The sequence below is a fragment of the Variovorax sp. IB41 genome (assembly GCF_016405905.1).
Classification (GTDB): Bacteria; Pseudomonadota; Gammaproteobacteria; order Burkholderiales; family Burkholderiaceae_C; genus Variovorax.
Window position 1 is genome coordinate 1 of record NZ_JAEFCB010000006.1, and the last position, 57319, is coordinate 57319.

The 57319-nt window shown below is 67.1% G+C and carries 52 protein-coding genes (1 of these 52 cut by a window edge); 5 read left to right on the plus strand and 47 right to left on the minus strand.

Translation table 11 applies throughout. From position 1 onward, the window contains the following. Nucleotides 1–59: 59 nt before the first annotated feature. The 22 genes from JC881_RS13215 to dksA all read right to left on the minus strand — a co-directional run bounded on the left by JC881_RS13215 (nt 60) and on the right by dksA (nt 25035). On the minus strand, nt 60–542 hold the full coding sequence (locus tag JC881_RS13215) for a hypothetical protein (RefSeq protein WP_198786171.1): 483 nt from the start codon (nt 540–542) through the stop codon (nt 60–62). A 70-nt stretch (nt 543–612) separates the two neighbouring features. Beyond that, nucleotides 613–789 carry a hypothetical protein gene (locus tag JC881_RS13220; protein ID WP_172672175.1) on the minus strand — a complete coding sequence of 59 codons (177 nt, stop codon included), beginning with the start codon at nt 787–789 and terminating at the stop codon, nt 613–615. A 16-nt stretch (nt 790–805) separates the two neighbouring features. Continuing rightward, nucleotides 806–1729 carry a UDP-3-O-acyl-N-acetylglucosamine deacetylase gene (gene lpxC, locus JC881_RS13225; protein WP_198786172.1) on the minus strand — a complete coding sequence of 308 codons (924 nt, stop codon included), beginning with the start codon at nt 1727–1729 and terminating at the stop codon, nt 806–808. A 205-nt stretch (nt 1730–1934) separates the two neighbouring features. Continuing rightward, complete coding sequence (gene ftsZ / locus JC881_RS13230) at nt 1935–3155, minus strand: cell division protein FtsZ (RefSeq protein WP_198786173.1); 1221 nt, start codon at nt 3153–3155, stop codon at nt 1935–1937. A 170-nt stretch (nt 3156–3325) separates the two neighbouring features. Further along, nucleotides 3326–4555, minus strand: a complete 1230-nt coding sequence (gene ftsA / locus JC881_RS13235; protein WP_013539446.1) for a cell division protein FtsA — start codon at nt 4553–4555, stop codon at nt 3326–3328. A gap of 22 nt (nt 4556–4577) precedes the next feature. After that, nucleotides 4578–5366 (minus strand): cell division protein FtsQ/DivIB, encoded by a 789-nt coding sequence (locus JC881_RS13240; protein ID WP_198786174.1) that lies wholly within the window; start codon nt 5364–5366, stop codon nt 4578–4580. A gap of 2 nt (nt 5367–5368) precedes the next feature. Continuing rightward, the gene (locus JC881_RS13245; protein ID WP_198786175.1) at nt 5369–6340 is read right to left on the minus strand and encodes a D-alanine--D-alanine ligase; all 972 of its coding nucleotides are present in this window, start codon (nt 6338–6340) and stop codon (nt 5369–5371) included. Continuing rightward, nucleotides 6337–7827: a UDP-N-acetylmuramate--L-alanine ligase gene (murC, locus tag JC881_RS13250; protein WP_198786176.1), complete on the minus strand. Its 1491-nt coding sequence runs from the start codon at nt 7825–7827 to the stop codon at nt 6337–6339. The genes JC881_RS13245 and murC overlap by 4 nt, the downstream gene beginning before the upstream one ends. Next, nucleotides 7824–8888, minus strand: coding sequence for an undecaprenyldiphospho-muramoylpentapeptide beta-N-acetylglucosaminyltransferase (murG, locus tag JC881_RS13255; protein ID WP_198786177.1), 1065 nt, complete (start codon nt 8886–8888; stop codon nt 7824–7826). Before murG ends, murC begins: the two co-directional genes overlap by 4 nt. Then, the gene (gene ftsW, locus JC881_RS13260; protein ID WP_198786178.1) at nt 8885–10186 is read right to left on the minus strand and encodes a putative lipid II flippase FtsW; all 1302 of its coding nucleotides are present in this window, start codon (nt 10184–10186) and stop codon (nt 8885–8887) included. Before ftsW ends, murG begins: the two co-directional genes overlap by 4 nt. Next, nucleotides 10183–12399 (minus strand): UDP-N-acetylmuramoyl-L-alanine--D-glutamate ligase, encoded by a 2217-nt coding sequence (gene murD / locus JC881_RS13265; protein ID WP_198786179.1) that lies wholly within the window; start codon nt 12397–12399, stop codon nt 10183–10185. Before murD ends, ftsW begins: the two co-directional genes overlap by 4 nt. Nucleotides 12400–12409: 10 nt before the next feature. Beyond that, nucleotides 12410–13588 carry a phospho-N-acetylmuramoyl-pentapeptide-transferase gene (mraY, locus tag JC881_RS13270; RefSeq protein ID WP_198786180.1) on the minus strand — a complete coding sequence of 393 codons (1179 nt, stop codon included), beginning with the start codon at nt 13586–13588 and terminating at the stop codon, nt 12410–12412. 22 nt (nt 13589–13610) lie between these two features. Then, a complete protein-coding gene (locus tag JC881_RS13275) occupies nt 13611–15053 on the minus strand; it encodes a UDP-N-acetylmuramoyl-tripeptide--D-alanyl-D-alanine ligase (protein ID WP_198786181.1) in 1443 nt (480 codons plus the stop codon). 55 nt (nt 15054–15108) lie between these two features. Then, entirely contained in the window at nt 15109–16671 is a 1563-nt protein-coding gene (locus JC881_RS13280; RefSeq protein WP_198786182.1) for a UDP-N-acetylmuramoyl-L-alanyl-D-glutamate--2,6-diaminopimelate ligase, read from the minus strand. A 2-nt stretch (nt 16672–16673) separates the two neighbouring features. Next, on the minus strand, nt 16674–18428 hold the full coding sequence (locus tag JC881_RS13285; RefSeq protein ID WP_198786183.1) for a peptidoglycan D,D-transpeptidase FtsI family protein: 1755 nt from the start codon (nt 18426–18428) through the stop codon (nt 16674–16676). Beyond that, a complete protein-coding gene (gene ftsL / locus JC881_RS13290; RefSeq protein ID WP_198786184.1) occupies nt 18425–18772 on the minus strand; it encodes a cell division protein FtsL in 348 nt (115 codons plus the stop codon). The genes JC881_RS13285 and ftsL overlap by 4 nt, the downstream gene beginning before the upstream one ends. A gap of 1 nt (nt 18773) precedes the next feature. Continuing rightward, on the minus strand, nt 18774–19697 hold the full coding sequence (gene rsmH / locus JC881_RS13295; protein WP_198786185.1) for a 16S rRNA (cytosine(1402)-N(4))-methyltransferase RsmH: 924 nt from the start codon (nt 19695–19697) through the stop codon (nt 18774–18776). Between the two features lie 8 nt (nt 19698–19705). Beyond that, complete coding sequence (gene mraZ / locus JC881_RS13300; protein ID WP_198786427.1) at nt 19706–20134, minus strand: division/cell wall cluster transcriptional repressor MraZ; 429 nt, start codon at nt 20132–20134, stop codon at nt 19706–19708. Nucleotides 20135–20405: 271 nt separating this feature from the next. Then, nucleotides 20406–21734, minus strand: a complete 1329-nt coding sequence (gene hslU / locus JC881_RS13305; protein ID WP_198786186.1) for an ATP-dependent protease ATPase subunit HslU — start codon at nt 21732–21734, stop codon at nt 20406–20408. Nucleotides 21735–21736: 2 nt separating this feature from the next. Next, the gene (gene hslV / locus JC881_RS13310) at nt 21737–22282 is read right to left on the minus strand and encodes an ATP-dependent protease subunit HslV (protein ID WP_042578379.1); all 546 of its coding nucleotides are present in this window, start codon (nt 22280–22282) and stop codon (nt 21737–21739) included. A gap of 53 nt (nt 22283–22335) precedes the next feature. Then, entirely contained in the window at nt 22336–24009 is a 1674-nt protein-coding gene (locus JC881_RS13315) for an STAS domain-containing protein (RefSeq protein ID WP_198786187.1), read from the minus strand. 48 nt (nt 24010–24057) lie between these two features. After that, on the minus strand, nt 24058–25035 hold the full coding sequence (gene dksA, locus JC881_RS32710) for an RNA polymerase-binding protein DksA (protein WP_332875241.1): 978 nt from the start codon (nt 25033–25035) through the stop codon (nt 24058–24060). A gap of 379 nt (nt 25036–25414) precedes the next feature. Between dksA and JC881_RS13325 the strand changes: the two genes are divergently transcribed. Further along, complete coding sequence (locus JC881_RS13325) at nt 25415–26920, plus strand: YdgA family protein (protein ID WP_233101764.1); 1506 nt, start codon at nt 25415–25417, stop codon at nt 26918–26920. Nucleotides 26921–27006: 86 nt separating this feature from the next. Here the strand turns inward: JC881_RS13325 and JC881_RS13330 are convergent, their stop codons facing one another. The 11 genes from JC881_RS13330 to JC881_RS13380 form a co-directional block, all read right to left on the minus strand. After that, nucleotides 27007–28065: a CobW family GTP-binding protein gene (locus JC881_RS13330; RefSeq protein ID WP_198786189.1), complete on the minus strand. Its 1059-nt coding sequence runs from the start codon at nt 28063–28065 to the stop codon at nt 27007–27009. An 83-nt stretch (nt 28066–28148) separates the two neighbouring features. Continuing rightward, nucleotides 28149–29369 (minus strand): class I SAM-dependent rRNA methyltransferase, encoded by a 1221-nt coding sequence (locus tag JC881_RS13335; protein WP_198786190.1) that lies wholly within the window; start codon nt 29367–29369, stop codon nt 28149–28151. A gap of 12 nt (nt 29370–29381) precedes the next feature. Then, nucleotides 29382–30347, minus strand: coding sequence for a tyrosine recombinase XerC (locus tag JC881_RS13340; protein WP_198786191.1), 966 nt, complete (start codon nt 30345–30347; stop codon nt 29382–29384). Then, complete coding sequence (locus JC881_RS13345; protein WP_198786192.1) at nt 30322–30969, minus strand: YdcF family protein; 648 nt, start codon at nt 30967–30969, stop codon at nt 30322–30324. The genes JC881_RS13340 and JC881_RS13345 overlap by 26 nt, the downstream gene beginning before the upstream one ends. Next, nucleotides 30966–31661: a DUF484 family protein gene (locus JC881_RS13350; RefSeq protein ID WP_198786193.1), complete on the minus strand. Its 696-nt coding sequence runs from the start codon at nt 31659–31661 to the stop codon at nt 30966–30968. Before JC881_RS13350 ends, JC881_RS13345 begins: the two co-directional genes overlap by 4 nt. Further along, a complete protein-coding gene (gene dapF / locus JC881_RS13355) occupies nt 31658–32569 on the minus strand; it encodes a diaminopimelate epimerase (protein ID WP_198786194.1) in 912 nt (303 codons plus the stop codon). Before dapF ends, JC881_RS13350 begins: the two co-directional genes overlap by 4 nt. A 63-nt stretch (nt 32570–32632) precedes the next feature. After that, nucleotides 32633–34213 (minus strand): MFS transporter, encoded by a 1581-nt coding sequence (locus JC881_RS13360; RefSeq protein ID WP_198786195.1) that lies wholly within the window; start codon nt 34211–34213, stop codon nt 32633–32635. Then, complete coding sequence (locus JC881_RS13365; protein ID WP_198786196.1) at nt 34206–34613, minus strand: DoxX family protein; 408 nt, start codon at nt 34611–34613, stop codon at nt 34206–34208. Before JC881_RS13365 ends, JC881_RS13360 begins: the two co-directional genes overlap by 8 nt. Nucleotides 34614–34615: 2 nt before the next feature. After that, nucleotides 34616–36514, minus strand: a complete 1899-nt coding sequence (locus tag JC881_RS13370; protein ID WP_198786429.1) for an amidohydrolase — start codon at nt 36512–36514, stop codon at nt 34616–34618. Nucleotides 36515–36594: 80 nt separating this feature from the next. Next, on the minus strand, nt 36595–36885 hold the full coding sequence (locus tag JC881_RS13375) for a DUF1427 family protein (protein ID WP_198786197.1): 291 nt from the start codon (nt 36883–36885) through the stop codon (nt 36595–36597). Nucleotides 36886–36915: 30 nt separating this feature from the next. Beyond that, nucleotides 36916–37584: a hydrolase gene (locus JC881_RS13380; protein WP_233101765.1), complete on the minus strand. Its 669-nt coding sequence runs from the start codon at nt 37582–37584 to the stop codon at nt 36916–36918. 204 nt (nt 37585–37788) lie between these two features. On the opposite strand from JC881_RS13380, the gene JC881_RS13385 reads away from it, so the two are divergent. Then, the gene (locus JC881_RS13385; protein ID WP_198786198.1) at nt 37789–38700 is read left to right on the plus strand and encodes a LysR family transcriptional regulator; all 912 of its coding nucleotides are present in this window, start codon (nt 37789–37791) and stop codon (nt 38698–38700) included. A gap of 24 nt (nt 38701–38724) precedes the next feature. Here the strand turns inward: JC881_RS13385 and JC881_RS13390 are convergent, their stop codons facing one another. The 7 genes from JC881_RS13390 to JC881_RS13420 all read right to left on the minus strand — a co-directional run bounded on the left by JC881_RS13390 (nt 38725) and on the right by JC881_RS13420 (nt 44568). Beyond that, complete coding sequence (locus JC881_RS13390) at nt 38725–39354, minus strand: 2-hydroxychromene-2-carboxylate isomerase (protein WP_198786199.1); 630 nt, start codon at nt 39352–39354, stop codon at nt 38725–38727. A gap of 65 nt (nt 39355–39419) precedes the next feature. Next, nucleotides 39420–39623 (minus strand): hypothetical protein, encoded by a 204-nt coding sequence (locus tag JC881_RS13395; RefSeq protein ID WP_198786200.1) that lies wholly within the window; start codon nt 39621–39623, stop codon nt 39420–39422. A gap of 322 nt (nt 39624–39945) precedes the next feature. Further along, nucleotides 39946–40671: an anti-sigma factor gene (locus JC881_RS13400; RefSeq protein ID WP_198786201.1), complete on the minus strand. Its 726-nt coding sequence runs from the start codon at nt 40669–40671 to the stop codon at nt 39946–39948. Continuing rightward, complete coding sequence (locus JC881_RS13405; RefSeq protein ID WP_443083346.1) at nt 40668–41240, minus strand: sigma-70 family RNA polymerase sigma factor; 573 nt, start codon at nt 41238–41240, stop codon at nt 40668–40670. The genes JC881_RS13400 and JC881_RS13405 overlap by 4 nt, the downstream gene beginning before the upstream one ends. Nucleotides 41241–41314: 74 nt before the next feature. Next, entirely contained in the window at nt 41315–41872 is a 558-nt protein-coding gene (locus tag JC881_RS13410; protein ID WP_198786203.1) for a DUF3455 domain-containing protein, read from the minus strand. Nucleotides 41873–42167: 295 nt separating this feature from the next. Next, complete coding sequence (locus JC881_RS13415) at nt 42168–42494, minus strand: hypothetical protein (RefSeq protein ID WP_198786204.1); 327 nt, start codon at nt 42492–42494, stop codon at nt 42168–42170. Between the two features lie 181 nt (nt 42495–42675). Beyond that, nucleotides 42676–44568 carry an AAA family ATPase gene (locus tag JC881_RS13420; protein ID WP_198786205.1) on the minus strand — a complete coding sequence of 631 codons (1893 nt, stop codon included), beginning with the start codon at nt 44566–44568 and terminating at the stop codon, nt 42676–42678. A gap of 376 nt (nt 44569–44944) precedes the next feature. On the opposite strand from JC881_RS13420, the gene JC881_RS13425 reads away from it, so the two are divergent. After that, nucleotides 44945–46147 (plus strand): MFS transporter, encoded by a 1203-nt coding sequence (locus JC881_RS13425; RefSeq protein ID WP_198786206.1) that lies wholly within the window; start codon nt 44945–44947, stop codon nt 46145–46147. A 61-nt stretch (nt 46148–46208) separates the two neighbouring features. Beyond that, nucleotides 46209–47039: a 2,5-didehydrogluconate reductase DkgB gene (gene dkgB, locus JC881_RS13430; protein WP_198786207.1), complete on the plus strand. Its 831-nt coding sequence runs from the start codon at nt 46209–46211 to the stop codon at nt 47037–47039. 24 nt (nt 47040–47063) lie between these two features. Here the strand turns inward: dkgB and JC881_RS13435 are convergent, their stop codons facing one another. From JC881_RS13435 to JC881_RS13465, 7 genes are all read right to left on the minus strand, one after another. After that, nucleotides 47064–47333, minus strand: a complete 270-nt coding sequence (locus JC881_RS13435) for a hypothetical protein (RefSeq protein WP_198786208.1) — start codon at nt 47331–47333, stop codon at nt 47064–47066. Nucleotides 47334–47710: 377 nt separating this feature from the next. Continuing rightward, a complete protein-coding gene (locus JC881_RS13440; protein WP_198786209.1) occupies nt 47711–48124 on the minus strand; it encodes a PaaI family thioesterase in 414 nt (137 codons plus the stop codon). 87 nt (nt 48125–48211) lie between these two features. Continuing rightward, nucleotides 48212–49231: a UDP-glucuronic acid decarboxylase family protein gene (locus tag JC881_RS13445; protein ID WP_198786210.1), complete on the minus strand. Its 1020-nt coding sequence runs from the start codon at nt 49229–49231 to the stop codon at nt 48212–48214. Between the two features lie 20 nt (nt 49232–49251). Then, on the minus strand, nt 49252–50619 hold the full coding sequence (locus JC881_RS13450; protein ID WP_198786211.1) for a UDP-glucose dehydrogenase family protein: 1368 nt from the start codon (nt 50617–50619) through the stop codon (nt 49252–49254). Beyond that, nucleotides 50616–51440, minus strand: a complete 825-nt coding sequence (locus tag JC881_RS13455; RefSeq protein ID WP_198786212.1) for a glycosyltransferase family 2 protein — start codon at nt 51438–51440, stop codon at nt 50616–50618. Before JC881_RS13455 ends, JC881_RS13450 begins: the two co-directional genes overlap by 4 nt. Nucleotides 51441–51487: 47 nt before the next feature. After that, complete coding sequence (locus tag JC881_RS13460) at nt 51488–52396, minus strand: UbiA family prenyltransferase (RefSeq protein WP_198786213.1); 909 nt, start codon at nt 52394–52396, stop codon at nt 51488–51490. After that, nucleotides 52393–55077, minus strand: coding sequence for a hypothetical protein (locus JC881_RS13465; RefSeq protein WP_198786214.1), 2685 nt, complete (start codon nt 55075–55077; stop codon nt 52393–52395). Before JC881_RS13465 ends, JC881_RS13460 begins: the two co-directional genes overlap by 4 nt. Before the next feature lie 189 nt (nt 55078–55266). Between JC881_RS13465 and JC881_RS13470 the strand changes: the two genes are divergently transcribed. After that, nucleotides 55267–57319, plus strand: the 5' portion of a protein-coding gene (locus JC881_RS13470) for a glycosyltransferase family 4 protein (RefSeq protein ID WP_198786215.1). Its footprint extends 677 nt past the window's final position; the window shows 2053 of its 2730 coding nt (coding positions 1–2053); it begins with the start codon at nt 55267–55269; its stop codon lies off the right edge, out of view.

The following is a 57319-nucleotide window of genomic DNA, read 5'->3' on the forward strand; positions in this document are numbered from 1 at the left end:
AGGCGGCGGAATTGTCCAAGACCCATGCCGGCACCTACCGGCAAGGGCGTTCGCGCTGACTACCTGCGGAAGTCCAGGCGCCCGTTCGTCCAGCGCCCGTCGATGCGCCGGTTGTCGACGATCAGGCCGACCCACGGGCGCGTGATGTCCGGGCTGCTCAGGTTGATGTAGCGGCCCACCAGCGTGTCGGGTGCGATGTAGCGGACATCGAGCAAGGCATGGCGTTCGCCGTTGCCCCAGTCGAACATCAGGTAGAAGCGGCCGCCGGCCACCTTGGCCATCGCCTTGCCTTCCTTCCAGGCCTCTGCGCTGTCGCCGGGAATGGCCGGGTCCGCGCCGCCGTTCCATCGACTGGACCATGCGCCCGCGATCGAGTCCGGAACCTCATCGACCACCGCGCCCCATGGCTGCGCATTCGGATCGTCGCTGTCGCCGCGCAGCTCGACGCTGTCGGCGAACGCGTCCACATCGGGGCCGTCCGGGTCCGGCGCATCCTGGACGCCGAACGGATTCCTCGCGGGGTGTTCAGGGTGTGTGTTCATGGCGCCATCGTGCGCCCGCGCCGCTCGCCCCGCATGCCGTTTCCGGACATGCGAACGGAGAAGAAAAAAACTAGGCCACGCGCTCGGCGATCAGCACCGCGAAGAAGCCGAACGCGGCGAGCAGCGTCCACTTGAGCACGATCCAGCCGACGCGCCGGTACTTGGCCTGCCCGGTGCCCGCATAGAACGCGAACGACACGCCGGCCACCAGCAAAAGCAGCAGGATGGCCCAGCGAAAGAGCAGCATCGTGCGAAGGGCTGCCTTACCAGGCCCGCGCCACTTCGCCGAAGCCGCGCGGCGCGCGCTTCTCGTCGTCGAAGGTCACGACCTCGTAGGCATCGCTGTGCGAGAGCAGTTCGCGCAGCAGCTTGTTGTTGAGCGCATGGCCCGAGCGGAACGCGGTGTAGGCCGCGAGCAGCGGCTTGCCGATGATGTACAGGTCGCCCATCGCATCGAGGATCTTGTGCTTCACGAACTCGTCGTCATAGCGCAGGCCGCCGGCATTGAGCACCTTGGTGTCGTCCATCACGACCGCGTTATCGAGTCCGCCACCGAGCGCCAGGCCCTTTGTGCGCATGTACTCGACATCCTTCGTGAAGCCGAAGGTGCGCGCGCGCGCGATGTCGCGGCTGTACGAATCGGTGCCCAGGTCGAACTCCACGCGCTGGCCGGTGGAGTTGACCACGCGGTGATCGAAGTCGATCTCGAAGCTCAGCTTGTAGCCGTGGTACGGCTCCAGGCTCGCCCATTTCTCGTTGGCGCCCTCGCCTTCGCGCACCTCGACCTTGCGGGTCACGCGGATGAAGCGGCGCGGCGCCTTCTGCAACTCGATGCCCGCGCTTTGCAGCAGGAACACGAAGGACGAAGCCGAGCCGTCCAGGATCGGCACTTCGTCGGCCGTGATGTCGATGTAGAGGTTGTCGATCCCGAGGCCCGCGCAGGCCGACATCAGGTGCTCGACCGTCTGCACCTTCGCGCCGCCGGTGGAGACCGTGGAAGCCAGGCGCGTGTCGGTGACTGCTTCGGCGGTCATGCGGATTTCAGCCGGCTCGGGCAGATCGACGCGGCGGAACACGATGCCCGTGTCGGCCGGGGCCGGTCGCAGGGTCAGTTCCACGCGTTGCCCGCTGTGAAGCCCCACGCCCACGGCGCGGCTGATCGACTTGAGGGTTCGTTGTTGCAGCACGCCGGGGATTTTAGGCGCGCCACGGGCGTGACGGCCTAATCCCCTCGCTATGGCAGCGATAGACATCGGTTCTATGCAATCCCGGCGATGGACGCAAAGGGCACGAAGTGAACGCAGCGCCTAGAGCCAGCGGAAGTCCCTTTCAGGTCTTCCCTGTACCCCTTGCGAACCTTCGTGCCCTGAGCGTCCGGTTGCCTTCCGTCAGTCAGTCAGCTTGACGGCGCAGGAATGCGGGAATTTCGAAGTCGTCCATGCCGCCCGACGACAGCGCATCCACCTTCGCGGCGGCCATCGTGCGGTTGGTGCGCCATACGCTGGGGACCGCCATGCCGTCGTAGTTCGGCTGGCTGCCGCCGCCGCTGTGACCGCCGGCGTGGCCGACGCCGCCCATGGTGGGCACGTTGAACGGGATGTTGTCGGTGCCGGTGCGAATGACTTCCAGCGTCGGCGCCTGGCGGCGTGCGTCCGCGCGCGAGAGGCCCGTGGCCACCACGGTCACGCGCATCTCGTCGCCCAGCGCCTCGTCGTAGGCGGCGCCGTAGATCACGTGCGCATCGGGCGAGGCGTAGGCGCGGATGGTGTTCATCGCGAGCTTCGATTCGTTCAGCTTGAGCGAACCCTTCGATGCCGTCACCAGCACCAGCACGCCCTTGGCGCCCGAGAGATCAATGCCTTCGAGCAGCGGGCAGGCCACGGCCTGCTCGGCGGCGATGCGCGCGCGGTCCGGGCCCGCGGCCGCGGCCGTGCCCATCATGGCTTTGCCCGGCTCGCCCATCACGGTGCGCACGTCTTCGAAGTCGACGTTCACGCCGCCGTACTCGTTGATGATTTCCGAGATGCCGCCCACGGCGTTCTTGAGCACGTCGTTGGCGTGCGCGAAGGCCTCGTCCTGGGTGATGTCCTCGCCCAGCACGTCGAGCAGCTTCTCGTTGAGGACAACGATCAGCGAATCGACATTGGCTTCGAGCTCGGCCAGGCCGTCGTCCGCGTTCTTCATGCGGCGACCGCCCTCCCAGTCGAAGGGCTTGGTCACCACGCCCACGGTGAGGATGCCCATTTCCTTGGCAACGCGTGCGATCACCGGCGCAGCGCCGGTGCCCGTGCCGCCGCCCATGCCGGCGGTGATGAACAGCATGTGCGCACCGTCGATGGCCGCGCGGATTTCGTCCACCGCGGCTTCGGCCGCTTCACGGCCCTTGTCGGGCTTGCTACCGGCGCCCAGGCCGCTGGTGCCCAGCTGGATGATCTTGTTCGCGTTGCTGCGGGTGAGCGCCTGCGCGTCGGTGTTCGCGCAAACGAACTGCACGCCCTGCACACCACGCTCCATCATGTGGGCGACTGCATTGCCGCCACCGCCGCCCACACCGATCACCTTGATCTGCGTGCCTTGATTGAATTCTTCGACTTCGATCATTTCGATGGTCATTTCTAACTCCTTGAATATTGCAGTTGCCGTTTTGTATCTATGAATAATTCTTTTGCCGTGACGTGTTCAACGAGAGCGTCGCCACGATGGTGGACCGGTTCGTCGCCATCGCTCGTTGAAATGCAACGGCGGACTGCCGCGTGCGAGCCAGAGTGGGGAGTGGTTCATGGTCAGAAGTTCCCCACGATGAAGTCCTTGAAACGTCCGAACGCAGTCTTTACCGACCCATTCTTCTGCGCGACCTTGAAGCCGCGCATGCGTGCGAAGCGCGCCTCTTCGAGCAGACCCATCACGGTGGCCGCGCGGGGCTGCGCCACCATGTCGGACAACGCGCTCGAATACTTCGGAATGCCCCGGCGCACGGGCTTCAGGAAGATGTCTTCCCCCAGTTCCACCATGCCCGGCATCACCGCGCTGCCGCCGGTGAGCACCACGCCCGAAGAGAGCACCTCTTCGTAGCCCGATTCGCGCACCACCTGCTGCACGAGCGAAAAGATCTCCTCGATGCGCGGCTCGATCACGCCGGCCAGCGCCTGCTTGCTCAGCATGCGCGGGCCGCGGTCGCCAAGACCGGGCACCTCGACCTGCTGGTCGGGATCGGCCAGGAGTTGCTTGGCATAGCCGCTCTCGACCTTGATGTCTTCCGCGTCCTTGGTGGGCGTGCGCAGCGCCATCGCGATGTCGCTGGTGATGAGGTCGCCCGCGATCGGGATCACCGCCGTGTGGCGGATCGCGCCGTTGGTGAAGATCGCCACGTCGGTCGTGCCCGCGCCGATATCGACCAGCACCACACCCAGCTCACGTTCGTCTTCGGTCAGCACCGCCTGGCTCGAGGCCAGCGGGTTGAGCATCAGCTGGTCGACTTCCAGGCCGCAGCGGCGCACGCACTTGATGATGTTCTCGGCCGCGCTCTGCGCGCCGGTCACGATATGCACCTTGGCCTCCAGCCGCATGCCGCTCATGCCGATCGGCTCCTTCACGTCCTGGCCGTCGATCACGAACTCCTGCGGCTCCACCAGCAGGAGGCGCTGGTCGCTCGAGATGTTGATCGCGCGTGCGGTCTCCACCACGCGGGCCACGTCGGCGGGCGTCACCTCCTTGTCCTTCACCGCCACCATGCCGCTCGAATTGATGCCGCGGATGTGGCTGCCGGTGATGCCGGTGTAGACGCGGCTGATCTTGCAGTCGGCCATCAGCTCGGCCTCCTTGAGCGCCTGCTGGATGCTCTGCACGGTGGCGTCGATGTTCACCACCACGCCGCGCTTGAGGCCATTGCTCGGCGCGATGCCGAGCCCGGCGAGCTTGAGCTCGCCGCCGGGCAGCACCTCGGCCACGACCACCATCACCTTGGCGGTACCGATGTCCAGGCCTACGACCAGGTCTTTGTATTCTTTGGGCATTGAAATATGTCCTCGATATTCGCTACTTGATTCTTCTTGGGGTCTCGGGCGAGACCGTGGTGACGCCGCGCAGCCGCAATGCATACGCGTCGTTGTGGCGCAGGTCGGCGCCTTCGACGTCGGCCACCGTGCGGTGGTATTGGCCCGCGACCTGGGTCACGGTCTTGAGGAAGCGCTGCAGCCGGGCCGACACCTCTTCGCTCTGCCCGCGCCCCAGCTCGATCTGCGCGCCGCTGTCCAGCACCACCTTCCAGCTGCCGCGGCTGGACAGCGTGAGCTCGTCGATGCCGAAGTCGTAGGGCTGGAACTGCGGCGCGAGCACGCGGTACATGCCCAGCACCTGCCCGGCCTGCTCGATCGGACCGTCCAGGCGCGGCAGGTTCTCGTCCACCTCGGCCACGTTGGCCTCGAACACGTCGCCGAAACCGTTGATGAGCTTGGAGCCCGCCTCGTCGCCCCAGCTGGCCACGGGCACCTGCTCGGTCAGCGTCACGCGCAGCTTGTTCGGAAACTCGCGCCGCACCACGGCGCTGCGCACCCACGGCACTGCTTCGAAGGCGGTGCGCGCACGCGCCAGGTCGATGGTGAAGAAGTTGCCCGACAGCTGCGGCGCCACGTTGGCGCGCAGCGTGACCGCGTTGTTGTGCGTCACCTCGCCGTCCACCTTGATTCCCGCGAGCGGGAAGAAAGGCTGGCGCAGCACCCACCAGGCGCCCGCCGCCAGCAGCATGAACGCCACCGCCACGAACGCGAGGTTCGCCACGATGTTCATGAGCTTGACGTCGAAGGGCACGGGGATGCTGTCGGCCATGGCTATTGCGCGCCTCCCTTTGCGTCCAGCGAGGCACTGGCCAGCACGCGCAGGCACAACTCCTCGTAAGGAATGCCGGCCGCGCGCGCGGACATCGGCACCAGCGAATGGCTGGTCATGCCGGGCGAGGTGTTCATCTCCAGCAGGAAGGGCTTGCGGTCGCTGGCGCGGATCATCACGTCGGCACGGCCCCAGCCGCGGCAGCCGAGCGTGTGGTACGCGGCCAGCGTGATGCGCTGGATCTCGTGCTCCTCGGCCGCGGCGAGGCCGCTCGGGCACTGGTACTTCACGTCGTCGGTGAAGTACTTGTTCTGGTAGTCGTAGGCGCCTTCTGGCGCGGCGATGCGCACCACCGGGAGTGCGCGCGCGTCGAGCCCCTGGCCGAGCACCGCGCAGGTGACTTCCTCGCCTTCGATGAACTCCTCGCAGAGCACGTCGGCGTCGTATTTGGCCGAGAGCGTCACCGCGTCCTGCATCTGCGAATACCCCTCGACCTTGGTCACGCCGATGGAGGAGCCCTCGCGCGGCGGCTTCACGATCAGCGGCAGGCCGAGCACGTCGGGCACGGCGCGGATCTGCTCGCGGCTTTGCTGGTCGAAGGCCAGGCGCACGTACTTGGGCGTGGGCAGGCCGTCGGCCTGCCAGATGCGCTTGGTCATGACCTTGTCCATCGCCACGCTCGAAGCCATCACGCCCGAGCCGGTGTAGGGAATGCCGAGCAGCTCGAGCGCGCCCTGCACCGTGCCGTCCTCGCCATGGCGGCCATGCAGCGCGACGAAGCAGCGCGCGAAGCCTTCGCGCTTGAGCTCGACCAGTTCGCGCTCGGACGGATCGAAAGCATGCGCATCCACGCCGCGCGAACGCAGCGCCTGGAGCACGCCGGTGCCCGACATCAGCGAGACCTCGCGTTCCGCGGAGCTGCCGCCGAACAGCACGGCGACCTTGCCGAAAAGTGTTGGATCCTGAAGGCTCACGATGCCCTCCCCTTGCGCGCGGTGCGCTCCGATGTTGTTGACGATGGCGCTGCTGCCGCTGCCGATGCCGGAGTTGCCGGTGCGGCCGCGCCGCCGAGCTCGACCACCTTGCCCGGCACCGCGCCGATGGAGCCCGCGCCCATGGACAGCACGACGTCGCCCGCGCGGGCGTTGTCCAGCACCGCCTGCGGCATGGCCGCGATGTCGTCCACGAACACCGGCTCCACCTTGCCGGCCACGCGTAGCGCGCGCGCCAGCGTGCGGCCGTCGGCCGCCACGATGGGCGCCTCGCCGGCGGCATAGACCTCGCCGAGCAGCACCGAATCGGCCGTGCCGATGACCTTCACGAAATCCTCGAAGCAGTCGCGCGTGCGGGTGTAGCGGTGCGGCTGGAACGCCAGCACCAGCCGGCGGCCCGGGAACGCGCCGCGCGCGGCCGCGATCGTGGCCGCCATCTCGACCGGGTGGTGGCCGTAGTCGTCGATCACGGTGAAGCTGCCCGCGCCGCCCGGCACGCGCACCTCGCCGTAGCTCTGGAAGCGGCGGCCCACGCCCTTGAAGCCGGCCAGGCCGCGCTGCACCGCCTCGTCGGGAATGCCCAGTTCGACGGCCACCGCGATCACCGACAGCGCATTGCGCACGTTGTGCTCGCCCGGCAGGTTCAGCACGATGGGCAGGTCCGGCAGCGTCACGCCGTTGCGGCGCTGCGCGGTGAAATGCATCTGGCCGCCGACCGCGCGCACGTCGATCGCGCGCACCTGCGCGTCCTCGCCGAAGCCGTAGCTGGTGACCGGGCAAGTGACGTCGGCCACGATGTCGCGCACCGCCGGATCGTCGGTGCACAGAATCGCCACGCCGTAGAACGGCATGCGGTGCAGGAAGTCGACGAAGGCCTTCTTGAGCTTCGTGAAGTCGTGCCCGTAGGTCTCCATGTGGTCGGCATCGATGTTCGTGACCACCGCCATCACGGGCAGCAGGTTCAGGAACGAGGCGTCCGATTCGTCGGCCTCCACCACGATGTAGTCGCCGCTGCCCAGTTGCGCATTGGCGCCGGCGCTGTTCAGGCGACCGCCGATGACGAAGGTCGGATCGAGCCCGGCCGCGTCGAGCACGCTCGCCACGAGGCTGGTGGTGGTGGTCTTGCCGTGCGTGCCGGCGATCGCGATGCCCTGCTTCAGGCGCATCAGCTCGGCCAGCATCAGCGCGCGCGGCACGACCGGAATGCGCTTCTCGCGCGCGGCCAGCACCTCGGCGTTGTCCGGTTGCACGGCGGTGGAAGTGACGACCGCGTCCGCGCCGTCGATGTGCGCGGCCGCATGGCCCACGAAGGTGCCGATGCCCAGGCCCGCGAGCCGGCGCAGCGTGGCGCTGTCGGACAGGTCGGAGCCGGTGATCTTGTAGCCCAGGTTCAGCAGCACCTCGGCGATGCCGCTCATGCCCGAGCCGCCGACGCCGACGAAATGGATGTGGCGAATCGCGTGCTTCATTTGGCAAGCTCCTCGCAGGCGCGGACGACGGCTTCCACAGCTTCGGTCTTCTGCATGGTCTTGGCCTTGGCGGCCTTCTCGATCAGCGCGGTGCGCTCGGTTTTCTGTAGCAAATCAGCCAGCAATTCAGGAGTGAGGTCGGCCTGCTGCACCAGCCAGCCGCCGCCCGCGTCCACGAGGAAGCGCGCGTTGGTGGTCTGGTGGTCGTCGACCGCCGAGGGGAAAGGCACGAACAGCGCTGCTGCGCCGACGGCCGCGATTTCTGTGACGGTGCTGGCGCCGGCGCGCGCGACGATGATGTCGGCGTCCGCATAGGCCTGCGCGGTGTCTTCGATGAACGGCGTGAGTTCGCCTTCGACGCCCGCGGCCGCGTAGTTGGCGCGCAGCTCTTCGATCTGCTTGGTGCCGCTCTGGTGCAGCACCTGCGGGCGCGTGGAAGGTTCGATGCGCGCCAGCGCCTGCGGCACCACGGTGTTGAGGCCGCGCGCGCCGAGGCTGCCGCCCACCACCAGCAGCCTGAGCGGACCGGTGCGGCCCGCGAAGCGCGAAGCCGGATCGGGCTGCGAAGTGAATGCCGCGCGCAGCGGGTTGCCCACCCACTGCGCCTTCTTCAGCACATTGGGGAAGGCGGTGAACACGCGGTCGGCCACGCCCGCCAACACCTTGTTGGCCAGGCCCGCGACCGAGTTCTGCTCGTGCAGCACCAGCGGCTTGTTGAGCAGCACGCCCATCATGCCGCCCGGAAAGGTGATGTAGCCGCCCAGGCCCACCAGCACGTCGGGCTTCACGCGGCGCACCACGCGAAAGCTCTGCCAGAAGGCGCGCAGCAATTTCAACGGCAGCAGGAGCAATGTGAGCGGACCCTTGCCGCGCACGCCGCCGAACTGCACCGGCTCGAACGCGAAGCCGCGCGGCGGCACGAGCTTTTCTTCCATGCTGCCGGGCGCGCCCAGCCAGTGCACGCGCCAGCCGCGCTCGCGCAAGGCCTCCGCCACCGCGAGGCCCGGGAAGATGTGGCCGCCGGTGCCGCCGGCCATGACGAGTGCGGTGCGCCCGGTCATACGCGGCCTCCGCGCATCAACACGCGGTTCTCGTAATCAATGCGCAGCACGATGGCCAGCGCGATCATGTTCATCAGGATGGCCGAGCCGCCGAAGCTCATCAGCGGCAGCGTCAGGCCCTTGGTCGGCAGCGCGCCCAGGTTCACGCCCATGTTGATGAAGGCCTGGAAGCCGATCCACACGCCCACCCCTTGAGCGACAAGGCCCGAGAACACACGATCGAGCGCAATCGCCTGGCGGCCGATATGCATGACGCGGCGGGTCAGCCAGAGGAACAAACCGATGATCAGCAGCACGCCGATCAGGCCGAACTCCTCGCCGATCACGGCGAGCAAAAAGTCGGTGTGCGCCTCGGGCAGCCAGTGCAGCTTCTCGACGCTGCCGCCCAGGCCCACGCCGAAGATTTCGCCGCGCCCGATGGCGATCAGCGAGTGCGACAGCTGGTAGCCCTTGCCGAGCGCATGCTCCTCGCTCCATGGATCCAGGTACGCGAAGATCCGCTCGCGGCGCCACGGGCTGCTCGCCACGATGGTGCCGAAGGCCACCACCACCAGCGCCGCGATCACGAAGAACATGCGCGCGTTCACGCCGCCCAGGAAGAGGATGCCCATCGCGATCACCGCGATCACCATGAACGCGCCCATGTCGGGCTCGGCCATCACCAGCATGCCGACCACCACCACCGCGATGCCCATCGGCAGCACGGCGCGGAAAAAGCGCTCCTTGATCTCCATCTTGCGCACCATGTAGCTGGCGGCGTAGAGCACCATCGCGAGCTTGGCCAGCTCCGAGGGCTGGAAGCGCATGAAGCCCATCGGCAGCCAGCGGCGCGCGCCGTTCACGTTGATGCCGATGTGCGGAATGAGCACCGCCACCAGCAGCAGCAGCGAGGCCACGAAAAGCCAGGGCGCGGCGCGCTCCCAGGTCTTCATCGGGATCTGGAAGGCCAGCAGCGCCGCGATGAAGGCGAACGCCACCGAGGCCGCATGCCGCGTGAGGAAGAACGAGGCGCTGTAGCCCGCGCGCGCGAAGCGCGGGTTGTCGGGCAGCGCGATGGAGGCCGAATACACCATCACCAGGCCCCAGGTCAGGAGCGCCACGGTGACCCACACCAGCGCCTGGTCGAAGCCCAGCACGCGCATCGGCGTGGCCTTGGTCTGCGAAATACCGGCGCCGCCCAGGCGCACCGGCAGGTGCACGGGCAGCGAATCGATGCCGCTGCGGGCGCGCCTGAACCAGCCACCGAAGCGGCTGGTGCGGGTGTCCGGCGTCGAGGCGCCTGCAGCAGCGGAGTTCACAGCGTTTCCTCCGGGGACGAACCGTCGGCCGACATGCCGCGCAGGTTGTCCGCGAGCGCCTGCACGGCCTCGCGGAACACCTCGGCGCGGTGCCCGTAGTTCTTGAACATGTCGAAGCTCGCACAGGCCGGTGACAGCAGCACTGCATCGCCGGGGTTGGCGCGCGCGGCCGCGAGCTTCACGGCCTCGTCCATCGAGGCGGCATGCATCAGCGAGACGCCGGTGTTGGCCAGTTCGGCTTCGATCAGCGGCGCATCGCGGCCGATCAGCACCACGGCGCGCGCGTGCCGGGCCACGGGCGCGGCGAGCGGTTCGAAGTCCTGCCCCTTGCCCTCGCCGCCGAGGATCACGACCACGCGGCGGTCTTCGCCCAGGCCGTTCAGCGCGGCGACGGTCGCGCCGACGTTGGTGCCCTTGCTGTCGTCGAAGTACTCCACGTCGTCGATCAGCGCGATCGGCTCCACGCGATGCGGCTCGCCGCGGTATTCGCGCAGGCCGTAGAGCATCGGGCCGAGCGGGCAGTCGGCGGCGGTGGCGAGCGCGAGCGCGGCCAGCGCGTTCATGGCGTTGTGGCCACCGCGGATGCGCAGCGCGTCGGCGGGCATCAGGCGCTGGAAGAAGATTTCTTCTTCCACCACCGCGCCGCGCTTGCGCTTCTGCGTTTCGTCGGCCTCCAGCGCGCGCACCAGCCAGGCGATGCCGTTGATGCGCTCGATGCCGTAGTCACCCGGGCGCAGCGGCATCGTGCCGCCGAAGGTGACGTGCGTGCGGATCTGCGGACGCTGCAGCTTCACCCGCACGGGCGGCGGCAGCATGGCCATCACGCCCGCGTCGTCGCGGTTCAGGATCATCAGGCCCTGCGCGCCGAAGATGCGCGCCTTGGCCGCCGCGTAGGCCGGCATGTCGCCGTGCCAGTCGAGGTGGTCCTGCGTGAGGTTGAGCACGGTGGCCGCCGTGGGCTCGAAGCCCTGCACGCCATCGAGCTGGAAGCTGGAGAGTTCGAGCACCCAGACATCGGGCAGCGTCTCGGCATCGATGTGCGCGGCCAGGGTGTCGAGCAGCGTCGGGCCGATGTTGCCGGCGACAGCGACGCTCTTGCCCGCGCGCTCGACCAGCTGGCCGGTGAGCGCGGTGACGGTGGTCTTGCCGTTGGTGCCGGTGATGGCGAGCACCGCGGGGGTGTAGCCCTTGGGCGCCGGGGGCTCTTCGATCGGCACCAGCGGCAGTTGGGCGGTCGGCTCTTCCTCCACCGCGGCGGAGGCCGGGTTGGTGGCGGAGAGTTCGGCGATCTTGGCGACGAACTCGGCCGCCTCGCGGGCGGCCGTGGGGACGTAGGGCTTGCCGGTGGCGGGGAGGCGGGAGCCGGTGGCGGGCGCGGCTGCCGGCACCGTCGATTCGGGTGCGGCGTCGGTCGTTGCTGCGGCTTCTGCAACCGGCGCGCCTTCTTCCGCAGGCGGCGAAACCGGAACGCTCAGCGAAGGATCGCGCGGCATGGCCTCGGCCATCGCGGGGGCTGCGGGTTCGGGTGCTGTTTCGACCGGCTCGGCAGCTTCCGTGTTTTCGGTCGATGCAACAGGCTCGGCAGTCTGCGCAGGCACTTCGGCCGTCTCGACGGCTTCGGGGACTTCGGTCGTCTCGGCAGGCGCAGGCGCTTCGGCTTCGACCCGTTCGGTCGCTGCGGGGACTTCCGGTGCGACGGGCACGTCGATGGGTTCGACCGCTTCGACAGGCACAGCTTCGGTCGGCTCGACGGTCAACGCCAGCTCGGCCTGTGCCTCGGGCAGCACGGGTTCGGCAGGCACTTCGGCTGCCGGTTCGGCCACAGCTTCCGGTTCGGCCTCGGCGGCTTCCACCGCCGGCACTTCGACCGTCCGCAGATCCAGCAGCGCGCGCGCAAAGAGATCCAGCTCGCCGCCGACCGTCAGGCCCACGGCCCGCGCCGCGTCGACGACCGGCGCGATGGTCGCGGGCGCGAGCCCCGGCGAGCGATACACCGCGCGAATCGGCGTGCCCTCGATCAGCGCGGCCGTGAACGGCCCGCCGATGAACGTCACCTCCGGCAACTGCGCCTGCAGCGTCGCGAGCGCGGCGGGCGCCTCGCGCGTGTCCGCCACGGTCACGACCGCACCGTGGCGCGCGCACCAGCGCGCCATCGCCAGCCCGGACGCACCGAGGCCCAGAACGAGGACGGGGAGGTCTTTCAGATGGCGCATCGGTTCTTTCTCAGCGCAGCTTCAACGTCGAAAGACCCACGAGGCACAAGAGCATCGTGATGATCCAGAAGCGCACCACGACCTGCGTCTCGCGCCAGCCGCTCTTCTCGAAGTGGTGGTGCAGCGGCGCCATCTTGAGCACGCGGCGGCCTTCGCCGTAGCGCTTCTTCGTGTACTTGAAGTACATGACCTGCGCCATCACCGAGATCGCCTCGACCACGAAGATGCCGCCCATGATGAAGAACACGATCTCCTGGCGCACGATGACCGCGATGGTGCCCAGCGCGCCGCCGAGCGCGAGCGCGCCCACGTCGCCCATGAAGACCTGCGCCGGATGCGTGTTGAACCAGAGGAACGCCAGACCCGCGCCGGCCATCGCCGAGCAGAACACCAGCAGTTCGCCCGAGCCCGGGATGTTGGGAAAGAGGAGGTACTTGGAGTACACGGCGCTGCCCGTGACGTAGGCGAACACGCCCAGCGCCGAGCCCACCATCACCACCGGCATGATCGCCAGGCCATCGAGCCCGTCGGTGAGGTTGACCGCGTTGCTCGCGCCCACGATCACCAGGTACGTGAGGATCACGAAGCCGATGCCGCCCAGCGGATAGCTCACTTCCTTGAAGAAGGGCACCAGGAGGTTGATCTTGGGTGGAAAGTCCAGGTCGAACCCCGACTGCACCCACGCGAAGAACAGCTGCAGCACGCGCCAGTTGGAGCTCTCGGAAATGCTGAAGAGCAGGTAGAAGCCCGCGAGCAGGCCGACCACCGACTGCCAGAAATATTTCTCGCGCGAGCGCATGCCCTCGGGGTCCTTGCGCACCACCTTGCGCCAGTCGTCGACCCAGCCGATGGCGCCGAAGCCCATCGTCACCCAAAGCACGATCCACACGAAGCGGTTCGAAATGTCGAACCACAGGAGCGTGGCGAAGGCGATCGCGAACAGCACCAGCACGCCGCCCATGGTGGGCGTGCCGCTCTTGGTGAGGTGCGTTTCCATGCCGTAGCCGCGCACCGGCTGGCCGATCTTGAGCGCGGCGAGCCGGCGGATCACGTAGGGGCCGGCCACCAGGCCGACCACGAGCGCGGTCACCGCGGCCATCAGCGCGCGGAAGGTAAGGTACTGGAAGACGCGCAAGAACCCGAACTCGGGCGAGAGCGTCTGCAGCCATTGGGCAAGGGTCAGCAGCATGGTGTATCGCGCGGCTCATGCGTCATGACCGGCCTCCTTTTGTTGTTGTTTTGGGTTGCGACTGCGCAAGGCCACCGATGGCTTGCACCACGCGTTCCATCTTCATGAAGCGCGAGCCCTTCACGAGCACGCTGCCGACCAGCGGCAGGCGCGCGAGCACGGCGGCATGCAGCGCTTCGTAATCGCCGAAATGGCGGCCGTTGTCCGCGTCCTGGAAGGCCGCGACGGTGTGCGCGGTCTCGGTGCCGAGCGTGTAGACGGCCTCGATGCCGCGGTGCCTGGCCCACGCGCCGACCTCGGCGTGGAACTCGGGCGCGCGGTCGCCCACCTCGCCCATGTCGCCGAGCACCAGGAGGCGCGGACCGGGCAGGCCCGCGAGCACGTCGATGGCGGCGATCACGGAATCGGGGTTGGCGTTGTAGCTGTCGTCCACCAGCGTGAGCGTGTGCTTGTTCGACAGCACCACTTCGCTGGCCTTGGAGCGGCCCTTGACCGGCTCGAAGACCGACAGGCCCTCGGCGATGCGCTCGATCGGCACGCCCGCGGCCAGCGCGCAGGCGGTGGCCGCGAGCGCATTGCCCACGTTGTGGCGGCCGGCGATGTGCAGCTGCGCATCGAAGGCGCCCAGCGGCGTGCGGATGCGCACGGCCCAGGCGCCCTGCTTCCATTCGGCGCTGTCGAGCGCAATGTCGGCATCCGCGTCTTCGCCGAACGTGAGGCAGCGGCGCGCGCCGCCGTCGTGCGCGATGTCGGTCCACAGCGACGTGAAGGTGTCGCCATAGGGGAAGACGGCCGTGCCGTCGTCGGGCAGCACCGCGAACACGGCGGCGTTCTCGATGGCCACCGCCTCGACGGTGGCCATGAATTCCTGGTGCTCGCGCTGCGCGTTGTTGACCAGCGCAATGGTCGGGCGCGAGATGGCGGCCAGCCGCGCGATCTCGCCCGGATGGTTCATGCCCAGCTCCAGCACCGCGTGCTGGTGGCGCGCGCGCAGGCGCAGCAGCGTGAGCGGCACGCCGATCTCGTTGTTGAAGTTGCCGGCGGTGGCGAGCGCGCGGTCGGCGCGGAAGGCGACGAGGATGGCCGCGATCATCTGCGTGACGGTCGTCTTGCCGTTGCTGCCGGTGACGGCGATCAGCGGCAGCTCGAACTGCGCGCGCCAGCCCGCGCCGAGCGCGCCGAGCGCGGCCAGCGAGTCGGGCACTTCGAGGCCCGCGAGGCCGGCGGCTTCGAGGCCGTGGTGGGCGATGGCCGCGACCGCGCCCTGCTCCCGGGCCTGCGCCAGGAAATCGTTGGCGTCGAAACGCTCGCCCTTGAGCGCGACGAACAGGTCGCCCTGCGCCAGCGTGCGCGTGTCGGTGTGCACGCGCGCGATGACCGTCGCCGGGTCGCCCACGAGGCGCGCGCCGGGAATCCATTGCTGCGCCTGGGCGAGCGTCAAGTTCAGCAGCGTCATATCGGTCATTCGGAGACCTCCGCGCTTCGCGCTGCGGTATTCGTCTTGGGAACGGCCCGGCGACTCATGCCACACCTCGCTTCGTCAGCGCATCCAGCGCATGAGCCCTGTCGGAGAACGGCAGGCGCTCGCCCGCAATCTCCTGCCACGCCTCGTGGCCCTTGCCGGCGATCAGCACCACGTCTTGCGGCGCGGCCTGCGCGATCGCATCGGCGATGGCGGCGGCGCGGTCGGGCTGCACCTGGGCGGCGTCCGAGCGCGAGAAGCCGCGCAGCACCTGGCTGATGATCGCGTCGGGCTTTTCGCTGCGCGGGTTGTCGCTGGTCACGATGACATGGTCGGCCTGGCGCTCGGCGACGGCGGCCATCATCGGGCGCTTGATCGGGTCGCGGTCGCCGCCGCAGCCGAACAGGCACCAGAGCGCGCCGCCGCGCTGCTGTGCCAGCGGGCGCAGGCCGGCGAGTGCCTTGTCGAGCGCGTCGGGGGTGTGGGCGTAGTCGACCACGGCGAGCGGCGCATTGCCGCCAACGCTGACGCGCTCCATGCGGCCGGGCACGCTCGTGAGATTGGCGCAAGCCGCCACCGCCCGCGACAGCGAAAGCCCCAGCGCGCGCAGCGTGCCGAGCACGCCGAGCAGGTTCGCCACGTTGTATTGCCCGATGAGGCCGGTGGAAAGACGCTCGACCGATGCGGTGCCATGCTCGGCCACCGAGAACTGCAGGCCCTGCGCGTCGTAGCCGATGTCGCGCGCCGCGAGACGCGCCGCCTTGCCGCCGGCCGACACGGTCCAGACGTCGAGCGCGCCGATGCCGGCGTCCACGAGGTTCGCGCACAGGCTTGCGCCGTGCATGTCGTCGATGTTGATCACCGCGGCGCGCAGGCCGGGCCAACGGAAGAGCTCGGCCTTGGCCGCCCAGTAGGCGTCCATGCTGCCGTGGTAGTCGAGGTGGTCCTGCGTGAAATTGGTGAACACCGCGACCGCGATCTGCGCGCCGTCGAGCCGGCGCTCGGCGATGCCGATGGACGAGGCTTCGATGGCGCAGGCGCCGAAGCCGTGCGCGACCATGTCGCGCAGCGCGCCCTGCATCATCACGGGGTCGGGCGTGGTGAGGCCGGTGTAGGTGAGCTCGGGCGGCACGCCGATGCCCAGCGTGCCCATCACGGCGCAGGGCGACGGCGCGCCGCGCTCCATGGTGCCGTCGGGCCGCATCGCGCGAACGCCGCCGGCCGCACGCAGCGAGGAAAGCGATTCGGCCAGCCACCACGCGGTGGAGGTCTTGCCGTTGGTGCCGGTCACGGCCAGCACGTCGAGCAGCGCCGAGGGGTTGTCGTGAAAGGCCGAGGCGATCGGGCCGGTGGCCGCCTTCAGGCCCGGGTAGGCCGCGATGCGGTCGCTGTATTCACCTTGATCGAAGCCGAAGGCATCGACGCCCTCGTACTCGACCAGGCAGGCCGCGGCGCCTTGCGCCAGCGCAGCGGCCACGTGCTTGCGCCCGTCGGTCGCGGCGCCGGGCCAGGCGATGAAGCCGTCGCCCGCGCCCACCGGCCGGCTGTCGGCATGCAGCGCACCCTGCACGCGCTCCTTGAGCCAGAGCGCGGCCAGTTGGGGGGATGTGAGTGTCAGCATGCTCAGAAGCTCTCGTCGACGCCCTGCGTCATCACAAGGGGTTTGACTGCGAGGTCGGGCGCGACGTTCATCATGCGCAGCGTCTGCTGCACGACTTCGCTGAACACGGGCGCTGCCGCGACGCCGCCGAAATACTGGCCGTCGCTGGGCTCGTCGATCATCACCGCGACGATGATGCGCGGCTTCTCGATGGGCGCCATGCCGGTGAACCAGGCGCGGTACTTGTTGCTCGCGTAGCCCTTGCCGACCTGCTTGTGGGCGGTGCCCGACTTGCCGCCGACCGAGTAGCCGACCGTCTGCGCGCGCGTGCCGGTGCCGCCGGGGCCGGCGGCCATCTGCAGCATCTTGCGCACGGCCAGCGCGTTGGAGGGCGAGAACACGCGCACGCCGACCGGCGCCTCGGTGGTCTTGAGGATGGTGACGGGAATGATCGAGCCGTCGTGCGCGAACGAGGTGTACGAATGCGCCATCTGGAACAACGACGCCGACAGGCCGTAGCCGTAGGCCATGGTGGCCTGCTCGACCGGCTTCCAGGTCTTCCAGGGGCGCAGCCGCCCGGTGACCGCGCCGGGGAACTGGATCTGCGGCTTCTGGCCGTAGCCGAGCGCGGTGTAGGTGTCCCACATCTCGTGCGGGGTCATCTTCTGCGCGATCTTGAGCGCGCCGACGTTGCTCGACTTCTGGATCACGCCCTCGACCGTCAGCGTGCCGTAGTTGTGGGTGTCGCTGATGGTGAAGCCGCCGATCTGGTAGCGGCCGGGGCCGGTTTCGATCAGCGTGGAGGGCTTCACGCGGCCGGCTTCCAGCGCCATGCCGACGGTGATGGGCTTCATCGTCGAGCCGGGCTCGAAGGTGTCGGTGACGGCGCGGTTGCGCAGCTGTTCGCCGGTGAGGTTCTGGCGCTTGTCGGGCACGTAGCTGGGGTAGTTGGCCAGCGCCAGCACCTCGCCCGTGATGGAGTCGAGCACCACCACGCTGCCGGCCTTGGCCTTGCGCGCCGTCACCGCGTCGCGCAGCTTCTGGTAGGCGAAGAACTGCACCTTGCTGTCCACGCTCAGCTGGATGTCCTTGCCGTCCAGCGGCGGCACGATGTCGCCCACGCCCTCGACCACGCGGCCCAGGCGATCCTTGATGACGCGGCGCGAACCCGCCTTGCCGGCCAGGTCGCCGTTGAACGCGAGCTCGATGCCTTCCTGGCCGCTGTCTTCCACGTTGGTGAAGCCGACCACGTGCGCGGCCGCCTCGCCTTCGGGGTACTGGCGCTTGTATTCCTTGCGCTGGTAGATGCCCTTCAAGTTCATCGCGGCGATCTGCTTGGCGATGGGCTCGTCGACCTGGCGCTTGATCCAGACGAAGGTCTTGTCCTCGTCCTGCAGCTTCTTGTCGAAGTCCTTCTGCGGCATCTCCAGGAGCTTGGCCACCAGCTTGAGCTTGGCGCGCACCTCGGGGTCGTCGCGCTCGATGTCTTCGGGAATGGCCCAGATGCTGGGCGCCACCACGCTGGAGGCCAGGATGAGCCCGTTGCGGTCCAGGATGCGGCCGCGGTTGGCCGGCAGCTCCAGCGTGCGCGCAAAGCGCACTTCGCCCTGCCGCTGGAAGAAGCTGTTGTTGAAGACCTGCACGTAAGCGGCGCGCCCGGCCAGCATGACGAAGCCGAAGGCGATGCCCGCGACGATGAACTTGCTGCGCCACACCGGCGTCTTGCTCGCGAGCAAGGGGCTGGTGGTGTAGCGCACGCTGCGGTCGCGGCGGCTCATCGCGCAGCCCCCCTGGCGGTGGTGGCAGCCGGCTTGGGCGGGGTCACGGGCGGCAGCGGCGCGACGGCCGGGATCACCGTGCCGTCCGGGCGCACGTACTGCGTGATGGCCGGCGTGGTGGTGCGCATCTGCAGCTGCTCCTTGGCGAGCTTCTCCACGCGCAGCGGCGTGGCCTGGGCGCGCTTCTCGACCTGCAGGCGGTCGTGGTCGGTTTCCAGGCGGCGCGCCTCCTGCTGCACGCGATCGAGCTCGGTGTAGAGCTGGCGCGAGCGGTACTGCGTATGGACGAGATAGAGCGACGTCGCGATGACGGCCAGCAGCAGGAGCAGGTTCAGGCGGGCCATGTCAGTTGGCCTCGGTGCGTTCGGCGACCCGCAGGATCGCGCTGCGCGAGCGCGGATTGCCGCGCACTTCGTCTTCGGACGGCTTGATGCGCTCGAGCGCGTTGAGCTTCATCACCTTGGGCGCGGCGAAGGGCGCCCGGCGGTCGTAGACCTCCTTGGAGTGCTTGGCGATGAACTGCTTGACGATGCGGTCTTCCAGCGAATGGAAGCTGATCACCGCGAGCCGGCCGCCGGGCTGCAACACGGACAGGCTCGCCTCTAGCGCCTGTTGCAGCTCTTCAAGCTCGGCGTTGATGAAAATCCGAAAAGCCTGAAATGTGCGCGTTGCAGGGTTCTGGCCCTGCTCGCGGGTTTTGACCGTGCCAGCCACGAGCTCGGCCAGTTCGGTGGTGGTTGAAATTGCGCCCCGTTCTTGTCGGCGAGCAACAATCGCCTTTGCAATCTGAACAGCAAACCGTTCTTCGCCATAGTCACGGATCACCTCTGCAATCTGCTGAAGTTCGGCCGTTGCCAGCCATTCGGCCACGCTCTCGCCGCGCGTGGTGTCCATGCGCATGTCGAGCGGGCCGTCGAATCGAAAACTGAAGCCGCGCACCGGGTTGTCGATCTGCGGCGAACTCACGCCCAGGTCCATCAGCACGCCGGCGATGCTCGCGTCGGGCAGCTCGCCCAGCGAACGGAATCCCTGGTGGCGGATGGAAAAACGCGCATCCGAGATGCGCGCTGCTTCGGCCACCGCTTCCGCATCCTTGTCGAACGCGATCAGCCTGCCTTCCGGCGCCAGCCGCGCGAGGATCGCGCGCGCGTGTCCTCCCCGGCCGAAAGTTGCATCGACATAGGTGCCGGCGGCCGCCGCGCTGCCGGAAAGAAGGGCTTCCACCGCTTCGTTCAGCAAGACGGTCGTATGGGTCCATGGGGTGTTCACGTGGGTCCTCAGAACGCGAAGTCCTGAAACACATCCGGCATCTCGCCCTGGGTGGCCTCGGCCTCCTTGGCCTCGTAGGTGGCCTTGTCCCAGAGTTCGAAGTGGTTGCCCATGCCCAGGAGCAGCGTGTCGCGCGCGATGCCGGTGGCGGCGCGCAGCTCGGGCGAGACCAGGACGCGGCCGGTGCCGTCCATCTCCACGTCCATCGCGTTGCCCAGGAACACGCGCTTCCACCACTGCGCCGACATCGGCAGCGCGGCGATGCGCTCGCGGAATTTTTCCCATTCGGGACGGGGGAACACCATCAGGCACCCGTGCGGATGCTTGGTGATCGTGAGCTGGCCGCCTGCCGTCGCGCTCAGGACGTCACGGTGCCGGGTCGGCACGGAGAGCCGCCCCTTGGCATCCAGACTGAGCGATGAAGCGCCTTGAAACACGACCACGAACCCCTGTGTTGGGAGGTGCTGCAATGCCCGAAAGAGGCACTATCCGCACTTTTTCCCACTTAACTGCACTTTTTTGCACTGTAGCAGGAAACACTTGGGGCGCAACTGGCCGCTGGTGGTATTTTTTGTAATGGAATCAACGACTTAGCGCCGATTCCAAAACCTTGGAATCGGCGAATTTCGTTGAAAATTAAGTACTTAGCTCACGCAATGAAAGTAATGCGTGAAGCATTCCCCCGTTACAGGGGGAAGAGAAGCAGCTTCAGAGGATGAAGCGCGAAAGGTCTTCGTCGTGACTTAGTGCCGCAAGGCGCTCGTCGACGTAAGCGGCATCGATGCGGATCGTCTGACCTTCGATGCGGGCCGCGTCGAAGCTTACCTCATCGAGCAGGCGCTCCATCACCGTGGACAAACGGCGCGCGCCGATGTTCTCGGTGCGCTCGTTCACCTCGAACGCGATGCTCGCCAGGCGCGTCACGCCGTCGGGCTGGAAATCGAGCGTCACGCCCTCGGTCGCGAGCAGCGCTTGGTACTGCTTCACGAGCGACGCGCGGGTCTGCGTGAGGATGCTCTCGAAGTCCGACACCGAGAGTGACTGCAGTTCCACGCGGATCGGAAAGCGCCCCTGCAACTCGGGGATCAAATCGCTCGGCTTGCTCAGGTGGAACGCGCCGCTCGCGATGAACAGCATGTGGTCGGTGCGCACCACGCCGTACTTGGTGGTCACGGCCGTGCCCTCCACCAGCGGCAGCAGGTCGCGCTGCACGCCCTGGCGCGACACGTCGGAGCCCTGCGCTTCGCTGCGCGTGGCGACCTTGTCGATCTCGTCGATGAAGACGATGCCGTTCTGCTCGGCGTTGGTGATCGCCTGCGCGCGGATCTCGTCCTCGTTGACGAGCTTGGCGGCCTCTTCGTCGATCAAGAGGCGCAGCGCCTCGGCGATCTTGAGCTTGCGCGTCTTGCGCTTGCCGCCCCCCATCTGGCCGAACATGCCGCGCAATTGCTCGGTCATCTCCTCCATGCCGGCGGGGCCCATGATCTCGAGCGGGGCGCGCGTTTCGGCGAGGTCGAGTTCGATCTCCTTGTCGTCCAGCTGGTGCTCGCGCAGCTTCTTGCGGAAAGCCTGGCGCGTGGGATTGGGCCCGTCGATCGCCGGGGTCGAGCCATCGGCGCCGCGCGCCGGGGGCAGCAGCACGTCGAGGATGCGGTCTTCGGCGGCGTCTTCGGCCCGCGCGCGCACCTTGGCGCTTTCGGATTCGCGCGTCTGCTTGACGGCGATTTCGGCGAGGTCGCGAATGATCGAATCGACGTCTTTCCCGACATAGCCCACCTCGGTGAACTTGGTCGCCTCGACCTTGATGAAGGGCGCGTCCGCCAGGCGCGCGAGGCGGCGGGCGATCTCGGTCTTGCCCACGCCCGTCGGGCCGATCATGAGGATGTTCTTCGGCGTGATCTCGCTGCGCAGCTTCTCCTCGACCTGCTGGCGGCGCCAGCGGTTGCGCAGAGCAATGGCCACGGCGCGCTTGGCGGCGGGCTGGCCGACGATGTGGTTGTCCAGCTCGGAGACGATTTCCTGGGGGGTCATGGACATGGTCAGAGCGCTTCCACCGTGTGGTTCATGTTCGTGTAAATGCAGATTTCTCCGGCGATCGCCAGCGATTTGCGCACGATCTGCTCGGCCGAGAGGTCGGTGTTGTCGATCAGCGCCTTGGCCGCCGACTGCGCGTACGCGCCGCCCGAACCGATGGCGATCACGCCGTCTTCGGGTTCCAGCACGTCGCCGTTGCCGGTGATGATGAGCGAGGTGGTGGCGTCCGCCACGGCCAGCATGGCCTCGAGCTTGCGCAGCACGCGGTCGGTGCGCCAGTCCTTGGTGAGCTCGACCGCCGCACGGGTGAGGTGCCCCTGGTGCTTTTCGAGCTTGGCCTCGAAGCGCTCGAAGAGCGTGAAGGCGTCGGCGGTGGCGCCGGCAAAGCCGGCCAGCACCTTGCCGTGATAGAGGCGGCGCACCTTGCGCGCCGTGCCCTTGATGACGATATTGCCGAGAGTGACCTGCCCGTCCCCGCCGATGGCGACCTGGTCGCCTTGGGGGGTCTTGCGGCGCACGCTCACGATGGTGGTGCCGTGAAACTGTTCCATCGAAGCCATCTGGGGATGGCCGATGGCAATGCAACCCCGGAACAGGGCCGGTTTCAGTTCTTTCGAACGGCTACGGTCGCGTGATCGGCAATGCCCACGAGGCCGAACAGCGCAGCGATCAGCCGGTGCGCATCGACGAACTGCACCCGCTCGCCATTGGCGTCCCGCGCCCGCACCCAGCTGAGCAGCGTGCCGGCCGCGGCCAGGTCCATGCGCAGCAGCGCCGCGCACGAAATGACGGGCGCCGTGGTGTGCCGGAGGTCCGTGTCCAGCCGCTGCCAGGACGACAGCGATTCGCCCCGCAGATCGCCCGCCAGCGCGGCAAAGCCGGTGTCGTGCGAGGGAAAGCTTTCCGATTCGGCGCTCGACAGCAGCGACCACACCGAACTGCCCTTGCTCGGCGGCGGCGCGGCGAGCGCGGTGCATTCGCCCTGCGGGTCTTGCCAGGACGGCGGCGACACCTCGTAGGTGATGCAGTAGTTCAGCGCCACCAGCTCGAAGTCGTCGGGCAGGTGCATCACGCGCAGCGCGGCCAGGTGCAGCTGCCACCAGACGTCGTCCGTGCCGCGCTCGTTGTTGGGCGCCGCCTCGGCCAGCACGGCCAGGAGTTGCGCGGAGCCGATGAAGCGCAGCTTGACCGGTGAATCGGCCCAGTGCGTCAGCAGCACGCGCATCGGCGCAGCGGCTTCCAGCTCGATGGCCGTGAGCGAGCGCCAGTCCAGCGTCCAGACCGAACCGGCCTGCGACAGCGCGCGCGTGAGGCTCATCAGCCCGTCGCGGGCCAGGCGCGCGGGGCTGTTCCAGTCGGCCATGGCGCCGCTGTCGCTGCCCTGCTCGGCGTCTTCGCTGGCGGTCACCGCCTTCACGCTGCGGGCGAGTTCTTCGAGCGAGACCCAATCGGGGCCCATGCGCTTCATGCGCGACGCGTAGCGCATGCGGGCAGCCGCGAACTTGGCGGCGTCGCCGGTCGCGCGGTACAGGTCGAACAGGGTGCGCCAGCGGCTGTCGTCGCGCTCGGCCGCGGCGTCGTTCTCCGCGTCGGTGCCCGGCGGGGTGTCGGACGCCAGCGCCTGCAACAGGATGGCCTCGGCGCCGGCATCGTCGCCGTGCGCGAAGCGGATCACCGCCTCTTCCATCGCGCCGTCGTGCGCGAGCCGGGAAGACAGCAACGGCGGCGCACCGCTGGCGCCGGCAACACCGGCGGTGGCACCCGCAACTTCGACGGGGGCCACGGCCGCCACGGCGCGATGCACGGGAGGCGGCTGGAGCAGGTCGTCCACATGCACGGGCGGCAGCGTCTCGGCGCCGGCATCGGGCGGCGGGTTGACCAGCGTTTCGCCGTTCGGACCGCGCCCCTTCCACCACTGCTGCGACATCTGCTCTTCGATCTCGTCGATCTTCTTGAGCGTGAGCGCGCGCCCCTCGGACTTTTCCGAAGAGCTGTTGATGTTGAAGGACGAGGGCGTGACCGTTGCCTCGAAGGCGTGGGCGGCGGCCTCGCGCTGGCGCAGCTTTCGCAGCATGTCGAACTCGCGCCGGCGCACGAAGTCGTTGCGCTGGCGCCGCTCGATCATTTCCTTGAGCATCTCCCGGCTGTAGGTCTGATCGGGCAGCGAGGAGTCCGACGTCGCGGCGGAAGGCGCATCCAGCTCCGACCAATCCTTGAGCGGATTGCGGACAAACTTGGCCACCTTCGAAAAAAGGCGGCCCGATTCTTCCTTTGGCATTCGGCGAAGACTATCGAGCGGGCTGGTTTTTATCTACCGTGACCCGGTTCAATCCCCGAACATTTTCTGCTTGAGCTCACGGCGCTGTTGCGCCTCGAGCGACAGCGTGGCGGTCGGGCGGGCCAGCAGGCGGCCGACGCCGATGGGCTCGCCGGTCTCGTCGCAATAGCCGTAGTCGCCGCCATCGATGCGCTGAATCGACTGCTCGATCTTTTTGAGCAGCTTGCGTTCGCGGTCGCGCGTGCGCAGTTCGAGGGCGTGTTCTTCCTCGATGGTGGCGCGGTCGGCCGGATCGGGCACGACCACCGTGTCTTCACGCAGGTGCTCGGTGGTCTCGCCGGCGTTCTCCAGGATGCCGCGCTTGAGTTCTTCGAGCTTCAGGCGGAAGAACGCCATCTGCTTTTCGTTCATGTACTCGGTGTCGGGCATCGCGATGACTTCGGCATCGGTCAGCTCGGCGGGCGACTTGGTCTTCCAGTTGTTCGCGAGCTTGGGGTCTTTCTTGACGGCCAGCGGCGGCGGCGGCACCAGCGCGGTGGACGGCGCCTGCGAGAAGCTGGACTTGGCGGCGGTCGACGCCACGGACTGCGGCATCGAGGGGACGGTCAGTTGCGACAGCCGGGACACACGGCCCCCACGCGCGGCGGGTGCGGGCGTGGCGGTTTGAGCGGGCATCGAGGGTGTCGCCGGGGCGGAAGAGGAGGCGGCAGCCGTTTTTTTCATGGGGATCGGGGGAGCGGAAGGAACGGCAGCAGGGCGGCCGACGGGTTTGGATGACGATGGACCCGTGCCTGCGGTCTTGGTTGCGGTTGCAGGCTTGGCGGGCTGGACGGACTTCTTTGTCGCAGCAGTGGCAACGGCCTTGGCCGGTGGTGCTGCGGGCTTTTTGGACGCGCTTTTCTCCTTCGTAGCAGGCGCTTTCGCGGTGGCGGAAACCTTTTTCGCCGCGGGTACAGCCTTCGCAGCCGGCGCCTTCTTTGCGGCGGGCTTGGATGCTGGCGTGGCCTTGGCGGCGGGTTTCTTCACGGTGACTGGCTCCTTGGACGAACTGGAACGCGCTTTCACTGGGTGTCTCCTCCCATGGGAGCCACTCGCAGCTTTCGTGCCGCGCGGGCTCCACGTTGTCGGGCTGCTCGCGGTTTGCGAACCCCGGGGTTATACCCCCGAAAGCCCTGCAGAAACGTGCGGCGCCCCGTGCCGGAAGTCACATCTCGTCCATCGAACGAGGTATGCCTTGCGGAACAGGCGCGCGATTGTATAGAGAACTCGAATACGCGGGCGATGTGTCTGCGTGACGTTCGCGTCCGTTAGCATCGGCCGGCGTCGCCGGAGGGGGTGACGCGAGGCCCGCCTTGCCCCTGGGCGCCGCGGGCCCATCCGATCATTCGATAAAAGAAAGCAAGCCTTGAGCAAGAAAGCAGTTCTGGGAGCCGTGGCCGCGGCCATCGTCGTCGCCTACGGAGGGAGCACCTGGTGGACCGGATCGAAGGTCCGCTCGATCTACGAGACCGCACTCGACGAGATGCCCAAGCAGACCGCGCTGGTCCGCGTGACCGAGCGCAAGTACGAGCGAAGCTTCTTCGGCGCAGTGAGCACCGTCACGCTGGAGATCGGCTGCGCGGCCGATGCCGCCACCGCTCCCGCCGTGGCGCAGGCGCCCGCCAAGCCCGCTGAAGGCGAGGAGCCGGAGGAAGAAGAAGACCGCGACGAGACCGAAGCCAAGCCGTCCAAGCCGCTGCGCATCACCATCCGCGACACCATCCGCCACGGCCCGATCGCCGGCGGCACGCTCGCGGCCGCCACCATCGACAGCGAACTGGTGCTCGACATCAAGGCACAGGCCGAGGCCGAGAAGCTCTTCGGCAAGGCCAAGCCGCTCACGGCATTCACCAAGGTCAACTTCGACGGCAGCTATGCCATCGACATGGCGGTCGCGCCCGCCAAGTTCACCGAAGAAGGCAAGGGCCAGCTCGCCTGGCAGGGCGCGCAGGCGCACATCGAGGTGAACGCCGGACGCACCAAGGCGCGCTACGACATGACGATGCCAGGCCTGGACTTCAACGATGCGGCCAAGGGCGTGCAGATGAAGATGGGCAAGCTCACCGCCAAGGCCGACATGGACAACAGCGCGGGCTGGTTCCTGGCCACCGGCAAGACCGAAGGGCGCCTGGAAGCCTTCGAGCTCTCCGCCACCAAGGGCCTGGCGGGCGGCACCGATGCCGATGCGCCGGCCGGCGCACACAAGCCCGTGAAGGTGCTGCTGCAGAACATCGACTTGACGGGCGAAGCCAGCATCAAGGACGGCCTCTACGCCTCCGACGCCACCCTCAAGGGCCAGGGCAAGATCGGCGAGACCAGCATCGACAAGTTCGAGATGGCGAGCGGCGCCCGCCGCATCCACGCCGCAGGCTACAAGAAGCTGGCCGACGCGTACCTGCAGTCCAGCGCCGCCGCCGGCTGCGGCAAGAGCAGCAAGGCCACGCAGGCCGCGATGAAGGCGCTGGCCGACCAGCTCGCCCCGGACCTGAAGGCCATGGCCAAGTACAGCCCCGAGTTCGGGCTGGACAAGATGGTGGTGGAGATCGGCGGCAAGCGCGGCGAAGTCAGCTACACGGCCGGCATGGTCGGCGTGACCGACGAAGACCTGCAGGCCCCGGGCATGGCGCTCCTCATGAAGCGCGGCGTGCTCAAGGCCAACGCGCGGCTGCCGGTGCAATGGCTCGAGCAGATCGCCGCGACCGGCGCCGAAAGCGGCCAGACACCGCCGCCCGAAATGGTGGCGGGCCTGGTCGAGCAAGGCGAGGAAAAGGGCTTCGTCAAGCGCGACGGCGAGCATGTCACCGGGCAGATCGAATTCAGCGAAGGCAGCCTGAAGGTCAATGGCAAGCCGCTGACCGAACTGGGCAAGTAAGCCCCGGCCGAAGCCACGAAAAGGCCACGAAAAAGGCGCTGACCCTCGCGGGGCAGCGCCTTTTTTTGTGGATCAGCAGGCCGTCGTCAGACCAGGCACTGCTCGAGCCCCTGCTCGAGAATTTCGCGCGGCAACTCGATGCCGATGAACACCATGCGGCTCTGGCGGTTCTCGTCCTTGCCCCACTCCGGGCCCAGGTCGCTGCCCATCAGCTGGTGCACGCCCTGGAAGATCACCTTGCGCTCGGTGCCCTTCATGTTCAGCACGCCCTTGTAGCGCAGCATGCGCGGGCCGTAGATGTTGACGATGGCGCCCAGAAAGTCTTCCAGCTTGGCCGGGTCGAACGCGCGGTCGGCCTTGTAGACGAAGCTCTTGACGTCGTCGTCGGTGTGGTGGTGGTGGCCATGGCCTTCGTGCTTGTGCGAGGGGTGGTCGCACGCCTCGCCATGCGCGTGGTCATGATCGTGATGGTCATGACCGTGGTCGTCTTCCTTCAGGAAGTCCGGATCGATGTCCAGCTTGGCGTTCAGGTTGAAGCCGCGCAGGTCGAAGATGTCCTTGAGCGGCACGTCGCCGAAATGCGCCTTCTGCTGCGGCGCGCGCGGGTTCATGTGCTTCAGGCGATGGATCAGCGCCTCGGTCTCCTCGGCCGACACCAGCTCGCTCTTGCTGATGAAGATCTGGTCGGCAAAGCCCACCTGGCGGCGCGCTTCCTGGCGGTCGTTGAGCTGCTGCGGCGCGTGCTTGGCGTCCACCAGCGTGAGAATCGAATCGAGCAGGTAGCTCTCGGCGATCTCGTCGTCCATGAAGAAGGTCTGCGCCACGGGGCCGGGGTCTGCAAGGCCCGTGGTCTCGATCACCACGCGGTCGAAATCCAGCAGGCCCTGGCGCTTCTTGGCGGCCAGCATCTGCAGCGCTTCGCGCAGGTCTTCGCGGATGGTGCAGCAGACGCAGCCGTTGCTCATCTGCACGATCTGCTCCTTCGATTCGGTCACCAGGATGTCGCTGTCGATGTTCTCTTCGCCGAACTCGTTCTCGATGACCGCGATCTTCTGGCCATGGGCCTCGGTCAGGATGCGCTTGAGCAGCGTGGTTTTGCCCGAGCCGAGAAAGCCGGTGAGGATGGTCGCGGGAATGAGGGCCATGAGGAAAGCTCCGAGCGAAAAACGAAAAAAACGGGGGTGGCGGGCAGTTTAGCCAATGCCACTGAGTTGCGTTGGCGAAGGGGTCAAGCGGGTTTTCTCACCACCACCAGGCCCTTGAGGTACTCCCCTTCCGGGAATTCGATGGTCATCGGATGGTCCGGCGCCGCACCGAGACGTTCGCTGATGTAACCGTCTACGTTGGCATCCAGCCCCGCCGAGGCCACGATCTTGTGGAACAGGTCGGCGCCGATGCCGCCCGAGCACGAGAACGTCAGCAGCACGCCGCCCGGCTCCAGGATCTTGAGCGCGAGGCGGTTGATGTCCTTGTAGGCGCGCGCGGCGCGCTCGGCATGCGCCGCCGTGGGCGCGAATTTCGGCGGGTCGAGCACGATCGCGTCGAAGGTGCGGCCCTGGTCGATGAACTCGCGCAGCACGGTGTTCACGTTGGCGTCGAGAAACTCGGTCTTCACGCCCGAACCCTCGCCGCCGAAGCCATTGAGCGCGATGTTGGCGCGCGCGAAATTCAGCGCCGGCTGCGACGAATCGACCGACACCAGCTCGGCACCTTCGAGCGCGCCCGCGGCCTTCAGCCCCGCGAGCGCCGCGACGGTGAAGCCGCCCGTGTAGCAAAAGCAGTTGAGCACGCGGCGGAAACGGCGGTGCTTGGCGAGCTCCGCAAAACGCTGGCGGCTGTCGCGCTGGTCGAGGTAGAAGCCGGTCTTGTGGCCGGTCGCGATGTCGAGCGACAGTTGCCAGTCGTGCTCGCGAATCGTGATCGCGGTGGCGCCCTCCCCGCGCAGCCAGCCCGTGACGGGCTTGAGCCCTTCGCGCTCGCGGCCGCTCGCGTCGGAGCGCTCATAGAGTTTCGCGAGGCCCGTGGCCTTGAGCAGCGCATCGGCCAGCACGTCCTTCCAGCGCTCGACGCCGGCCGAGAGGAACTGCGCAACCAGCGTGTCGCCGTAGCGGTCGACGATCAGCCCCGGCAGCCCATCGGCCTCGCCATGCACCAGCCGCACGCCGTCGCTCTGCAGGTCGAAGAGGCCCCGCGCGCGCACGGCGCGTTCGCACACCGACGCGAGAAACGCCGCGTCGATGCGCTGCGTCTCGACAAAGCTCCAGGCCCGCGCGCGGATCTTGGAGATCGGGCTGAACGCCGCCCACGCGAGGAACGCGCCGTCGTGGGATTCCACGCGCACCGTCTCGCCCGAGTCGGCGCCGCCGCGCGCGATGGCGGATTCGAAGACCCAGGGATGGCGGCGCTGCATCGAGCGCTCTTTGCCGGGTTTGAGACGGAGTGTTTTCATTTTTTGACTTGCTTACTTGTCTTTGTCGGTCCGGGCCTTCGCGCGCGGATGCGCGGCGTCATAGACCTTCGCCAGATGCTGGAAATCCAGCCGCGTATAGATCTGCGTGGTCGCGATGCTCGCGTGCCCCAGCAGTTCCTGCACCGCGCGCAGGTCGCTGCTCGATTGCAGCACGTGGCTCGCGAACGAGTGCCGCAGCATGTGCGGATGCACAGGCGCGGCGAGCCCCGCCTTCAGGCTGCGTTCGCGCAAGAGCTTCCACACCGCATGCGACGACATCCGCGCGCCCTTGGCGCTGATGAAGAGCGCGGGCGCGGGCCGGTCGCCGCGCACGTCAAGCCATTCCTGCAGCGCCTCGGCCGCCTTGCCGCCCACCGGCACGATGCGCCGCTTGCTGCCCTTGCCGAGCACGTTGGCTTCCTTCGCATCGAGATCGACCCAGCCGAGCGCCGTGTTGCTCGCCTGCGCATCGAGCCCCGTGAGCTCGCTCACGCGCAGGCCGCAGCCGTAGAGCAGCTCGACGATGGCGCGGTCGCGCGCCTCGGTCCACGGGTCGGCGTCTTCGTCGTGCAGCTCGGCCAGTTGCACCGCGTCGTCCACGCCCAGCGCCTTGGGCAGCGGGCGGCCGGCCTTGGGCGCGTGCACGTCCTGCACCGGGTTGAAGCCAATCAGGCCTTCATTCCCGAGCCAGCGGTAGAAGCTGCGCCAGCACGACAGCACCAGCGCGATGCCGCGCGGCTCGCGGCCGGCGCTGTGCAGTTTCGCCATCCAGCGGCGGATGTGGGCGGTCTGCACGCGGTCCAGCGGCAAGTTGGCCTCGGCCGCGTTTTCCTTCAGCGCCTGCAGGTGAAAAGCGTAGAGCTCGACCGTGCGTGCCGCGAGCCGGCGCTCCACGCGCACATGCGCGAGGTACTTGTCGATCCAGCCCGCGGAGGCCGGATCCCCATGGGATTCAGAAGAGGAGGCCACGGAAGGCATTGTTCACGATCGCCGCGGGCTCGCGCAATGCGCCCTTGGACAACGGGCCGAGCGCGCGCCAGCACGAGGTGGCCGCCCCGGCGTACTGCACGTCGAAGCTCTGGTCGAAACCGCTCATGCGCACCAGCCGCTCGATGCGCCAGAGGTGATAGGGCTCCGACACGATCACCACGCCACGCACCCCCGCCGCCAGCAGCAGCGGCCGCGAGAGCGAGAGATTGAGCCGCGTGGAGGTCGATGCCGACTCCAGCACCATCGGCCCCGCGAAGCCCGCCGCCTGCGCGTGCTGCTGCATCACGAAGGCCTCGGTGCGGCCGTCCTCGGAATCCACGCCGCCGGAGAACACGAACTGCTTCACCAGCCCGGCCTGCGCCAGCGCGAGCGCGGTATCGACCCGCCCGGTGAGGCAGGGATGCGGCTTGCCGTCGAGAAAGGCGCGGCTTCCGAGCACCAGCGCGGCGTCGGCCGGGCGCTGGGGCGCATGCGCAAGCACCGCTTCGCCATGCCACCAGATCAGCACGCCGATGGCCACGTAGGCCACCCCGGTCGCGACCGCCACGGCCAGCAGCGCACCGAAAAGCGCGGCCTGCCAGGGCCGCCGCAGCCAGCGCGGGCGAATCAAGGACGCAGCCGCGAGAGGCCGCCCGAGGCCAGCTCGGCGATGCGCTCGAGAAAGTCGGTGCCCATCTCGGCGTTGAAGCGCTGCGCGTCGGGCGATGCCAGCACCAGCAGGCCGAAGGCCGGCGATTCGGCATCGGCGCGCAGCGGAATCAGCGCGATCGACATGGCCGCCTGCGGCTCGGGCAGCCAGTTGGCCGCCTCGAAGCCCGAGTTCAGGCCGCAGTACGGCGAGGTGAGCGAGGTGGCCAGCGCCTTCACGTCGTCGCTCACCCACTGGGCATAGGCTTCGTTCAGGTAGTCGCTCGTGCAGTCCCACACCTTGATGGCCGTCTGCGGCACCAGGAACAGCGACTGCAGATCGACCGCGATGCGGTACGGCAGGCTGCGCGGATCGCGCGTGGTCAGGAGGCCATTGGTCCAGCGCTGCAGGCGGTCGGCGATGACGACGTTCTCGGTGCCGTGGCGCACCATGTCCATCAGGCGATGCTCCAGCGCCTTGATCTTCTCGCGCAGCATCTCGGCCTGGCGCTCCTGCAGGCTCACGGCGCGGTTGCCGTGCGGGCTGGTGAGCTGCACCTGCGCGAGCAACTGGGCATGGCGCTCGAAGAAGTCGGGCGTGTTCGCCAGGTAATTGGCGATGTCGTCTTCGGTGATCGGGTTCATGGCGTCGTTGTCGTGGGTGGGATGGGTCATGGTTGTTCCGCAATGTCTGGTACGTCGGGCACGTCGGGTACTTCGATGTCGCCCTCGAACACCGTCGTGGCCGGGCCCGTCATGAGCACCGGCTGGCCCTCGCCCTGCCATTCGATCGTGAGGATGCCGCCGTGCGTCTGCACGTCGACGCGCTGATCCAGCAGCCCGAGCCGGATGCCCGCCACCACCGCCGCGCAGGCGCCCGTGCCGCAGGCCAGCGTTTCGCCGGCGCCGCGCTCGAACACACGCAGCCTGATGTGCGTGCGGTCCACCACCTGCATGAAGCCCGCGTTCACCCGCTGCGGAAAGCGCGGGTGGTGCTCGATCTGCGGGCCCTGCTCGGTCACCGGGGCGGTGTCGACGTCGTCCACCACCTGCACCGCGTGCGGGTTGCCCATCGAGAGCACCGCGACCGAAACGATGGCGCTGCCGGCGCGGGTGCCCAGCGCGAGGTGCCACTTTTCCCACGAACCGTCGGGCTGCGCATCGAGCCCCGCGGTGTCGAAGGGCACGCGCGCGGCCTCGAAGATGGGGGCGCCCATGTCGACCGTCACGCGGCCGTCGGCGCCCATGCGCGGCGCGATCACGCCGGCCAGTGTCAGCACGCGCACTTCGTTCTTGTCGGTGAGCTTGTGCTCCTTGACGAAGCGCATGAAGCAGCGCGCGCCGTTGCCGCACTGCTCGACCTCGCCGCCGTCGGCGTTGTGGATCACGTACTGGAAGTCGATGTCTTCTGCCGCGTCCTTGGGTGGGGGCCGCACGGTGAGGATCTGGTCGGCGCCGACGCCGAAGTGGCGGTCGGCCAAAAAGCGGTACTGCGCGGCCGTGAGGCCTAGCGTGCCGCGGGTTTCGTCCAGCACGACGAAATCGTTGCCGGCTCCCTGCATCTTGGTAAAGCGGATTCGCATCGGGGGATTATCGCCACCGGCACCGCCGACGACGACCCCACGCTGGTAAACCCGCCAAACTCTCTACAGCGCCAGGAAGTGATGCACCTCGGGCTTCCCGGGCCCGATGTGAAAGCGCAGCGCCTCGGCCTGCAGGTCGGCATCGGCATGCGACACGCGGTGGTGCTGCCGCAGGTGCTCGGCCCACGATTCCACCAGGAACCACTCCATCACCCGTTCCGCATCGGCCGTGTGCTCGTGCACGCCCCAGGCGTAGGCCCCGTCGCGGCGGCGCTCCAGCGAGAGCCTCTTCATCGCCTCCAGGAACGCGGGCCGGTCTTCCTTGCGGATGCGGTACTCGACCTGGATCATCACGGGCCCGCGGTCGTGCGCCACAGGCTCGGCCAGGAGCGGCTCGGGCCAGTGGTTGGAGGCCTGCAGGTCGGCCTCGCCGGCGGGCAGGCGCACCCGATGGAACACGAGCCCCGTCAGCACCAGCCCCACCGCGCCCGCCACCAGCGTGAACGGCACGCCGATCTGCTGCGCGATGAGCCCCCAGCCCAGGCTTCCGGCCGCCATCGCACCGTTGAACACCGTGAGGTACACCGCGAGCCCGCGCCCGCGCACCCAGTTCGGCAGGATCGACTGCGCCACCCCGTTGAGCGTGGTGAGCGCGATGATCCAGCCCAGCCCGAGGAGCAGCAGCAAGGCCACCGCCAGCCACTGCGGCGGCGCGAAGACCAGCGCGCCCATCACGCCCGCGGTCAAGAGCGCCGCCAGGAGCAGCATGCCGTCGGCGTCGAGCCGCGCGCGCAGCCGCGGCATCACCAGCGCACCGCCGATGGCGCCCGCGCCCACCGCACCGAGCAGGATGCCGTAGAAGCTCGCCGTGCCGCCGAGCATCTGGCGCGCCACCAGCGGCAGCAGCGCCCACACCGAGCTTGCGAAGAGGAAGAACACCGCCGCGCGCAGCAGCACCACGTGCAACTCCTTGCTGGCCCGCGTGTAGCGAATGCCCGCGCGGAAGGCGCCGAGAAAGTTTTCGGAGAGACCGCTGTCCACCGCCGCCGGCCGCTTCCACCACAGGAGCGCCGCGATCACGAACACATAGCTCAGCACATCCAGGCCGTAGGTGGCCGCCGCGCCGAAGCTCGCCAGGATCAGCCCGCCGGCCGCCGGCCCGATGGCGCGCGAGATGTTGATGCCCAGCGAGTTCAGCGCCACCGCGTTTTTGAGGTCGCCGCGCGGCACCAGCTCCGGCACGATCGACTGCCAGGTCGGCCCCATCAACGCCGCGCCGATGCCGCCCACGAAGGTGAGCGCGACCAGGTACTCCACCGTGAGCGCGCCGTTCTGCGAGAGCACGAGCAGCGTGCCGCTCACGGCCGCCAGCATCACCTGCACGAAGATGAGAAAGCGCCGCCGGTCGAGGATGTCCGAGAGCACCCCCGCCGGAATCGCCAGCAGGAAGATCGGCAGCGTGGCCGCAGTCTGGATCAGCGCCACCGCCGTCGGGCTCGCCGAGAGGTCGGTCACCAGCCACGAACTGGCCACGTCGCGCATGAAGCTGCCGATGTTGCCGAGCACGGTGGCGGCCCACAGCACGGCGAAGACCGGCTGGCGCAGCGGCGCGAAGGCGCCGGCGGCTTTTTGGGGTTCAGACATGGGCACGCTCTTTCAGGTCGAGCCAGGCGACGAGCACAAAGCCGCCGACCAGGCCCAGGTGTTCGAAGAAGGAGTTGGCCGCCATGAAGCGCTCCTGCCCCACCGGCAACTCCCAGAAACGCAGCGCCACGAAGGTCGCCATCAGCGTGAAGGCCCCGAGCGCCAGCGCGCCGAGCCAGCGCCAGAAGCCGGTGAGTATGAGCGCCGCGGCGCCCAGCTCCAGCGCGATCACCGCAGCGGCGAACGGCGCGGCCGGCGACAGGCCGAAGTGGTTCATCTCGCCGATGGCAGCGCCGAAATCCATCGCCTTGTTCAGCCCGCCCTGCAGGTAGGCCGCGCAGAGCAGCAGCAAGGCAACCCAGCGCACGGCGGGTGAAAGGGTCCAGTGCATCGTCTTCATGATCACACCGCCCAGCAGGCGCAACCCAGCGCGCCCCAGAAGCTCTTCAGGTCGGCGATGGGCAGCTTGCTGCTCCAGGCCGTCGCGTGCTGGTGGCCGTGCACATTGCAGTCGTTGGCGCAGGCGCACGACATGGCGGCGTTGCGCATCACCTTCTGCAGCGGTGCGCCTTCGGCCGTGTCGGCCCAGCCCGCATAGCCGCCGAAGGTGCGCACGGGCGACCAGTCGGGCATGGCCGGCGGCGGCGCGCCTTCGTCGTGCGCGGCGAACGGGCCCACACCGTAGGCCACCTTGCCGCCCACCATCGTGAGCAGCGCCGTCGTGTCGGCGATCTCCGATTCGGCGCACGCGAAATAGTCGCGGTCGGGCACCACCAGGTCGGCGAGCTGGCCGGCCTGGATGCGGCCCTTCTTGCCCTCCTCGTTCGAGAACCAGGTGACGTTCTCGGTCCACATGCGAAGCGCGCCTTCGCGGTCCAGGCAATTGCGCTGCGGATAGAGCTGCATGCCGCCCACCGTCTTGCCCGTGACCAGCCACGCGAGCGACACCCACGGGTTGTACGAGGCCACGCGCGTCGCGTCGGTGCCGGCCGAGACCTTCAGGCCGCGCTCGAGCATGCGCTTGACCGGCGGCGTGGCCTCGGCCGCGCCGGCGCCATAGCGCTCCACGAAGTACTCGCCCTGGTAGGCCATGCGGTGCTGCACCGCCACGCCGCCGCCCAGCGCGGCGATGCGGTCCATCGACTTCTCGGAGATGGTCTCGGCGTGGTCGAAGAACCAGTTCAGGCCCGCGAGCGGCGTGTCCTTGTTCACCTTCTCGAACACATCGAGCGAGCGGCTGATGGTCTCGTCGTAGGTCGCGTGCATGCGCCAGGGCCAGCGGTTCTGGGCCAGGATGCGCACCACGCCTTCGAGATCGCCCTCCATCTCGGGCGCCATGTCCGGGCGCGGCTGGCGGAAGTCCTCGAAGTCCGCGGCCGAGAACACCAGCATCTCGCCCGCGCCGTTGTGGCGGAAGTAGTCGTCGCCCTGCTTGTACGTCGAGTTCGCCGTCCAGTTGAGGAAGTCTTCCTTCTCGGCCTTGGGCTTCTGCGTGAAGAGGTTGTAGGCCAGGCGAATGGTGAGCTGGCCCTCGTCGTGGAGCTTCCGGATCACTTCGTAGTCGTCGGGGAAATTCTGGTTGCCGCCGCCCGCGTCGATGGCGCCGGTCACGCCCAGGCGGTTGAGCTCGCGCATGAAATGGCGCGTCGAATTGAGCTGGTAGTCGAACGGCAGCTTCGGCCCCTTGGCGAGCGTCGCGTAGAGGATGGCCGCGTTCGGCTTGGCCAGCAGCAGGCCCGTGGGGTTGCCGGCGCTGTCGCGCACGATCTCGCCGCCGGGCGGCGCGGGCGTGTCCTTGGTATAGCCCACGGCGCGCAGCGCGGCGCCGTTGAGCAGCGCGCGGTCGTACAGGTGCAGGATGAACACGGGCGTATCGGGCGCCACCGCGTTCAGCTCGGCGATGGTGGGCAGGCGCTTCTCTGCGAACTGGTGCTCGGTGAAGCCGCCCACCACCCGCACCCACTGCGGCGCGGGCGTGATCGCCACCTGCCGCCGCAGCATCGACATCGCATCGGCCAGGCTCCGCACGCCGTCCCAGCGCAGCTCCATGTTGTAGTTCAGGCCGCCGCGAATGATGTGCAGGTGGTTGTCGATGAGGCCCGGCAGCACGCGCTTGCCCTTGAGGTCGATGACGCGGGTGCGGCTGCCTGCGAGCGCCATCACCTCCTCGGCGCGGCCCACACGGGTGAAGCGCCCGTCCTTGATCGCCACTGCGTCGGCCGTGGGGTTGGCGCGGTCCAGCGTGGTGAAGCGGCCGTTGTGCAGGATGAGGTCGGGGGTCGAATTCAGGGTGTCGGCCATGGTCGATGCAGGTAGGAGTGAGGTGGCGGCGAAGGCGCCGAGGGCGCCCACGAAGTGGCGGCGTTGCGGATCGGCGGCGCTCATGCGTCGCTCCTCTCGGACGGGCGGCTCGCGGCAGTCTTCACCGCCTCGGGCTTCACGCATTGGGGCAGCTCGCCGAACACGTGCGGCTTGACCTGGTGGTGCAGCCACGAGGTGGCCGCCGGACGGTCCAGCACCTGCCGCACCAGCGGCGGCAGCTGCTCGCCGAGCAGGATGCCCAAGAGGCCCACCAGGGCGATCACCGGCGGCGCCGGCGAGCGCACCTGGAAGAGCGCGTAGATCACGCCGACCAGCAGGCCCAGCGCAAGGGAGACGACATAAGGCTTCATGGCCGGCGCTCTCTTTCGTTCTTCGTCCGCTCAGCCTTCGTGGGCGCCGAACATGCTCTTTGCGTAGTTGATGCCGATGCCGTAGGCGCCGCCCACCTTCTTCGCGATGCCGGTCGTGAGCTCGTAGGTGTCGCCGCGTGCCCAGTCGCGCTGCAGCTCCAGCAGGTACTGCAGCGAGGTCATCGGCCGCGCGCCGGCCTGCACCATGCGGTCCATCGCGCGGTTGTGCGCCTCGGCGGACACGTCGCCGCAGGCATCGGCGATCACGTACACCTCGAAGCCCTGCTCCAGCGCCGAGAGCGCCGGGCCCACGATGCACACGCTGGTCCACAGGCCCGCCAGAACGATGCGCGGCTTGCCGATGGCGTTCACGCGCTCGATCACGGCCGCGTCTTCCCAGGTGTTCATCGAGGTGCGGTCCAGCATCTTCTGGCCCGGGAAGGCGTCGGTGATCTCGCTGAACATCGGGCCCGAGAAGCTTTTTTCGGCCACCGTCGTGAGGATGGTGGACACCTTGAAGCCGGCCGCCGCCTGCGCCACCAGCGCGGCGTTGTTGCGCAGGTTCACCGCGTCGATCGAGTGCGTGGCGAAGGCCATCTGCGACTGGAAGTCGATCATCACCAGCGTGTGGTCGGCGGGGGTGAGCAGCTTGGAACCCGCGGTGGCGGTGGCGACGGGGCTGATGGCTTGGATGGACATGAAAGGCTCCTCGGGGTTGAATGGATGATCGATTCGTTTCACAATCGCTTTCGGAGCGAATCTCCTAGGCATGGGCTGAATCATCGTGGCCCGGACCCCGGGCATTGACGAAAATTTTCAGCCTTGACGATCGAAGTTTTCGATCATCGGCTTCCACCCCCTTTCCCGCCCTCTTTCCCGCTTCTTTTCCCCAAGGACCGCCGCGTGCTCAAACTCAGCCTGGAAGCCATCGAGGTCGTCGACGCCATCGCGCGCCACGGCTCCTTCGCCGCCGCCGCCACGCGCCTGAACAAGGTGCCCTCCACCATCTCGTACGCGGTCGGCAAGCTCGAGGAGCAGTTGGGCATGCTGCTGTTCGAGCGCAACGGCCCGCGCGTGACGCTCACCCCCGTCGGCGAGGAAATGCTGAAAGAAGGCCGCTGGCTGCTGAGTGCCGCGAGCGACCTGGAATCGCGCATGCGGCAGATCGCCACCGGGTACGAATCGGAGCTGCGCCTGGTGCACGACTCGATCATTCCGACCGAGGCGCTCATCGACGACATCCGCGCCTTCGAGGACCTGCGCTGCGGCACGCGGCTGCGCGTGGGCTGCGAGGCCCTCACCGGCAGCTGGGAGGCGCTGCGCGAGGGGCGCGCCGACATCGTCATCGCCGCGGGCGAGGGGCCCGCCGGCGGCGGCTACCAGGCCGTGACCGTGGGGAGCCTGGCGTTCGCGTTCTGCGTGGCCGCCACACACCCGCTCACGCGCCTGGCGCGCCCGCTGCAGCGCGGCGACCTGCTCGACTGCAACGCCATCGTGGTGGGCGACAGCGCCCGCACGCTGTCGGACCGCACCGTGGGCCTCCTCGCGGGCCAGCCGCGCATCACCGTGCCGTCGATGGCCGCGAAAGTGGCCTGCCAGGTGGCGGGCCTGGGCCACGGGTTTCTGCCGCGCGCGTGCATCGCGAACGAGCTCAAGCGCGGCACGCTGGTGGAGCTCCCCACCGAGGAGCCGCGCGCGCCCGAGGCGTTCTGGCTCGCGTGGAAGACCGGCGCGAAGGGGCAGGCGCTGCGCTGGTGGCGCGAGCGGATGAACCGCACCCTGGTGCCGGCGCTGTTGCCGCGGTCGTTTCTCTGAAAGCGTGAAGCGGGGGCCCGGCGCTCAACGGCCGGCGCGCAGCTTGTCCAGCGCCCGGTCGAGAAACGCCAACCGGTCCTGCCCCCAGAAGCGCTCGCCATTGAGGATGAACGTCGGCGCGCCGAACACGCCCGCCTCCACCGCCTCCGCGCTGTTCGCGCGGTACACCGCCAGCGTCTCGGCGCCCTGCTCCAGCGCCTGCAGCGAGGCGCCGTCGTAGCCGTTCTCGTCGGCGACCGCGATGCGCACTTCGGCCTGCGAGGTGTCGCGCTCCTCGGCCCAGAGCGCGCGCAGCAGCGCGTGCGAGAGCGGCTGCGCATCGAGCCCCTGCAGCTGCGCGGCGATCACCATCCAGCCGGCGTACTTGTTCCAGTTCGGATCGGTGGGCGCGCCCTTGGGGTAGTGCGCGGGCGCGAGGTTCATCGGCATGCCGAGGTACTCGCTCCAGCGCGCGAGTTCGAGCGCGTGGTACGTGCGGCGCGGCTCGGGGCGCGTCTTCAGCGGAATGCCGCCGGTCTGCGGCACCACGGCCTGAAAGTCGTAGGGCTTGAGCGTGAGCTGCACATGGTGGCGGCGCACGATGTCTTGCAGTTGCGGGCCACCGAGGTAGGCCCAGGGGGAAGAGAGGCTGTAGTAGCAGTCGAGGGCGATCATGGCCCGATTATCTTCAGCCTCATGGCCGCACCGCCACCCCCTTCGCGGCGATGCGATCCGCCCGCTCAGCCGGGCCTGCCGGATGGCGGCAGCGACCGCCTGATGGCATCGATGCGCTCCAGGATCGTGGCGATCTGGTTGGACAGCAGCGCGCCTTGCCGCGCGTAGCGATCCCTGCATTCATCGAGTTTCTTGGTGAGCACCGCGACCTGCGCCTGGTGCGCGACCTGCTGCGACTGCAGCTTGGCGGCCAGCCTGCGCACGGTCATTTCGTTCGTGTCGGAGGGGGTCGTGGAGGTGGTGAGGGCGGGAACTTGTGCCTTCGAAGGCTGTGGTTTCGGTGTGTCGGTCATGGGAGGGATTCGGGCGATCCGGGAATCGAAAAAACCATGAACGCACGCGATGCGAAGACTGCGAGGCGATGTCCATGGGGCTGCTTGTGACGTCGCTTCCAGTATCTGTGCGCCGATGGCTCGCAACCGCCTGCGCCCGCCGGTCGATCGGCGCCGCGCCGTTAAATTCTTCGCAGCTTGCGCGCCTCAATTGCAAGCCAGTTGCAAACTGGCTTTTCGCGCCGAATCGGACTTCGCCCTACATCACCTTGACCGCGCGCCCGATGAACTGGATTGGCCCCGTCGGCCGGTCGATCGGCGAGCCGTTCTCGGGCTCCAGCGTGAGCTCGAAGAGCTGGTTGGGCTCCAGCGGCGGCAGCTTGTCGATGGGGATGCGCAGCGTCTGGCCCTGCTGCTTCACGAGGCCGAGCGACACCGGCCCGCGCCACTGGTCGGCCTTGGTCCAGAACTGCAGCGTCTTCTGCGGCGGCACCTCGAAGGTGCCCAGCGGCACGAGGTTGAGCTGCCGCGACGAGTTGGCCTGGATCACCCAGCCGGGCGATTTGTTCTCGGGCGCGACCAGCACCACCATGTACTGCGTGGCGGGCGGTGCCGCGACGCGCGTGACCACCACAGCGAGCAGCAGCGCCGCCGTGGCGAAGCCGCCCGCGGCCAGCCCGCGCCAGAGCTTGAGGTTGTTCCACCAACTGATCGCGCCCGCGGCTTGCGCCTTCGACGCCTTGCCCAGCCCATCGACGCTGCGCTCGATGCGCGTCCACAGCGACGGCGACGGCTCCGCCGGTTCGGCGAGTGCCGTGAGCGGCTGCAGCCGCGCCTCCCACACACGCACGGCTTCTTGCAGCGCCGGTTCGCTGCGCAGGCGCGCCTCGACCGCCGCGCGCGCGGTGGCCGAGAGCGTGCCCAGCACGTACTCGCCCGCGAGCCCGTCGATGTCGTTGATGTCTTTGTCTTCAGCGGTGCTCATCCCATGCACTCCCGCAGCGCGCGCATGCCGCGCTGGATCCAGGCCTTCACGGTGCCCAGCGGCGTCTGCAGCCGCTCGGCGATTTCGCCATGCGAGCAGCCTTCGACGTACGCATAGAGGATGCAGTCGCGCCGCGCCGGCTCCAGCCCCGAGAGGCAGCCGTGCAGCCGGCCGAGGTCCGCGCGCAGCTCGAACGGATCGCCCGCCGCCGCATACGCCGCGAGCGAGGCCTGGTCGTCGACCGCAACGGCTGCGTCTTCGTCCAGGCTCACCTGCCGCGCGCCGCTGCGCACCATGTTCAGCGCCGCGTGGCGCACCACGCTGTAGACCCAGCCCCGGCCTTCGCCGAGCGCGGGGTTGAAGCTCGCCGCGCGCTGCCAGATGCTGATGAAGGCATCGTGCAGCACGTCCTCGGCCTGCTGGCGCTGGCGCACGATGCGCAGCGCCACGCCCATCAGGTACCGGCTTTCACGCTGGTAGAGCTGCTGCAACGCCTGACGGTCGCCGCGGGCGCAGGCCATGAGCGCGGCGTCGTAGTCGAAGGGGGCGGTGGATGGAGCGGGAGGCAAGGTCGGCGGCGGGTGGTGAATGGCGCCATCGTAGTGGCACCGGCACACGCCGCCGCAGATTCACCCCCGGATCATCAGGACGCCTTGTAGAAGATGTAGTCGGCCTGGTACTTCACGACCTGCCGTTGGCCCTTGGTGGCGGGCGTGCAGGGCACGGCCGCCGGTGCCACGCCACCTTGCAGCGCCACGCGCTGGATGTAGGTGACGCCGGTCATCGCGCCCGAGCCCACGGCCGGGTTGGCCTTCACGAGCTGGAACGGCAGGCTGGTCGCGCCCGAGGGTGCGACGGCCAGTTGCGTGGCGGTGAGCTTGGAGCCGTCCATCGACTCCCAGGTGGCCGGCGGGCCGTAGTACTTGCCCACCTGCTTGCCGCTGCGGTCCATGAGCTTGGCGTCGGGGCCGACGAACACCCACTCGGTCGCACCGGGCGTGTTGGCCTTGTCGCGGCATTCGTAGGTGATGTCGCCCATGCCGACGGTTTCCATGGCGACCTTGTTGCCGGCGGGGACCTGGATGGTGGGGGGGAGGCTGGACTGGTTGAACGCGGGGGCCATCGACATCGAGCCGCAGGCGGTGAGGACGGCGGCTGCGGAGATGGCGCCGAGGACGGCGATCGAACGGGAGGTGTGCATGGAATTGCTCCTGGGTTGTAGAGGGTCAGCAGCTCCTCGCTGCTGAAGGGTCTACACGCCAGAGGGGCGTTTGGATGCAGGGGTGCGCGAATTTCTTTTTGTTGTTGGTCGTCGCGGTTGTTTTTTTGAAGCGGGCGCCGCGGGTTCGGGGCGCGTACGAAGAACACCGGGTGTCCCCCTCCGCGAATGTCCCCCGCCTTCGGCTCCTCCTTGATTTCGCTGCGGGGGACACCCGGTGCTCTTCGCACGAGGGCACGCTGCGGAGGGGCGGGCGATCGACGCCCGCACTGGACGGTCAGGACGCCGAGGGCAGCCCTTGCATCAGCGCCCGGCGCATGTCGCCAGCGGCTGCGTTGACGGCGCCGATGCGCGCCACGAGCGATTCGTTGATCAGGCTGAGCAAGGCGCTCAGTTCGCTGCGGGTGGGGGCGAGCGCCTCGCTGTCGTTCGGGGCGCCGGTTTCGATGAGCTTTTCGAACGCGGTGTAGGCGCGCAGGACCTCGTTGAGGTTTTCGGCGTAGTCGCAGGTTTGGAGGGCGAGGGTGTCGAGGGTTGGGGATTCGGGCTCGAAGGAAGCGGACGGATTACGAGATTGCGCACAGGCGCGAACTGATTCAGCCATTAGATGGACTCCAAGTTAATGCAGGGGCTTCATCAGGCTTCCAAACCCGGCCGCGACATCAGACGCGACCGGCGGAGTATATCTATCGATACCCGCAATTCAAAGGACTTCGCAAATACCGCGCCATCTGCCTCAACGTGGAAAATTAATAAATCTTGACAACCCACAAATTTGCATCTTTTTAATCAACAAAATGAAGCTTTAAGTAATTCAATATTTTTGAGAAATTTTCTAACGTATCTCTTGAAAGCATTCCTCGACAATCGACTGCCGCATAAGATTCCGCCAAATACCACCCGATCTGCTTTTTAGTAGGCCTTTCATCTAGTAGGTATTTCTTTTTAATGAGGGCTAGCGTGTCGGGCGTAATTAAGCTCTCAAGCTGCATACCGACGAAGCTTGGATCAACTGCCGCCAATGTGATTGCAGATCCCGGGGGTAAAAACCAATTATCAGAATATCGTTGGGCTTCTTTTTTCCCAGCTTTGTCGTCATCAAGCAGCAAGATAAATCGTTCACCACGCCCCATTAGCAACCCGATCTGCGGTCCGCACGCTCCCGAGCCAACCCCTGGAATAAAGTTGTATGGCAATTTAGCATCAAGGAGACGCTGTGCGAGCTTCAGCGCATAGTAGTCAGAAATGCCTTCCACCAGTACAAACGGAGGACTACCAATCACCTGCGGCGCAACATATTCCAATTTTTCAATGACCGGCTGAAAGTAGCTTGACCTTGTCGGAAATTTTGAAACGAATTCCCGATATTTTGTAAGCCTGACATTCGTTGGTTTCGAACTCAAACCCAGAGATTCTGCGCCATCGTAGTCCAATGCAGTATTTTCGACAATATATGCGCCAGAAAGCCATTGCGGATTTATCATGTGGTGACTATGGGTAGAATAAATTACCTGACTTCCTTCCGACGCAATTCTCCCAAAACTTGTAAGCAATTCAGCTTGCGCTTTCGCATGTAAATTTGCAGCCGGCTCGTCAAAAATAAACACCGTCGAGCGCGCGGACGATTTTTTAAAAGCCGTGAACAACAAGAACGAAAAAAACCAGCGAAATCCTAGGGATCTTTCACTTATTGCATACCGGGACTCCCCATCTGTGACATACAGCGATGCATAGGGAATATCATCTTTTTCTGTATCAATGTGCCATTCGACCAAAATGTTTTTGGCTGAAATAGCACGCTGGAATACCCGCTGCCAGCTGCCCAACACCTCGTTTGTTATAGCGTTTGATATTTTTTGAAAAACAGAATCAATAAGCGCTTTTTCGGCGCCGCTAAAAAATAGCGAAAACCATACTGCGGACTTTTGCGAGTTTTTAAAAGATTCGATTCGAGCATTGATATGCTTATCCAAGTTTAAGCCCTGCCCCAAACTATCCAGGACGTCCTGAAAAACAAGCCTGTAATAGCGATTTACCGCCGTTTCATCATCAAACTCTTTTAAATATATCTTTTCCGGCATATCTACGAGAAATGTCGGAAAATATGAAATCTGAGGAAGCCGCTCCTCCAAGATTCGAGCAACATTAGCCCACAGATCTATTTTCCCAGATTTTCTTTCGGCATCAGTCGGGCGAACGTATGCCTTGAAATTAATACCTCTCACCGGGCGTACTTTTAATTCAAAATTCCAAACTTGCGGATTTTCCTTGAGAACGCTATCGACAAATTTAAATTGCCTCGTTATCTCGAAGATCGCCCCCAAAAATTCTTCATCCAGAACTAGTTTTTGCAGTTTTGCGAGATTCTGGGCCCGCCGAATATCTTCTTCATCCAAGCGAATCACCGCAGTCACCTCGATATCACCAGTAAATGCGGCCTTGAGGTGAAGCGGAATTAAACCCGCGCCAGAAGCTTTCGCGTGCACGCCTTCAAACAAACCCGAGACTGCTTTATCTCCGGTGATAAAATGAGACAGGCCTTCCAGAATGGTCGTTTTTCCGCTTTCATTTAATCCAATTAACGTGATAACCGGACAGTTCGCCTTGTCATCAAGATCGATAACTACTTCTTCAATTCCTTTGAAGTTTTTTAAACTCATTTTCAAAATTGAGGACAAGGCATTTCCTTATTCAAAAGCTGTTGGCGAATTTTTTAAATTTTTAACGTCAAACTCAGCCGTTGAACAGAGCAGCAGCCTAGGCGCGCTAGTCAACACGAAGGACGATGGCTTTTTTATTGTGCGTCAGCCGATTTTTCGTTAACGAAATTCACGATGCCGACTATGGGGTCCCCGACGACTTACCGAAGTCAGGGTAATCACCCATCTTCTCTAGAACCGTCGAATCCGCAAGTCACGCTCCTAACCAATCGGGCAATAGATCCAAATAAAGCTATGAATAGTTGATTGCGCAGCAACTATCTTCTGCCCCAACCCCCATTTATCCGCAAAGGTATCCGCCAGACACTCCTCCTAACCCATCCAGGAGTGCCTCATGCCAATCGCCCTACTCGCGCTGACCCTCAGCGCCTTCGCCATCGGAACGACCGAGTTCGTCATCGTTGGCCTCATCCCCACGGTCGCTGCTGACCTTGCCATCGGCCTGCCCTCGGCGGGCTTGCTGGTCAGCCTCTACGCGCTGGGCGTCGCCATCGGCGCGCCGGTGCTCACCGCCCTCACGGGCAAGCTGCCGCGCAAGGCGCTGCTGCTCGGGCTGATGGCGCTGTTCACGCTCGGCAATCTGCTGGCGTGGCAGGCGCCCAGCTACGAATCGCTGGTGGCCGCGCGCATCCTCACGGGCCTCGCGCACGGGGTGTTCTTCTCGATCGGCTCGACCATCGCCACGGGCCTCGTGCCCAAGGAAAAGGCGGCCAGCGCCATCGCGATCATGTTCACCGGGCTCACGGTGGCGCTCGTGACCGGCGTGCCGCTGGGCACGTTCATCGGGCAGCACTTCGGCTGGCGCGAGACGTTCCTGGCCGTGTCGGCGCTGGGCGTGGTCGCCTTCATCGGCAGCTGGGTGTTCGTTCCCAACAACATCCGCCACACGGCACCGGCCTCGCTCGCGCAGCAGGCCAAGGTGTTGGCCGAGCCGCGGCTCTTGCTGGTGTATGCCAAGACGGCGATCGGCTACGGCGGCTCGTTCATTCCGTTCACGTTTCTCGCGCCGATCCTTACCGACGTGTCGGGCTTCAGCGCGGGCGCGGTGGGCTGGGTGATGCTGGTGTACGGTGTGTCGGTGGCGGTGGGCAACATCTGGGGCGGCAAGCTGGCCGACCGCCTGGGGCCGATTCCGGCGCTCAAGATCATCTTCGCGCTGCTGGCCGCCGTGCTGCTGGTCTTCAACTTCGCGGCGCCGCACAAGTGGCTTGCGCTGGTGGCGGTGCTGATGTGGGGCGCGGTCGCGTTCGGCAACGTGCCGGGGCTGCAGGTGTATGTGGTCAAGCAAGCGGAGCGCTTCACGCCGCAAGCAGTCGATGTGGCCTCGGGCCTGAACATCGCGGCCTTCAACCTGGGCATTGCGCTGGCAGCCTGGGCCGGCGGCCTGATCGTGACGCACCTGGGCCTCATGCACACGCCCTGGATCGGCGCGCTGGTGGTGCTGGTGTCTCTGGCGCTCACGCAGTGGAGCGGCGCGCTGGACCGCCGCGCCGGGATTCCGGTTCGCGCCTCGGGGCCGGTGCCGGCCGGTCACTGAGCCGATTCGTTTCTCTCTTTTCTTCTCTTCTCTTTTTTCAACGCACAAGGACAACTCGACCATGACAACGACGAACAACAACAGCAACGCACCCGTTCCCGCCTTCGGCCTCGGCACCTTCCGCCTGAAGGGCCAGGTGGTGATCGACTCGGTGAAGAACGGCCTGGACGTGGGCTACCGCGCCATCGACACCGCGCAGATCTACGGCAACGAAGCCGAGGTGGGCCAGGCGATTGCCGAGAGCGGCGTGGCGCGCGATGCACTCTTCATCACCACCAAGATCTGGACCGACAACTACGCCAAGGCCAAGCTCGTGCCGAGCCTGAAAGAGAGCCTGGCCAAGCTGCGCACCGATCACGTCGACCTCACGCTCATCCACTGGCCCTCGCCCGGCAACGCGGTGCCTGTGGCGGAGTTCATGGGTGCGCTGGCCGAGGCGAAGGCGCAGGGGCTCACGAAGCGCATCGGCGTGTCGAACTTCAACATCGCGCTCATGAAGGAAGCGATTGCGGCCGTGGGCGCGGAGAACATCGCCACCAACCAGATCGAGCTGCACCCGTACCTGCAAAACCGCAAGGTAGCGGAGTTTGCGAAGAGCCAGGGCATTCACATCACCTCGTACATGACGCTCGCTTACGGCAAGGTCATTGCCGATCCGGTGATCGAGGCGATTGCCAAGGCGCACGGCGCGACGACCGCGCAGGTCACGCTCGCGTGGGCGATGCAGCTGGGCTACGCGGTGATTCCGTCGTCCACCAAGCGCGCGAACCTCGAGAGCAATCTGAAGGCGCAGCAGTTGAAGCTCACCGATGCAGAGATGGCGCAGACGGCGGCGCTGGACCGTGGCGAGCGGCTCACCGACCCCGCCGGCCTGTCGCCGGCTTGGGACTGATCGATCACGCGGGGTGCGCGTTTGTCAGCACCCCGCGTCGGACTTCTCGACCGCTTCGACCGTGAACAGCCGCCGCACGCCGTCCAGCGTGTCGAAGTAGCCCTTGCTGGAGCGGCGCAGCGGCGTGCCGTCGCGAAGCCGGTAGCTCACCGGGCCGCGCGTCACCGGGTAGCGCTTGGTGACGCTCACGCGGTAGAGGCACTCGGTGTATTCGAGCACCTCGTCCGGGCGCTCGTGCGCATCGACGACCTCGAAGCGGCCGGTGACGTGGAGAACGGATTCGTACGTGGCCATGGCGCGGTTGTGTGGCTGCACGCGAGGCGGCGCTACTGCCCGAATTCCAAAGCGCGAGTAGGACAACGGATCGCACGTGCGCGCCGTGGGCCTTTAAGGCTTTGGGGGCGGCCGCTGTGGCACGCTCGTGCACTTCGATCGCGGCCGTTTCATGCGGCGCTGCGGCGCTCCTCCAAGGGTCATCCGGCTGGCGATCTTTTTCAAAAACTCAAGCGCTGACGCGGCTGGGGAAACCACTTGAATCTCGACTCGATCAATCCGACTGTTCTGGGCTGGATCGCCGGCCTTTGCGTACTTGGCCTCGTCCGCTACTGGCTGAATCGGCGCAAGTAGATGCGCGGTCGGCGGAACGGGAAAACAGTACTTCCGCCGGGCGATTAAAGGCTCGCCAGCAAACCGGTCGAAGATGCCTCGGCCGCCAGCTTGCCGTCGGCGTTGTAGAGCGCAGCTTCGAGAAAGGCGATGCGCTTTCCCCGCTTGATGACGCGCGCTTCCACGCGCCCCTGGCCAGGGCCGACCTTCTCGTAGAAGCTCACCTTGATCTCCAGGCTGAACACGGTCTGCTGTTGCGCCGTGTCGTGCATCACGGCATGGGCCATGGCCGCATCGAGCCACGCGGTGATGAAGCCGCCCTGGGCGATGGTGCCGTTGGTGTGGCAGTACTCCCGCCGCACTGTGAAGGCGGCCTGCAGCGTCTTGCTTTCGGGCGCCCACCCGGTCACGTGGAAATTGCCCATCGATTCGCTCAATGCCTGGCCCGAGCGGATGCGGGCCTCCAGATCGTCGTTCATTGGTTGGTGCGGTTGGTGCCGTTGGTGAGGTGTCGGGCATTTTCATGCGAAGCCGGGTGCGCCGTGGCGCCGGGCGGGCCGCGACGGTCACTCGCGGGACGCAGGGGCTGACAGCAGGGCGTCCAGGTGGGCAATGGTTTTTTGCAGGCCTTCGACCAGGCCCACGCGGGGCTCCCAGCCGAACATCTGCTCGGCCAGGCGCACGTCGGGCCGGCGCTGCGTCGGGTCGTCGCTCGGCAGGGGCGCGAAGACGAGCTTCGACGAGGAGCCGGTGAGTTCGATGACCAGCCGGGCGAGATCGCGCACGGTGAACTCTTGCGGATTGCCGATGTTCACCGGCCCGGCGCCGCCCGCCTCGGCCTCCATGAACCGGTGCAGGCCGGCGACCATGTCGTCGACAAAGCAGAAGCTGCGGGTCTGCAGGCCATCGCCGTAGACCGTGAGCGGCTCCGCGCGCAGGGCTTGCACGATGAAGTTGGAGACGACGCGCCCGTCCTGCGGATGCATGCGCGGGCCGTAGGTGTTGAAGATGCGCGCGACGCGCACCTGCACGCCGTGCTGGCGGTGATAGTCGAAGAACAGCGACTCGGCGCAGCGCTTGCCTTCGTCGTAGCAACTGCGCACGCCGACGGGATTGACGTTGCCCCAGTAGCTCTCGCGCTGCGGATGCACCTGCGGGTCGCCGTAGATTTCGCTGGTCGATGCCTGCAGGATGCGCGCGCCTTCGCGCTGGGCCAGCGCCAGCATGTTCAGCGCGCCGAGCACGCAGGTCCTGGTGGTCTGCACCGGGTCGCGCTGGTAATGCACGGGCGAGGCCGGACAGGCGAGGTTGTAGATGCGGTCGACGTGCGCACCGAGCGGCGTGGCAAGGTCGCGAGTGACGTCGTGGGTGACATGGCGGGTGATGTCATGAGTGACATCGTGGGTGACGAGCGTTAACCGCGGGTGCCCCAGCAGATGCGCCACATTGCGCCGGGCGCCGGTGGAGAAGTCGTCCACGCACAGCACGTCGCAGCCCTCGGAGAGCAGCAGTTCGCACAGATGGCTGCCGAGAAAGCCGGCGCCGCCGGTCACGAGCGTTCGCAGGGGTGCGTTGTCGTCATGCATGCAAGGACCTCGGGCGTTCTTCAGCGGCCGACCGCCCGGTAGTCGATGCCCTGGTCGCGTATCGACGGATCGTAGAGGTTGCGGCCGTCGAAGATCAGCGGCTGCCTGAGCGCGATTTTCAGCGCGTCGAAATCCGGATTCTTGAACTCGTTCCAGTCGGTGAGGATCACCAGCGCATCGCAGTCCTCCGCCGCCTGCAGGGCCTGGTCGTTGAAGCTCAGGCGGGAGGCCTCGTCGGCGCGGCCTTGCAGGTCTTTGGCGAGCGTCTTGCGCGCCTCCTCGATGGCCACCGGATCGTGCGCAACCACCTGCGCACCGCGCATCAGCAGCGCCTGGATGATGACGCGGCTCGGCGCCTCGCGCATGTCGTCGGTGCCGGGCTTGAAGGCCAATCCCCACACGCCGAAACGGCGCCCGCGCAGGTCGGGGCCGAAGTGCCGCACGATCTTGTCGACCAGCCGCAACTTCTGCGCGTCGTTGACGGCACGCACGGCCTCCAGCAGTTGCAGGCGCTGTCCGTGGGCGGCCGCGGTATGGACCAGCGCCTGCAGGTCTTTCGGAAAGCAGCTGCCGCCGTAGCCGGCGCCGGCCTGCAGAAAGCTGTCGCCGATGCGTGGGTCGGCCACCAGCCCGCAGCGCACCTGCTCGATGTCCACGCCCACGTTCTCCGCGAGGTTCGCGAGCTCGTTCATGAAGCTGATCCGCGTGGCGAGCATCGCGTTGGCTGCGTACTTGGTGAATTCGGCCGCCTCCAGGCCCATGTGGATGGTGCGGTCGCGGTCGCGGTTGAAGGGCGCATACATGCGGCGCATGAGGTCGCGCGCATGCTGGCCCGCGGCGCCGGGCTCGCTGCCGACCACGATGCGATCGGGCTGCATGAAGTCGGCGATGCCGGTGCCCTGCTTGAGGAACTCGGGGTTCGAGACGATCGACAGGCGGGCGTCCAACGCAAGGTCGCGCCTGCGACGCGCGGCGAGCTCTTCTTCGATGACGGCGCGCAGCTGGGCGCTCGTGCCGACCGGCACGGTGGATTTGGCCACCACCACCTTGGCGTCGTGCATGTGGCGGCCGATGTCGCGCGCCGCGGCCAGCACGTGCTGCAGGTCGGCGCGCCCATCTTCGCCGGCGGGCGTTCCGACGGCGATGAAGATCAACTCTCCGTGGTGGATGGCGTGCGCGACGTCGTTGGTGAACGCCAGGCGCGCGGCGAGCACGTTGCGCGCAATGAGCTGCGGCAGGCCTTCCTCGTGGATCGGCACGTCGCCCGAAAGCAATCGCTGCACCTTGCGTTCGTCGATATCGAAGCAGACGACATCGTTGCCGGTCTCCGCAAGGCAAGTGCCGGTGACGAGGCCGACGTAGCCGGCGCCGAGGATGGAGATCTTCATGGGTTGCGCGAGGACAGCGGCAACGGGGCCGAGCGGGCCGGCTGGGCACAGACGCGGAACCACAGCAGGTACCCCAGTGCCTTGACGCCGTCGCGCCAGTTGATCTTCTTGCCCTCGTCGAAACCACGGCCGCGGTAGCTCACGGGCAGCTCGCTGATCCGCCATCGGCCGGGCCGCACGATCTGGGCGCTGATCTGGATCTCGCAACCGAAGTCGGGGCAGGTCACATTCAGGGTGTCGTTCACCTCTTTGGTGAACATCTTGTAGCAGACCTCGATGTCGGAGAAGCGCTTGCCGTACAGGATGCCGAAGAGCCTGGAGATGAGCCAGTTGGCCGAGACCTGCGACAGCGAAATGAACTTGGCGCTGCCGTTTCGCTGTCCCTCGAAGCGCGAGCCGTACACCACATCGGCGACCTTGCGGTGCGCGATCAGGTCGTACATGGGGGCCCAGTCGGCGGGGTCGTATTCGAGGTCGGCATCCTGGATGACGACGACATTGCCGGTCGCAGCGGCCAGGCCGGTCGCGACGCCGGCGCCCTTGCCTCGATTGCATGCGTGATACAGCGCGCGCACGGTGAGGCGCGAAGCCGCGGGCTCGTCGGCCCAGGTGAGCGTTCCGTCGCTGCCGCCGACCGGGTGCGCCCCGGTGCGCAGCCCCTGGGGCACCTGGGCCTGGATCCATTCGCGGGTTCCGTCGGTGGAGCCGTCGTCTACCAGGATGATTTCCTTGTCGACTTCCGGGAGCACGCGGGACACGGCAACGAGCACGCGAGGCAGGGTGCGGACTTCGTTGAGCACGGGAATCACGATGGAGAGCATGGGCGGCTTGATGAGGGTGCGAAAAAAAACCGGTGCGAGCGGTCGAACTACCAGGGCGCGACGGTGGCAAGCATGGCCAGACCGATCAGCACGTGAATGTTTCTGTAGACGGTCTGCAGCCGGCGAACGCTCGCGTAGGTCAGCCCGTCGCGCAGCGCCCGCCATGCCGCGCGCAGGTGCACCGCATACAACACCGCGGCCAGCGACAGGACGGGGGGAACGACCCCGCGCAGCGCGAGCACGGTCAGCGTGAGGTAGGCGATGCTGAAGAGCACTTGCCCCGCGAGAAACGATGCCTTCTTGCCGAACGCGACGGCGTTGGTGCGGATGCCGTTTCGCGCGTCGCTGTCGTGGTCGCGCGTTTCGTGGACCAGGTGCCCCGCGGCAAAGACGAGCCCGAAATAGCCGGCAAGGACCACCATCTGCGGCGTCACGGGCGACAGCGCGACATACCCCAGAAGAAAGTGCAGCGTGCCGCCGACCATGTGCAGCAGGGAGTTGAGCACCGGCACGCCCTTGCCTTGCGCGCCGGGGAACGAGTAGATGGCGCTGAGCGCGGCGATGCACAGCGCGATCGCGAACGGCGCCTGGCCCACCAGGGCGAAGACCAGCAACGCGATCGCGAGCAGCGCGCAGGCCAGCCCCGCCATCCTGGAGGCGTTTTCTCCCTTGGCCAGGAAGGTGGCGCCCACGCGCGTCGGGTCGTTCAGATCGCCTTGCGCGCCGGCCCAGTCGTTGAGCACGAACACATGCGCCACGAGCAGGAGGTTGCCGGCGACCAGCGCGGCGATGGTGAGCAACGTCGCCGCGCTGAAATCGGCCATCGCGAAGCAGGCGCCGATCAGCGGCGCGCCCTGCAGCACGCAGACCTCGTCCAGGCGGATGCACGACACCAGTCGCCCGAGGGAGGCGGGGCGTTGCGGCGCGATGGCCGTCTTGGCTTCGGGCCGCGTCATGAAGCGCTCCTCGGCGAAGCGGCATGGGCTGGGTCCGGCGGAAGCTGCGCGCCGCGCGTGGCGTGGTAGAGCCGCAACCAGAGCGCATAGCCCACTTCCTGCGACCAGTAGAAGCGCCGCACGGTGGCGCTCATGTCGTTGTGATACAGCAGGGGCGGATTGCCGGCCAGCGCAGCGAATTCATGCGAGGCGAGAGCCTGCAGCAGCCGCGTCGCTTCGGCTTTCTGCGCGGCGGTGGGCGCCGTGTCCTGCAGCCGGGCCACGAGCGACGCGACCTGCGCCCACACGGCCTGGGCGGGCACCGCCGGTTGCAGGCGCGATGCCGGCACCTCGAGCGCGCAGCCGGCGCGCTGCACCTCCGCCAGCCGCAGGCTCATCACCGGCGGCGCGCCGGCGTAGTAGACCCAGAGGCTGTCGTCGTCGGCGCGCCGCTTGAGCGTTGCGCAGAGCGCGCGCGCGGCGGGCGGGTCCTCCTGGGCGAGCAGCAGGTAGATGTGCATCTGGATGCCGATGTCCGCCGGATTCGGGTCCGCCCCCGGATCGAGGCAGCGGTAGTCCGCCCGCGGCGCGAGCCAGGTGCGGTAGAGCCCGTCGCCGGTGGTGAAGCGCCGCAGGGTCCGCATTGCCGCGGCGAGCTTCGCGCGGTCTGCTGCCGGCGCCACGCGCCATACCAGCGCGGTGTCGTCCGAATCGGGCGTGATCGCGCATCCGAGCACACCGATGGTCGATGCGTCGGGCCTGCCGTGATAGCGCACCAGCCCGTCGTCCTCGATCTGGCTGGCAAGAAAGCCTTGCGCGCGCGCCAGCATCGGGGCCATCTGAGCGACGTGCGCGACATGCGCCATCGGCCCCACCAGGTCGATCATGATCGCGTTCAGGTAGGTATTGAGTTCGGGCTGCGGCTGCTCGAAGCGTGGGCCGCTGGTGAACGAAGTGAGCCAATACCCGGGCACCTGCTGGGCTTGCGCGATGCGCTCGACGGCCTGGCGCGATGCGTACTGCAGGAAGCGCTCTGCAGCATCGCCCGGTCCTGGCGGCGGCAACTCGAAGAACCGTTCGCGCAGCAGCCGCACCTCGCCGCCCGCATAGGGACGCACGAGCACCGAGAGCTTGTGGCGCCCGGCCTGCAGGTCCCCGAGGGGCACATGCAGACGCCATCCGGCCGGGCTCTTTTCGGCCAGCGTCTGGGCCACGTCGGGGCGATCGAAAAAGTGGTTCGTGCCCGCGACCTCGCGCCCGTCGATCAGCACCGCGATGTCCTGGGGCGACGAGGAATCCACGAGCGCCCATCCGGCCACATCGAGCTGGCGTTCCAGGCGATCGCCCGCTGCCGCGTCGTGCACCACCACGTCGAGCGGCTGGATCAGGTCGATGTTCCCGCGCAGGTCCGCCAGCAGATCGGGTTGCACGCGGGGATGCGAGAGCTCCGCCACGAACGCCGCATTGCGCCACGCCCACATGGGGCGCATCCGGTCGTCGGTCTTCATGGTCAGCACGGCCGTGTCGACCGCGCCGGTGTACCAGAAGGCGCCGATCGCCTGGATGGCGACGGACGCGACGCATGCCGCGGCGAACAGCACGCGCCCAGGGCGCGACAGGCGCGCCACGATGGGCGGAAGCATCCACACGAGCAGCGGCACCATGTCGGTGAGCCAGCGCGGACCCCAGGCAATGCCTTGCCGCCAGTCGACCCTCGCATAGCCCAGGACCTGCACCGCGATGGCCACGCCCAGGGCCAGCGTGAGGCCGCGCGTGCCGCGGTCCCGCAGCGCCAGGAGAAACAGGCACGGCACGAACAGCAGGAAGGGCGAGAAGACGAACAACCCGCGCGTCGGGCTGAACAGCAGGCCGGCGATGCCTTCCAGCACGTTGTCGTTGAAATCGCTGGCATGCACGCTCAGGGCATAGGCCCCGGCCACATGCCCGACCGCGCCCAGGTTGTAGGCCAGCGTGAGGGCAACCGGGACGCCGCCGGCCACGATGAGCCAGGGCCAGCGGCTCCCGGCCCAGCGCAAACCCCACAGGCCCAGCGCGGCGGCCAGGAGCGCATCGGGCGGGCGGTTCGCCGCGATCAGCGCGCAGAGGAAGCCGGCCATCGCCACGCGCGCCAGCGTCGCCGGGCCGGTGACCAGCCACAGCGTCGCAACGATGAGCAGTTGCGCCAGGCCGTGCATCCACAAGGCCTGGCTGCTGATCACCCAGGTGGTCGTGCCGAACGCGTAGGCGAGGCTGAGCACGCCGGCGGTGCGCGCATCGCAGCGCCGGCGCAGCAGCATGAACATGAGGGCGACAGAGGCCGCAGCGATCAGGGAGGCGCACAGCTTCTCCATCGCGCGCGCCACCTTGTCGGCGATGTGCGGGTCCCAGCCGACGCTGTCCAGGTAATGCAGCGCGGGGAGGTACAGCGGCGCGACGACCAGCGGCACGACCAGGGGGTACTTGGAGACCAGGTGTGCGTCGCGTCCTTGCTGTATCCAGAAGGCGGTGCCGTTGTGGCCGGCGTTCGGCGCAGAACGTCCGAGAGCGACCGCATCGGCGATCGGATCGAGCAGAACGGTGTGGTTGCGCAGGATGGAGAACGGCAGATGGCGCGCAGCGAAGGTGTCGGCGGCCGCAATCAGGCGGCCGTTGGCGTTGAAGACGAGGAAAGCGGCCAATGCCAGCACACACGCGATCGCCACATCGTGAAGTGGAAGCTTCGCTCGCGGTCTTCGCTCCGTGCTGCTGCCCGACGGTGCGGGCCCGTTTCCACTCATCGCCATGCTTTCTCGGTGCCAATTGCCGTGCGTCGGCGGAGGTTCTGTGGGGCGGAATTATGCCTTTTGTAAACTATAGTAACGAGTTCTCGCCGCAAAGCGGCTGGGGTTGCCATGCTGCGCCGTCCTTCTCTCGATCGGTCTTCGACACCGACCGATCTCGCCGTCTTCACCATCTGCGCGAGCAACTATCTTGCGCACGCCTGTGTGCTGGGCGCCTCGCTGCGAAAGCATCAGCCTGGCGCGACGCTGCTCGTTTTTCTGCTCGACGAGCCCCCCGAAGGCACGCAGTTGCCGGACCACGTGGTCCTGCTGGCGGCCGAGATGGCATTCGAACGCAAGGAATGGAACCACCGCCGCAGCCACTACAGCCTGCTGGAGTTCGCCACGAGCGTGAAGCCGGCCTGCTTTCGCTACCTGCTCGACCAGGGCGCGACGCGCGCGGTCTATCTGGACCCTGACATCCGCGTGTTCCAGCGCGTGGACCTGTTCTGGGCGGGCGGCGCGAACGATCCCGAACTGGTGCTCACGCCCCATGCCCTGTCGCCGCTGCCCGACGATGGATGCGTGCCGGACGATCTCGTCATCCTGCGCGCGGGCCTCTACAACCTCGGCTTTGCGGCGCTGCGGGACACACCGCGGGTGCGCAACCTCTTGCAGTGGTGGGACCACAAGCTGCGCACGCTGTGCCTGGAGGACGTGCGTACCGGCGTCTTCACCGACCAGAAATGGATGGACTACGCGCCGCTGCTGGTGCCGGGCGCGTTGGTGCTGCGGCACAAGGGCTTCAATGCGGCGTATTGGAATCTCCACGAGCGCACGCCCAGATGGCTGGGCGAGCGCTGGCGGATGCAGGGCGACGCGGGCGACAGCGGCGACACGGGCGATACGGGCGATACGGGCGATACGGGCGATACGGGCGATACGCAGGACCTGGTCCTCTTTCATTTCAGCGGCTTCAACCCCGACCTGAAGCAGCTCTCGCGCTACGAGAATCGCTTCGGCTGGAACCTGCCGGGCGACGCGCAGCGGCTGTTCGGCGAATACGCGCAATCGCTGCTGGACGCCGGCTTCCGCAGATTTCGCGCGCTCGGCCTTCCGCACGTGGCCTTTGCAGACGGCACCGGGTGGGACCGGGCATGCCGCGCGGTCTACCGCCAGGCGCTGGCCGAGGGCGTCGAGCTGGACGACCCGCTGGAAGACCCGGACTTTCTTCAATGGGCGGGCGCCGAAGCGCCGGGCGATCACCTCACGCGGTACCTGCGCGCTGTGCTGCACATGCGCGGCGACCTCGCGGCCGCCTTCGCCGACGGCCGGGACACCGTGGGCCTGATGGCCTGGATGCGGACCTCGGGCGTGCGCGAACTCGGTCTTGAGCCCAAGCTCGTGGAGCGCCTCGGCATGGCCGGCAAGGCGCAGCGCACAAACGTGAACTACGTGGGCTACCTCCATGCGCATCTGGGTGTCGGGGAGGCCGCGCGCAACAGCGTCGCGGCGCTGGATGCGGCGGGCGTGGCGGTGCATTGCCACGACATCTCGTTCGACACCTCGGCGCCGACGGGCAGCTACGCCCTCCCCGCCGCCCGCTGGGCAGCCGGGCCTCCCACGGCGACCATCCTGGGCTGCAATGCGGACATGCTGCCCGACGTGCTGTCGAAGCTTCCGGCCGAGCTCCTGGGTCCCTACCGCATCGGCTGCTGGTACTGGGAAACGCCCGACTTCCCCAGCGACTGGGTCGATCGTTTCGAGCTGATCGACGAGATCTGGGCCGGCACGCAATTCATCGCCGATGCCATTCGCCGCAAGACGAGCCTGCCGGTCCATGTGATGCCGCCGATGGTGATGCCCCCGCCCATGCAGCGCGACCGCCAATGGCTTGCCGCCATGCTGCCGGAGGCCACGCCCGACGAGTTCGTCTTCCTGTTCCAGTTCGATGTCGCTTCGGTCCCGTTCCGCAAGAACCCCGAAGGGGTCGTGGCCGCGTTCGTGCGCGCGTTCGCGCCATCCGCTGCGGTGCGTTTGATCGTCAAGGCGCTGAATGCGCAGGCGGCGCCGTCGTTGGTGCAGTCGCTGCGCGATGCGGCCGCAGGCCACCGCGTGTCGTTCCTCACCGCAGCGATGGAAAGCGACGATCGTTTCCGGCTGCTGGCCTCGGCGGACAGCTTCG

What these genes read in the sequence shown, in the direction of transcription:
- JC881_RS13215 (WP_198786171.1), bottom strand. Translation starts at nt 542, where the DNA reads ATGAACACACACCCTGAACACCCCGCGAGGAATCCGTTCGGCGTCCAG.
- JC881_RS13220 (WP_172672175.1), bottom strand. Translation starts at nt 789, where the DNA reads ATGCTGCTCTTTCGCTGGGCCATCCTGCTGCTTTTGCTGGTGGCCGGC.
- ftsZ (WP_198786173.1), bottom strand. Translation starts at nt 3,155, where the DNA reads ATGACCATCGAAATGATCGAAGTCGAAGAATTCAATCAAGGCACGCAG.
- ftsA (WP_013539446.1), bottom strand. Translation starts at nt 4,555, where the DNA reads ATGCCCAAAGAATACAAAGACCTGGTCGTAGGCCTGGACATCGGTACC.
- JC881_RS13240 (WP_198786174.1), bottom strand. Translation starts at nt 5,366, where the DNA reads ATGGCCGACAGCATCCCCGTGCCCTTCGACGTCAAGCTCATGAACATC.
- murC (WP_198786176.1), bottom strand. Translation starts at nt 7,827, where the DNA reads ATGAAGCACGCGATTCGCCACATCCATTTCGTCGGCGTCGGCGGCTCG.
- murG (WP_198786177.1), bottom strand. Translation starts at nt 8,888, where the DNA reads ATGACCGGGCGCACCGCACTCGTCATGGCCGGCGGCACCGGCGGCCAC.
- murD (WP_198786179.1), bottom strand. Translation starts at nt 12,399, where the DNA reads ATGCGCCATCTGAAAGACCTCCCCGTCCTCGTTCTGGGCCTCGGTGCG.
- mraY (WP_198786180.1), bottom strand. Translation starts at nt 13,588, where the DNA reads ATGCTGCTGACCCTTGCCCAATGGCTGCAGACGCTCTCGCCCGAGTTC.
- JC881_RS13275 (WP_198786181.1), bottom strand. Translation starts at nt 15,053, where the DNA reads ATGACCGATATGACGCTGCTGAACTTGACGCTCGCCCAGGCGCAGCAA.
- JC881_RS13280 (WP_198786182.1), bottom strand. Translation starts at nt 16,671, where the DNA reads ATGCTGACACTCACATCCCCCCAACTGGCCGCGCTCTGGCTCAAGGAG.
- JC881_RS13285 (WP_198786183.1), bottom strand. Translation starts at nt 18,428, where the DNA reads ATGAGCCGCCGCGACCGCAGCGTGCGCTACACCACCAGCCCCTTGCTC.
- ftsL (WP_198786184.1), bottom strand. Translation starts at nt 18,772, where the DNA reads ATGGCCCGCCTGAACCTGCTCCTGCTGCTGGCCGTCATCGCGACGTCG.
- hslU (WP_198786186.1), bottom strand. Translation starts at nt 21,734, where the DNA reads ATGTCCATGACCCCCCAGGAAATCGTCTCCGAGCTGGACAACCACATC.
- hslV (WP_042578379.1), bottom strand. Translation starts at nt 22,282, where the DNA reads ATGGAACAGTTTCACGGCACCACCATCGTGAGCGTGCGCCGCAAGACC.
- JC881_RS13315 (WP_198786187.1), bottom strand. Translation starts at nt 24,009, where the DNA reads ATGCCAAAGGAAGAATCGGGCCGCCTTTTTTCGAAGGTGGCCAAGTTT.
- JC881_RS13330 (WP_198786189.1), bottom strand. Translation starts at nt 28,065, where the DNA reads ATGGCCCTCATTCCCGCGACCATCCTCACCGGCTTTCTCGGCTCGGGC.
- JC881_RS13335 (WP_198786190.1), bottom strand. Translation starts at nt 29,369, where the DNA reads ATGAAAACACTCCGTCTCAAACCCGGCAAAGAGCGCTCGATGCAGCGC.
- JC881_RS13340 (WP_198786191.1), bottom strand. Translation starts at nt 30,347, where the DNA reads ATGCCTTCCGTGGCCTCCTCTTCTGAATCCCATGGGGATCCGGCCTCC.
- JC881_RS13350 (WP_198786193.1), bottom strand. Translation starts at nt 31,661, where the DNA reads ATGACCCATCCCACCCACGACAACGACGCCATGAACCCGATCACCGAA.
- dapF (WP_198786194.1), bottom strand. Translation starts at nt 32,569, where the DNA reads ATGCGAATCCGCTTTACCAAGATGCAGGGAGCCGGCAACGATTTCGTC.
- JC881_RS13360 (WP_198786195.1), bottom strand. Translation starts at nt 34,213, where the DNA reads ATGTCTGAACCCCAAAAAGCCGCCGGCGCCTTCGCGCCGCTGCGCCAG.
- JC881_RS13365 (WP_198786196.1), bottom strand. Translation starts at nt 34,613, where the DNA reads ATGAAGACGATGCACTGGACCCTTTCACCCGCCGTGCGCTGGGTTGCC.
- JC881_RS13370 (WP_198786429.1), bottom strand. Translation starts at nt 36,514, where the DNA reads ATGGCCGACACCCTGAATTCGACCCCCGACCTCATCCTGCACAACGGC.
- JC881_RS13375 (WP_198786197.1), bottom strand. Translation starts at nt 36,885, where the DNA reads ATGAAGCCTTATGTCGTCTCCCTTGCGCTGGGCCTGCTGGTCGGCGTG.
- JC881_RS13380 (WP_233101765.1), bottom strand. Translation starts at nt 37,584, where the DNA reads ATGTCCATCCAAGCCATCAGCCCCGTCGCCACCGCCACCGCGGGTTCC.
- JC881_RS13390 (WP_198786199.1), bottom strand. Translation starts at nt 39,354, where the DNA reads ATGATCGCCCTCGACTGCTACTACAGCCTCTCTTCCCCCTGGGCCTAC.
- JC881_RS13395 (WP_198786200.1), bottom strand. Translation starts at nt 39,623, where the DNA reads ATGACCGTGCGCAGGCTGGCCGCCAAGCTGCAGTCGCAGCAGGTCGCG.
- JC881_RS13400 (WP_198786201.1), bottom strand. Translation starts at nt 40,671, where the DNA reads ATGAGCACCGCTGAAGACAAAGACATCAACGACATCGACGGGCTCGCG.
- JC881_RS13410 (WP_198786203.1), bottom strand. Translation starts at nt 41,872, where the DNA reads ATGCACACCTCCCGTTCGATCGCCGTCCTCGGCGCCATCTCCGCAGCC.
- JC881_RS13415 (WP_198786204.1), bottom strand. Translation starts at nt 42,494, where the DNA reads ATGGCTGAATCAGTTCGCGCCTGTGCGCAATCTCGTAATCCGTCCGCT.
- JC881_RS13425 (WP_198786206.1), top strand. Translation starts at nt 44,945, where the DNA reads ATGCCAATCGCCCTACTCGCGCTGACCCTCAGCGCCTTCGCCATCGGA.
- dkgB (WP_198786207.1), top strand. Translation starts at nt 46,209, where the DNA reads ATGACAACGACGAACAACAACAGCAACGCACCCGTTCCCGCCTTCGGC.
- JC881_RS13435 (WP_198786208.1), bottom strand. Translation starts at nt 47,333, where the DNA reads ATGGCCACGTACGAATCCGTTCTCCACGTCACCGGCCGCTTCGAGGTC.
- JC881_RS13440 (WP_198786209.1), bottom strand. Translation starts at nt 48,124, where the DNA reads ATGAACGACGATCTGGAGGCCCGCATCCGCTCGGGCCAGGCATTGAGC.
- JC881_RS13445 (WP_198786210.1), bottom strand. Translation starts at nt 49,231, where the DNA reads ATGCATGACGACAACGCACCCCTGCGAACGCTCGTGACCGGCGGCGCC.
- JC881_RS13450 (WP_198786211.1), bottom strand. Translation starts at nt 50,619, where the DNA reads ATGAAGATCTCCATCCTCGGCGCCGGCTACGTCGGCCTCGTCACCGGC.
- JC881_RS13455 (WP_198786212.1), bottom strand. Translation starts at nt 51,440, where the DNA reads ATGCTCTCCATCGTGATTCCCGTGCTCAACGAAGTCCGCACCCTGCCT.
- JC881_RS13460 (WP_198786213.1), bottom strand. Translation starts at nt 52,396, where the DNA reads ATGACGCGGCCCGAAGCCAAGACGGCCATCGCGCCGCAACGCCCCGCC.